The 55,530-nt window shown below is 56.0% G+C and carries 58 protein-coding genes (1 of these 58 only partly in view); 21 read left to right on the top strand and 37 right to left on the bottom strand.

All coding sequences use genetic code 11. The annotated features are described in order from the left end of the window. The 3 genes from ACR0IO_RS19595 to ACR0IO_RS19585 form a co-directional block, all read left to right on the top strand. Nucleotides 1-401, top strand: the final stretch of a protein-coding gene (locus ACR0IO_RS19595; RefSeq protein WP_480743903.1) for a flagellar hook-length control protein FliK. It extends 844 nt beyond the left edge of the window; only the last 401 of its 1,245 coding nucleotides appear in the window; its start codon lies off the left edge, out of view; its stop codon occupies nt 399-401. Between the two features lie 3 nt (nt 402-404). Continuing rightward, nucleotides 405-1,070 carry a FlgD immunoglobulin-like domain containing protein gene (locus tag ACR0IO_RS19590; RefSeq protein ID WP_480743901.1) on the top strand — a complete coding sequence of 222 codons (666 nt, stop codon included), beginning with the start codon at nt 405-407 and terminating at the stop codon, nt 1,068-1,070. Nucleotides 1,071-1,136: 66 nt separating this feature from the next. Beyond that, on the top strand, nt 1,137-1,997 hold the full coding sequence (locus ACR0IO_RS19585; protein ID WP_480744052.1) for an aminoglycoside phosphotransferase family protein: 861 nt from the start codon (nt 1,137-1,139) through the stop codon (nt 1,995-1,997). Between the two features lie 11 nt (nt 1,998-2,008). Here the strand turns inward: ACR0IO_RS19585 and ACR0IO_RS19580 are convergent, their stop codons facing one another. The 5 genes from ACR0IO_RS19580 to ACR0IO_RS19560 all read right to left on the bottom strand — a co-directional run bounded on the left by ACR0IO_RS19580 (nt 2,009) and on the right by ACR0IO_RS19560 (nt 7,297). Then, nucleotides 2,009-3,310: an NAD(P)/FAD-dependent oxidoreductase gene (locus ACR0IO_RS19580; RefSeq protein ID WP_480743899.1), complete on the bottom strand. Its 1,302-nt coding sequence runs from the start codon at nt 3,308-3,310 to the stop codon at nt 2,009-2,011. After that, on the bottom strand, nt 3,307-4,125 hold the full coding sequence (locus tag ACR0IO_RS19575) for an ABC transporter permease (RefSeq protein WP_155145888.1): 819 nt from the start codon (nt 4,123-4,125) through the stop codon (nt 3,307-3,309). The genes ACR0IO_RS19580 and ACR0IO_RS19575 overlap by 4 nt, the downstream gene beginning before the upstream one ends. Further along, entirely contained in the window at nt 4,122-5,012 is an 891-nt protein-coding gene (locus ACR0IO_RS19570; protein ID WP_155145890.1) for an ABC transporter permease subunit, read from the bottom strand. Before ACR0IO_RS19570 ends, ACR0IO_RS19575 begins: the two co-directional genes overlap by 4 nt. Then, nucleotides 5,012-6,139: an ABC transporter ATP-binding protein gene (locus ACR0IO_RS19565; protein ID WP_480743895.1), complete on the bottom strand. Its 1,128-nt coding sequence runs from the start codon at nt 6,137-6,139 to the stop codon at nt 5,012-5,014. Before ACR0IO_RS19565 ends, ACR0IO_RS19570 begins: the two co-directional genes overlap by 1 nt. A gap of 72 nt (nt 6,140-6,211) precedes the next feature. Next, on the bottom strand, nt 6,212-7,297 hold the full coding sequence (locus tag ACR0IO_RS19560) for a polyamine ABC transporter substrate-binding protein (RefSeq protein WP_155145894.1): 1,086 nt from the start codon (nt 7,295-7,297) through the stop codon (nt 6,212-6,214). 177 nt (nt 7,298-7,474) lie between these two features. Between ACR0IO_RS19560 and ACR0IO_RS19555 the strand changes: the two genes are divergently transcribed. Beyond that, nucleotides 7,475-8,122, top strand: a complete 648-nt coding sequence (locus tag ACR0IO_RS19555; RefSeq protein WP_209016167.1) for a GntR family transcriptional regulator — start codon at nt 7,475-7,477, stop codon at nt 8,120-8,122. Nucleotides 8,123-8,198: 76 nt separating this feature from the next. Next, nucleotides 8,199-9,596: an aspartate aminotransferase family protein gene (locus ACR0IO_RS19550; protein WP_480743893.1), complete on the top strand. Its 1,398-nt coding sequence runs from the start codon at nt 8,199-8,201 to the stop codon at nt 9,594-9,596. 117 nt (nt 9,597-9,713) lie between these two features. Here the strand turns inward: ACR0IO_RS19550 and ACR0IO_RS19545 are convergent, their stop codons facing one another. The 3 genes from ACR0IO_RS19545 to ACR0IO_RS19535 all read right to left on the bottom strand — a co-directional run bounded on the left by ACR0IO_RS19545 (nt 9,714) and on the right by ACR0IO_RS19535 (nt 12,308). Then, complete coding sequence (locus tag ACR0IO_RS19545; protein WP_480743891.1) at nt 9,714-10,130, bottom strand: VOC family protein; 417 nt, start codon at nt 10,128-10,130, stop codon at nt 9,714-9,716. A gap of 84 nt (nt 10,131-10,214) precedes the next feature. Then, nucleotides 10,215-11,531 (bottom strand): lytic murein transglycosylase, encoded by a 1,317-nt coding sequence (locus ACR0IO_RS19540; protein ID WP_480743889.1) that lies wholly within the window; start codon nt 11,529-11,531, stop codon nt 10,215-10,217. A 63-nt stretch (nt 11,532-11,594) separates the two neighbouring features. After that, nucleotides 11,595-12,308 (bottom strand): helix-turn-helix transcriptional regulator, encoded by a 714-nt coding sequence (locus tag ACR0IO_RS19535; protein WP_480743887.1) that lies wholly within the window; start codon nt 12,306-12,308, stop codon nt 11,595-11,597. A gap of 82 nt (nt 12,309-12,390) precedes the next feature. Here ACR0IO_RS19535 and ACR0IO_RS19530 point away from each other — a divergent pair, with 82 nt between their 5' ends. Both ACR0IO_RS19530 and ACR0IO_RS19525 read left to right on the top strand, forming a co-directional pair. Further along, nucleotides 12,391-13,089 (top strand): glutathione S-transferase family protein, encoded by a 699-nt coding sequence (locus ACR0IO_RS19530; protein WP_480743885.1) that lies wholly within the window; start codon nt 12,391-12,393, stop codon nt 13,087-13,089. Then, a complete protein-coding gene (locus tag ACR0IO_RS19525) occupies nt 13,086-13,472 on the top strand; it encodes a DUF1801 domain-containing protein (protein ID WP_480743883.1) in 387 nt (128 codons plus the stop codon). The genes ACR0IO_RS19530 and ACR0IO_RS19525 overlap by 4 nt, the downstream gene beginning before the upstream one ends. On the opposite strand, the gene rnr is transcribed toward ACR0IO_RS19525, so the two are convergent. From rnr to dapE, 3 genes are read right to left on the bottom strand one after another with little or no spacing between them, the layout of a single operon-like run. Further along, entirely contained in the window at nt 13,463-15,721 is a 2,259-nt protein-coding gene (gene rnr, locus ACR0IO_RS19520) for a ribonuclease R (RefSeq protein WP_480743881.1), read from the bottom strand. The two genes, ACR0IO_RS19525 and rnr, sit on opposite strands and share 10 nt — an antisense overlap. Before the next feature lie 57 nt (nt 15,722-15,778). After that, nucleotides 15,779-16,354, bottom strand: coding sequence for a TIGR04282 family arsenosugar biosynthesis glycosyltransferase (locus ACR0IO_RS19515; RefSeq protein ID WP_480743879.1), 576 nt, complete (start codon nt 16,352-16,354; stop codon nt 15,779-15,781). 3 nt (nt 16,355-16,357) lie between these two features. Continuing rightward, on the bottom strand, nt 16,358-17,497 hold the full coding sequence (dapE, locus tag ACR0IO_RS19510) for a succinyl-diaminopimelate desuccinylase (RefSeq protein ID WP_480743877.1): 1,140 nt from the start codon (nt 17,495-17,497) through the stop codon (nt 16,358-16,360). A 208-nt stretch (nt 17,498-17,705) separates the two neighbouring features. Between dapE and ACR0IO_RS19505 the strand changes: the two genes are divergently transcribed. Further along, complete coding sequence (locus ACR0IO_RS19505) at nt 17,706-18,764, top strand: transporter substrate-binding domain-containing protein (protein WP_480743874.1); 1,059 nt, start codon at nt 17,706-17,708, stop codon at nt 18,762-18,764. Here ACR0IO_RS19505 and ACR0IO_RS19500 read toward each other — a convergent pair. The 3 genes from ACR0IO_RS19500 to ACR0IO_RS19490 form a co-directional block, all read right to left on the bottom strand. Beyond that, nucleotides 18,761-19,105, bottom strand: coding sequence for a hypothetical protein (locus tag ACR0IO_RS19500; RefSeq protein ID WP_170336908.1), 345 nt, complete (start codon nt 19,103-19,105; stop codon nt 18,761-18,763). The two genes, ACR0IO_RS19505 and ACR0IO_RS19500, sit on opposite strands and share 4 nt — an antisense overlap. 151 nt (nt 19,106-19,256) lie before the next feature. Next, complete coding sequence (locus tag ACR0IO_RS19495; RefSeq protein WP_480743871.1) at nt 19,257-20,546, bottom strand: sensor histidine kinase; 1,290 nt, start codon at nt 20,544-20,546, stop codon at nt 19,257-19,259. Further along, entirely contained in the window at nt 20,509-21,195 is a 687-nt protein-coding gene (locus ACR0IO_RS19490; protein ID WP_480743867.1) for a response regulator transcription factor, read from the bottom strand. Before ACR0IO_RS19490 ends, ACR0IO_RS19495 begins: the two co-directional genes overlap by 38 nt. Before the next feature lie 149 nt (nt 21,196-21,344). Here ACR0IO_RS19490 and ACR0IO_RS19485 point away from each other — a divergent pair, with 149 nt between their 5' ends. The 3 genes from ACR0IO_RS19485 to ACR0IO_RS19475 are packed head-to-tail and all read left to right on the top strand — an operon-like array spanning nt 21,345 to nt 23,724. Then, complete coding sequence (locus tag ACR0IO_RS19485) at nt 21,345-22,079, top strand: O-methyltransferase (protein WP_480743865.1); 735 nt, start codon at nt 21,345-21,347, stop codon at nt 22,077-22,079. Next, the gene (locus ACR0IO_RS19480; RefSeq protein WP_480743863.1) at nt 22,076-23,194 is read left to right on the top strand and encodes a DUF3500 domain-containing protein; all 1,119 of its coding nucleotides are present in this window, start codon (nt 22,076-22,078) and stop codon (nt 23,192-23,194) included. Before ACR0IO_RS19485 ends, ACR0IO_RS19480 begins: the two co-directional genes overlap by 4 nt. Continuing rightward, the gene (locus tag ACR0IO_RS19475) at nt 23,194-23,724 is read left to right on the top strand and encodes a hypothetical protein (RefSeq protein ID WP_480743861.1); all 531 of its coding nucleotides are present in this window, start codon (nt 23,194-23,196) and stop codon (nt 23,722-23,724) included. Before ACR0IO_RS19480 ends, ACR0IO_RS19475 begins: the two co-directional genes overlap by 1 nt. 47 nt (nt 23,725-23,771) lie before the next feature. Here ACR0IO_RS19475 and ACR0IO_RS19470 read toward each other — a convergent pair whose 3' ends face one another. From ACR0IO_RS19470 to ACR0IO_RS19460, 3 genes are all read right to left on the bottom strand, one after another. Next, a complete protein-coding gene (locus ACR0IO_RS19470) occupies nt 23,772-25,625 on the bottom strand; it encodes a hypothetical protein (protein WP_480743859.1) in 1,854 nt (617 codons plus the stop codon). Between the two features lie 150 nt (nt 25,626-25,775). After that, nucleotides 25,776-26,312, bottom strand: coding sequence for a phage holin family protein (locus tag ACR0IO_RS19465; protein WP_480743857.1), 537 nt, complete (start codon nt 26,310-26,312; stop codon nt 25,776-25,778). A 10-nt stretch (nt 26,313-26,322) separates the two neighbouring features. Continuing rightward, nucleotides 26,323-26,598 (bottom strand): hypothetical protein, encoded by a 276-nt coding sequence (locus ACR0IO_RS19460; protein WP_170336924.1) that lies wholly within the window; start codon nt 26,596-26,598, stop codon nt 26,323-26,325. Between the two features lie 114 nt (nt 26,599-26,712). On the opposite strand from ACR0IO_RS19460, the gene ACR0IO_RS19455 reads away from it, so the two are divergent. Beyond that, nucleotides 26,713-27,618: a hypothetical protein gene (locus tag ACR0IO_RS19455; protein WP_480743853.1), complete on the top strand. Its 906-nt coding sequence runs from the start codon at nt 26,713-26,715 to the stop codon at nt 27,616-27,618. Nucleotides 27,619-27,716: 98 nt separating this feature from the next. On the opposite strand, the gene dapD is transcribed toward ACR0IO_RS19455, so the two are convergent. The 3 genes from dapD to ACR0IO_RS19440 all read right to left on the bottom strand — a co-directional run bounded on the left by dapD (nt 27,717) and on the right by ACR0IO_RS19440 (nt 30,226). Further along, the gene (gene dapD, locus ACR0IO_RS19450; RefSeq protein WP_480743850.1) at nt 27,717-28,544 is read right to left on the bottom strand and encodes a 2,3,4,5-tetrahydropyridine-2,6-dicarboxylate N-succinyltransferase; all 828 of its coding nucleotides are present in this window, start codon (nt 28,542-28,544) and stop codon (nt 27,717-27,719) included. Nucleotides 28,545-28,663: 119 nt separating this feature from the next. Continuing rightward, a complete protein-coding gene (locus tag ACR0IO_RS19445) occupies nt 28,664-29,263 on the bottom strand; it encodes a GntR family transcriptional regulator (RefSeq protein ID WP_480743848.1) in 600 nt (199 codons plus the stop codon). Nucleotides 29,264-29,308: 45 nt separating this feature from the next. Then, nucleotides 29,309-30,226 (bottom strand): threonine/serine dehydratase, encoded by a 918-nt coding sequence (locus ACR0IO_RS19440; RefSeq protein ID WP_170336930.1) that lies wholly within the window; start codon nt 30,224-30,226, stop codon nt 29,309-29,311. A 78-nt stretch (nt 30,227-30,304) separates the two neighbouring features. Here ACR0IO_RS19440 and ACR0IO_RS19435 point away from each other — a divergent pair, with 78 nt between their 5' ends. Both ACR0IO_RS19435 and ACR0IO_RS19430 read left to right on the top strand, forming a co-directional pair. Next, nucleotides 30,305-31,147 (top strand): LOG family protein, encoded by an 843-nt coding sequence (locus ACR0IO_RS19435; RefSeq protein WP_480743845.1) that lies wholly within the window; start codon nt 30,305-30,307, stop codon nt 31,145-31,147. A gap of 3 nt (nt 31,148-31,150) precedes the next feature. Then, nucleotides 31,151-32,254, top strand: a complete 1,104-nt coding sequence (locus ACR0IO_RS19430; protein ID WP_480743843.1) for a cystathionine gamma-lyase — start codon at nt 31,151-31,153, stop codon at nt 32,252-32,254. Here ACR0IO_RS19430 and ACR0IO_RS19425 read toward each other — a convergent pair whose 3' ends face one another. After that, nucleotides 32,255-32,638 carry a hypothetical protein gene (locus ACR0IO_RS19425; RefSeq protein ID WP_155145948.1) on the bottom strand — a complete coding sequence of 128 codons (384 nt, stop codon included), beginning with the start codon at nt 32,636-32,638 and terminating at the stop codon, nt 32,255-32,257. 160 nt (nt 32,639-32,798) lie between these two features. Here ACR0IO_RS19425 and ACR0IO_RS19420 point away from each other — a divergent pair, with 160 nt between their 5' ends. From ACR0IO_RS19420 to ACR0IO_RS19410, 3 genes are all read left to right on the top strand, one after another. Next, nucleotides 32,799-33,731, top strand: coding sequence for a DnaJ C-terminal domain-containing protein (locus ACR0IO_RS19420; RefSeq protein WP_480743841.1), 933 nt, complete (start codon nt 32,799-32,801; stop codon nt 33,729-33,731). Beyond that, nucleotides 33,728-34,072 (top strand): hypothetical protein, encoded by a 345-nt coding sequence (locus tag ACR0IO_RS19415; RefSeq protein ID WP_155145952.1) that lies wholly within the window; start codon nt 33,728-33,730, stop codon nt 34,070-34,072. The genes ACR0IO_RS19420 and ACR0IO_RS19415 overlap by 4 nt, the downstream gene beginning before the upstream one ends. 84 nt (nt 34,073-34,156) lie before the next feature. Continuing rightward, on the top strand, nt 34,157-35,815 hold the full coding sequence (locus ACR0IO_RS19410; protein WP_480743838.1) for a U32 family peptidase: 1,659 nt from the start codon (nt 34,157-34,159) through the stop codon (nt 35,813-35,815). Between the two features lie 5 nt (nt 35,816-35,820). Here the strand turns inward: ACR0IO_RS19410 and ACR0IO_RS19405 are convergent, their stop codons facing one another. The 5 genes from ACR0IO_RS19405 to ACR0IO_RS19385 all read right to left on the bottom strand — a co-directional run bounded on the left by ACR0IO_RS19405 (nt 35,821) and on the right by ACR0IO_RS19385 (nt 39,303). Then, nucleotides 35,821-36,441, bottom strand: a complete 621-nt coding sequence (locus ACR0IO_RS19405; RefSeq protein ID WP_480743836.1) for a cytochrome P460 family protein — start codon at nt 36,439-36,441, stop codon at nt 35,821-35,823. 234 nt (nt 36,442-36,675) lie between these two features. Next, nucleotides 36,676-37,863 (bottom strand): dual-specificity RNA methyltransferase RlmN, encoded by a 1,188-nt coding sequence (gene rlmN, locus ACR0IO_RS19400; RefSeq protein ID WP_155145964.1) that lies wholly within the window; start codon nt 37,861-37,863, stop codon nt 36,676-36,678. A gap of 78 nt (nt 37,864-37,941) precedes the next feature. After that, nucleotides 37,942-38,319 (bottom strand): lysozyme inhibitor LprI family protein, encoded by a 378-nt coding sequence (locus tag ACR0IO_RS19395; RefSeq protein WP_170336939.1) that lies wholly within the window; start codon nt 38,317-38,319, stop codon nt 37,942-37,944. A gap of 109 nt (nt 38,320-38,428) precedes the next feature. Continuing rightward, on the bottom strand, nt 38,429-38,596 hold the full coding sequence (locus tag ACR0IO_RS19390; protein WP_480743833.1) for a hypothetical protein: 168 nt from the start codon (nt 38,594-38,596) through the stop codon (nt 38,429-38,431). Nucleotides 38,597-38,769: 173 nt separating this feature from the next. After that, nucleotides 38,770-39,303 carry an invasion associated locus B family protein gene (locus ACR0IO_RS19385; RefSeq protein WP_155145968.1) on the bottom strand — a complete coding sequence of 178 codons (534 nt, stop codon included), beginning with the start codon at nt 39,301-39,303 and terminating at the stop codon, nt 38,770-38,772. Between the two features lie 180 nt (nt 39,304-39,483). Here ACR0IO_RS19385 and ACR0IO_RS19380 point away from each other — a divergent pair, with 180 nt between their 5' ends. After that, a complete protein-coding gene (locus ACR0IO_RS19380) occupies nt 39,484-40,482 on the top strand; it encodes an asparaginase (RefSeq protein ID WP_480743830.1) in 999 nt (332 codons plus the stop codon). Nucleotides 40,483-40,487: 5 nt separating this feature from the next. On the opposite strand, the gene ACR0IO_RS19375 is transcribed toward ACR0IO_RS19380, so the two are convergent. The 8 genes from ACR0IO_RS19375 to hutI all read right to left on the bottom strand — a co-directional run bounded on the left by ACR0IO_RS19375 (nt 40,488) and on the right by hutI (nt 47,809). Then, nucleotides 40,488-40,808: a YciI family protein gene (locus tag ACR0IO_RS19375; protein WP_480743828.1), complete on the bottom strand. Its 321-nt coding sequence runs from the start codon at nt 40,806-40,808 to the stop codon at nt 40,488-40,490. 23 nt (nt 40,809-40,831) lie between these two features. After that, nucleotides 40,832-41,260: an SRPBCC family protein gene (locus ACR0IO_RS19370; RefSeq protein WP_480743826.1), complete on the bottom strand. Its 429-nt coding sequence runs from the start codon at nt 41,258-41,260 to the stop codon at nt 40,832-40,834. Next, nucleotides 41,248-41,577, bottom strand: coding sequence for an ArsR/SmtB family transcription factor (locus ACR0IO_RS19365; RefSeq protein WP_155145976.1), 330 nt, complete (start codon nt 41,575-41,577; stop codon nt 41,248-41,250). Before ACR0IO_RS19365 ends, ACR0IO_RS19370 begins: the two co-directional genes overlap by 13 nt. A gap of 47 nt (nt 41,578-41,624) precedes the next feature. Then, complete coding sequence (serB, locus tag ACR0IO_RS19360) at nt 41,625-42,503, bottom strand: phosphoserine phosphatase SerB (RefSeq protein WP_155145978.1); 879 nt, start codon at nt 42,501-42,503, stop codon at nt 41,625-41,627. 68 nt (nt 42,504-42,571) lie between these two features. Then, nucleotides 42,572-44,254, bottom strand: a complete 1,683-nt coding sequence (hutU, locus tag ACR0IO_RS19355) for a urocanate hydratase (protein ID WP_480743823.1) — start codon at nt 44,252-44,254, stop codon at nt 42,572-42,574. Then, nucleotides 44,251-45,069, bottom strand: a complete 819-nt coding sequence (gene hutG / locus ACR0IO_RS19350; RefSeq protein ID WP_480743821.1) for an N-formylglutamate deformylase — start codon at nt 45,067-45,069, stop codon at nt 44,251-44,253. The genes hutU and hutG overlap by 4 nt, the downstream gene beginning before the upstream one ends. Beyond that, nucleotides 45,069-46,604 carry a histidine ammonia-lyase gene (gene hutH / locus ACR0IO_RS19345; RefSeq protein WP_480743818.1) on the bottom strand — a complete coding sequence of 512 codons (1,536 nt, stop codon included), beginning with the start codon at nt 46,602-46,604 and terminating at the stop codon, nt 45,069-45,071. Before hutH ends, hutG begins: the two co-directional genes overlap by 1 nt. Next, on the bottom strand, nt 46,604-47,809 hold the full coding sequence (hutI, locus tag ACR0IO_RS19340; RefSeq protein WP_480743816.1) for an imidazolonepropionase: 1,206 nt from the start codon (nt 47,807-47,809) through the stop codon (nt 46,604-46,606). The genes hutH and hutI overlap by 1 nt, the downstream gene beginning before the upstream one ends. A gap of 81 nt (nt 47,810-47,890) precedes the next feature. On the opposite strand from hutI, the gene ACR0IO_RS19335 reads away from it, so the two are divergent. The 3 genes from ACR0IO_RS19335 to ACR0IO_RS19325 all read left to right on the top strand — a co-directional run bounded on the left by ACR0IO_RS19335 (nt 47,891) and on the right by ACR0IO_RS19325 (nt 51,590). Further along, nucleotides 47,891-49,252 (top strand): formimidoylglutamate deiminase, encoded by a 1,362-nt coding sequence (locus ACR0IO_RS19335; protein ID WP_480743814.1) that lies wholly within the window; start codon nt 47,891-47,893, stop codon nt 49,250-49,252. 28 nt (nt 49,253-49,280) lie between these two features. Beyond that, nucleotides 49,281-49,985 carry a UTRA domain-containing protein gene (locus ACR0IO_RS19330; protein ID WP_480743812.1) on the top strand — a complete coding sequence of 235 codons (705 nt, stop codon included), beginning with the start codon at nt 49,281-49,283 and terminating at the stop codon, nt 49,983-49,985. A gap of 87 nt (nt 49,986-50,072) precedes the next feature. After that, nucleotides 50,073-51,590 (top strand): malonate--CoA ligase, encoded by a 1,518-nt coding sequence (locus ACR0IO_RS19325; protein ID WP_480743810.1) that lies wholly within the window; start codon nt 50,073-50,075, stop codon nt 51,588-51,590. Here the strand turns inward: ACR0IO_RS19325 and ACR0IO_RS19320 are convergent. The 3 genes from ACR0IO_RS19320 to ACR0IO_RS19310 all read right to left on the bottom strand — a co-directional run bounded on the left by ACR0IO_RS19320 (nt 51,587) and on the right by ACR0IO_RS19310 (nt 55,251). Next, on the bottom strand, nt 51,587-52,315 hold the full coding sequence (locus ACR0IO_RS19320) for a metallophosphoesterase family protein (protein WP_480743807.1): 729 nt from the start codon (nt 52,313-52,315) through the stop codon (nt 51,587-51,589). The two genes, ACR0IO_RS19325 and ACR0IO_RS19320, sit on opposite strands and share 4 nt — an antisense overlap. A 120-nt stretch (nt 52,316-52,435) precedes the next feature. Then, on the bottom strand, nt 52,436-54,031 hold the full coding sequence (gene serA, locus ACR0IO_RS19315; protein WP_480743804.1) for a phosphoglycerate dehydrogenase: 1,596 nt from the start codon (nt 54,029-54,031) through the stop codon (nt 52,436-52,438). 65 nt (nt 54,032-54,096) lie between these two features. Further along, the gene (locus ACR0IO_RS19310) at nt 54,097-55,251 is read right to left on the bottom strand and encodes a phosphoserine transaminase (RefSeq protein WP_480743802.1); all 1,155 of its coding nucleotides are present in this window, start codon (nt 55,249-55,251) and stop codon (nt 54,097-54,099) included. Nucleotides 55,252-55,530: the final 279 nt, after the last annotated feature.

The following is a 55,530-nucleotide window of genomic DNA, read 5'->3' as shown; positions in this document are numbered from 1 at the left end:
GTGCCGAAATCGCGCGCGCCGTCGCGGGGCAAATGGCAACGATGGTAACGGCACGACCGGGAGCGGGCAGTATTGAAATCGCCCTAAGCCCTGAGGAACTGGGCCGTGTCTCTATTGTTCTGAACGGTCGTGAAGATGGACTGCAACTGGTGATCGCTGCCGAACGGCCCGAAACACTGGATCTGATGCGTAGGCATATTTCGCTGTTATCAGCTGAATTCCAAAAACTGGGATACGCTAACTTGTCATTCGATCTGGATACGCCTTCGGACGCACATCATGACAATCAGGCAGATAATTCCGAAGCAACACCAGATGTGGCTGAGCCTGATAGCGAATTTCAACACACGGCTACCATTCAAAAAACGATCCCGGATCGGGGTCTGGATATGAGGCTTTAGACGATGATCTCGGCAACCAATTCAGCGGCTCAGCCTGCTTCGCAGCAACAAACCACACAGCAATCGAAAAGCTCGGGCCTGACCTCAGATTTTGAGACTTTTCTGCTGATGCTGACAACGCAGGCTCGGAATCAAGACCCGCTCAAGCCCCTTGATTCTTCGGAATACGCCTCGCAGCTGGCGCAGTTTTCGATGGTTGAACAACAGGTTCAGACCAATGATATACTCGCCACTCTTACTCAGGCTATGGGTAGCGTAAAGTTGGAAGAGTTGTCCAACTGGGTCGGCATGGATGTTCGCTCAGCTTCGGCCTTTCAATTCGACAACACCCCTGTCGAGATCTTTGCAAATCCCGAGGACACTGCTGATAAGGCCGTTCTTGTTATCAAGGATGCCGAAGGCACAGTCATTGACCGCATCACCGTATCGGCAACTGAAAAAGAATTTACCTGGGCGGGCATGGATGAATCGGGAAATCCGCTACCGTCTGGCAACTACTCGGCCTCTCTCGAAAGCTACAAAGACGGAAAGCTGCTGTCTGACAAACCTGCGTCGGTTTACAGCCGCGTGGTAGAAGCCCAGGTAAGTGAAGGCACTATCATACTAAAACTAGAAGGCGGCACCGTGATTTCCGCAAGAGATGTGACCGCAGTTAGGGCAGGCGCTTGATCTGACAGGTGGGACAGGTCAAGTCTTGGCGAATTGCGATTCGCCTCAAGCCACTGGTAAAAAGCCCTGCCTGATCTGTCCTCACCTCCAACTGGTCTTATTGCGCAACTCTTTGACGAAGGGTTTGTCGCGGCCAACGCCAGCTTTGAAACGCTGTATGGAGGGCGCACCAATCGGGTATGGAAGGTTGTGGGTAGCGACGGTGACAAGGTTCTGAAGCTCTACAATTCTGAGCTACGAAACCCTCTTTTCCGGAACGATGCAGAGCTTGAGGCCCAATGTCTACACGTCCTTGATTCAACCGGTTTCGTGCCCCGCTTGCGGGCGGCCGGGATCTTTGGACCGGATCGCTGGGTGTTTTATGATCACGCCCCCGGGACGCCATGGAACAGGCAAGCTGAAAATGTCGGGAAACTGCTCAAAAACCTGCATTCACTTCGGGTAGATATAGATGCGCCTAAAGGGTGCAATGGTAGTGAGGACCTTGCTGATCATGGCGAGCGTATCCTAGCTGGCTGTCAATCCAAGCGCGTTGCGCAGTTACGGCAATTGCGCCCGCGAAAACACGTAAAACCTCTGACGCAAAGACAACTGATCCACGGGGATCCGGTGGCAGGGAACATCCTTGTCTCACCGACCGGACTCACTCTGATTGACTGGCAATGCCCAGCTTTGGGTGATCCTTGCGAAGATCTGGCAATGTTTCTCTCACCGGCTATGCAGCAACTGTACCGTGGCCAGCCACTGTCCGCGTCGGAAACTGCAGAATTTTTATCTGGCTATGACCAGTCAGATGTTGCTGCCCGGTACGAGGCCCTGCGCCCCTGGTATGCATGGCGTATGGCTGCGTACTGCCTCTGGCGCGTGGAGACCGGTGCTGTGGACTATAACGCAGGGTATGAACTGGAAATCGCAGCCCTTCTATAGGCATCAGACATTCAGAGATCAGCCAATCCCATGAGTGCATAGGCCGGGGGCATCAATGCCCGGCGCCACGTTCCCAAAGGAAATCGGCCCGGTGGTTGTGATATAGGGGAAGGCAACTCAATACTGTGACCCAACGCCAAGCGGGCCAGCACCTTGCCACAATAGGTTCCCATCGCGACCCCGTTTCCATGATATGCAAAGCCTGCGAGCATTCCGGGTTGTCCGGGCACCGGTCCGACATAGGGTGTTAAGCCGCGTGTCAGGCACACCATTCCTGACCACATATGTGTGGCTTCGACCTCTGCCCAGGCTGGAAACATCGTTCTGAAATCCTTGAGGGCTTTCTTGCGAATTCCAGCCTCTGCGCTGGGTGAAGACAACAACCCACCGCGCATTCCGAACAGGAAACGACGATCCGGCATCAAGCGGAAATAATGGAGCAGGTTACGTGTGTCATATGACATCTGATCCGACGTCCAGCCCTGTGCCTGAAGTTCCGCATCGGTTAGCGGACGCGTAACCATCGCCGTCGATTGAGTGGGCATGTAACGTCCAGCCATCCATCGCGGCAGATCTTCGCTGGAGTATCCGTTGGTGCAGATCAGGACGGTACTGGCTTTGATGCGGCCACTCCGGGTCCGTAGTTCAAATCCTGATGCCGCCCGATTAATCTCGGTCACTGCGCTTTGCTGAAACAGTTGTGCGCCCTGCAACTGCGCTGCGGCAGAAATTCCAAACAGGTATTTTCGCGGGTTAATACCAAACCCTATCGGGGTGGTGTAGCCGCCAAAGAAATTCCCCCCAAACCCCAGTTCCGGAAGATCTGCAGCTTCATGCAGCACACCGGTTTCATCGGCATTCCGACGCAGCTTCTCCATAGCGCGTGGTGTATGCGCCAACTGCGTTTCACCATTGGAATGGATGTCGGCGTCAATCTGATGTGTGGCCAATAGTTTCGCAACCAGAGATACGGCGTCTGTTTCGGCCTGCTCATAAGCCTCGGTTTCACCCGAACCATATCGCCTGACCATTTTGGCGTGATCGAGTTTCGATCCGCCGAGGCAGCAAAATCCCCCGTTGCGCCCGGATGCGCCCCATCCCGGCGTTTCAGCCTCAAGCACCGCAACCGAAGCGCCCGCCTCGGCAAGGTGCAACGCAGCAGAAATACCCGTAAACCCGCCACCAATAATTGCCGCGTCGACACTAAGATCGCCTTCCTGAATCGGCCAATCCGGGCTGTCGATGGTTTCATCCCACCAGCAATTTGTGCGTGGACCGGATCCGTAGGTGTAGTCTGGAAAAATCCGCCTCATTCTGCGCGCGCTGCTGCCATTTCATCCTGCCTTTGACGCATCATCGCGCGTTTGGTCACCAGCGACGCTGTAATGACGCCCACTGTGACGACAGCGATCATGATGGTGGACAAGGCATTGATTTCCGGACTGACCCCCAAACGCACCGCCGAGAATATCTTGATCGGAAGTGTCGTGGCCGAAGGCCCGGAGGTGAAGGATGCAATCACCAGATCATCCAATGACAGGGTAAAGGCAAGCAACCAGCCCGAGATTACTGCAGGGGCAATGATGGGCAGCGTCACAAGACGGAAAGCCTGAGCCGGAGAACAACCCAGATCGAGTGCGGCCTCTTCCAGCGATTGATCGAAAGTCACCAGACGTGAAGACACAACCACGGAAACGAAACACATAGAGAAGGTCGTATGCGCAAGGACAATGGTCAGGATACCCCGATCCAGCCCGATACCGATGAAGAGTAGCAACAACGACAAGCCAGTGATCACTTCGGGCATCACCAACGGTGCGTAGATCATTCCCGAAAACAGGGTTCTGCCAAAGAAACGGCCACCACGTACCAGAACATAGGCAGCTGCAGTCCCCAAAATAGTGGCGAGAGTTGAGGAGAAAACAGCGACACGCAAAGTAACCCATGCCGCATCAAGAAAGGCTTCGTTCTGGGCAAGTTCGCCATACCATTTCGTTGAAAACCCGGCCCAGACCGTCACCAGCTTGCTTTCATTGAAGCTGAAGACGATCAGGATAACCATCGGAATATAGAGGAAGGCAAACCCCAGCGTCAGGGATACTGCGTTGAACCAGCTCAGCCTGTTCATTGCTCGGCCTCCGTCTGTTTCTGCTGGTTCCGTTGGAACAGCACGATCGGAATGATCAGGATGAGCAACAGGACCACTGCCACTGCGCTGGCCACTGGCCAGTCACGGTTCGAGAAGAATTCCTCCCACAGAACTTTGCCGATCATCAGAGTACCCGATCCGCCCAGCAAAGACGGGATCACGAACTCACCAATCACCGGAATCATGACGAGGAAACACCCAGCGATGATACCGGGGCGCGACAGCGGGATGGTCACCAGCCAAAAGGCTTGCAGGCGCGAGCATCCCAGATCCTCGGCCGCTTCGATCAGTGATCCATCCATACGCTCCAATGCGGAATAGATGGGCAGGATCATGAAGGGCAGATAGGTGTAAACGATACCGATATAGACCGCAGTATTGGTGTTCAGGATCGTCAGAGGAGTCGAGATGATGCCTGTCCACAAGAGCAGTTGGTTCAGATACCCTTCGTTGCTAAGGATACCCATCCACGCATAGACGCGGATCAGGAACGAGGTCCAGAAGGGCAGGATCACCAGCATCATCAAAGTCGGGCGCCATTCTTCGGGTGCCCGGGCCATTCCATAGGCAATGGGATAGCCGACAATCAGGGTCAGAATGGTCGAAATCAGAGCGATTTTGACACTGGAAAGATAAGCCTTCCAATAGAGATCATCTTCGGTCAGCCAGACGTAGTTTTCGAAATCAAGCTGGCTGAAGAAGTCTTTCAAACCGGCCCAGCCCTCGGACAAATCCAAGGTTGGGGTGTAGGGTGGAATGGCCAGTGCTGTATCCGACAGCGAAATCTTCATGACGATGAAGAATGGCACCAGAAACAGCGCCAATAGCCATAGATATGGAACAGCAATCAGAAAGGCGCGGCGCATCAGCTGGCCAACAGAACCGCAGCCGTGGCCGTGAACGACAGCCAGACCGGGTCTTCCCAGGTAAAGGACCGGCGCGAGATACGGCGGGTATTTGCCGTTTGCGCCTTGATGATCGTGCCGTTCGGCAACTCAACGTGATAGGTCGATAGATTACCGAGATAGGCAATGTCGTGCACCTTGCCCTGTATCGCGTTGATTGCATCCGCAGGCCGTTCTGCGGAAATAGCCACCTTCTCTGGCCGGATCGCCAGATGACAGTTTTGCCCGTTCGAAAACCCGGCTGAAGAGGTCGCGGTCAAAGGTGCCTGCCCTTCTGCCCAGTCGATCTGATAGGTTTCATCCCCGTTCGCGGATGCGCGACCTTCGATGATATTCACGTCGCCGATGAAGTCCGCGACATAAACCGAATTTGGGTTTTCATAGATCCGGTCAGGCGTAGCCACCTGCTTGAGCTGTCCCTGATCCATGACCGCGACGCGGCTGGCAACGGTCATCGCCTCTTCCTGATCATGCGTCACGATCACGAAGGTGGTGCCGGTTTTCTCCTGAATATCCATAAGTTCGAACTGCGTATCCTGGCGCAGCTTTTTGTCCAGGGCGCCCAGCGGCTCATCCAGCAGCAACAGTTTCGGGGCCTTTGCCAATGACCGGGCCAGTGCCACACGTTGCCTTTGACCACCTGAAATCTGATGTGGTTTGCGGCGCGCAAACTGTTCCAGTCGGGTCAGGCGCAACATCTCTTCTACCCGGTCTTCCAGATCCCGTTTTGGCATGTTGTCGCGACGCAGACCAAAGGCGATGTTTTCCCAGACGCTCAGGTGTGGAAACAGGGCGTATGACTGGAACATCATGTTCACCGCCCGCTTGTTCGGCGGGATCGGATCAATGTCCTGACCGCTTAGCAGAATGTGGCCTTCAGTCGGGGTTTCAAACCCGGCCAGCATTCGCATCATCGTGGTTTTGCCACAGCCCGATGGTCCGAGCAGAGCAAAAAATTCACGTTCGAAAATATCCAGCGACAGGTTGTCGATAGCAGTGAATGAACCAAAGCGCTTGGTAACATTCTGAAACTGGATCAAGGGTTTCGCCTGTGGGTCATCCCACGGCGCGAAGACGTCAGAGTTCAAAGCGGCCCCCGTATGTCGGTCTGGACAAAAGATGTGCAAGGCGGGTCTGCCGCCTTGCACTGAGCAATCGGATCAAGTGCCCGATTTGATTTTGGTCCAAAGACGGGTCACGACCCGCTGGGTCTTGGCCGGATAAGGAGTGGTGATATAGAGGTTCTGCATCGTGGCTTCATCCGGATAAATCGCCGGATCGCCGATCACGTCTTCTTCCAGAAACTCTTGTGAGGCTTTGTTGCCGTTGGCGTAGTACACATAGTTCGACGCAGCTGCCATGTTGTTGGCGTCCAGAATGAAATTCAGGAACTTGTGTGCGCCTTCAGGATTCGGTGCATCAATCGGAATTGCCATCTGGTCGAACCACATCAACGACCCTTCGGCAAAGGGGTAATATTCGATGTTCACACCGTTGTCGGCCTCGGCTGCGCGATCACGGGCCTGAAGGATGTCACCCGACCAACCCACCGCTACACAGATATCACCGTTGGCCAGAGCATTGATGTATTCTGAGCTGTGGAACTTCTGTACATACGGACGAACTGCGGTCAGAATTTCCTCGGTCTTTGCGATAACATCCTTGTCGTGACTGTCCGGATCTTCACCAATGTACTGCAGCGCCATCGGGATGATTTCTGTTGGGGCATCAAGAAAATGCACACCGCATTCGGCCAGCTTTTCCATATTCTCCGGCTTCAGGACCAGATCCATGCTGTTCAGCGCTACGTCCTCGCCCAGCGCTTCTTTGACCTTGTCGACATTTACGCCGATCCCAGTGGTTCCCCACATATAGTTGATCGAATAGGCATTATTTGGATCATAGCCAGCGGTGCGTTCCTGAATGACGTCCCAAAGATTGCCGGAGTTTGCTAGTTTCGACGTGTCGAGTTCCTGAAACGCCCCAGCCTGGATCTGGCGCTGCAGGAAAGTTCCCGAAGGAACAACAACGTCGTAACCCGACCCACCGGCCAGCATCTTGGTTTCCAGAACTTCGTTGCTGTCGAACACATCATAGATCAGCGTCAGACCGGTTTCTTCTTCGAACTTACTCAGCAGTTCTTCGTCGATGTAGTCTGACCAGTTATAGACGCGTACTTCTTCGGCGAATGCAGCCGAAGTCCCCAACGCGACGATCGCTGTCATTGTCAGCGTTTTGATTTTCATTTTCTTCTCCCTGCGTGTGTGAGGGTATTTTCCCTTTTTTTTGGATTTGATCAAGTTTTGCGTTTTCACTCGATACAGCGTATGGTTTCACGAGGCTAAGGAACATGACAAGAGAAGGTTCCTCAAAACGGTATGAACCAATTGGATTTGATCAAAAATAAGGCATCCTCGGAGCAGATGGACAACCCAAAGCAACCGGCACATGAGCAAGTTTATCGCACACTGAAATCACAGATCATGTTTGGCGATTTGATACCCGGACAGCCGGTCACGATACAGGGTCTGACTGATTCTCTGGGCGTCGGCATGACCCCGGTTCGTGAAGCGATCCGCCGCCTGATCTCGGATGGAGCATTGATCTTTCAAGGCAATCGGCGCGTGAGTGTACCACTGCTGAATGACGACGATATCGAGCAGATGATTTTTGCACGAAAGTCAATAGAATCAGACCTTTCGAGAAGAGCGGCAAAGAATATGACTGCTGCCGACATAGACCAGCTCGAAAGGATCGATCAGCGTCTGGATCGCACCATCGCGGACGGGGATGTTGGTGGATACCTGCGATTGAACCATGCTTTTCACGAAACACTCTATGCCCACGCTGACGCCCCGATTCTCAAGGATCTGGCAGAACGTTTATGGCTTCGGTTCGGTCCTTCACTGCGCGTTGTATGCGGGCGATTCGGGACCCAAAGCCTGCCTGATCGCCATAAGGACATCATCGTGGCATTGCGCGATGGCGATGCCGAGAAAGCGGCAATCGCTACCGCACAAGACATCGAGCAGGGAATGGAACTTATGGCTGGCGCCCTCACGAACGCCTAGTTTTGTCTCGATTCGATTGACAGAACAAAATTTGATCATATTGTGATCCGCAACCGCTGTTGCAGGAGATTCTCCGATGTCTACCATCACAAACCACATGCCAACTGCTGAGTTGCAGGCCCTGGATGCAGCACATCACATGCATCCTTTTTCGGCCAATGGATCACTGGGTGAAGAAGGCGCACGCGTCATTACCCGAGCCAATGGCGTTTACCTGACGGACAGCGAAGGTGAGGAAATTCTGGACGCCATGGCGGGTCTGTGGTGCGTCAATATTGGTTATGGCCGCGATGAGCTGGCCGAAGTTGCAGCCCGTCAGATGCGCGAACTGCCTTATTACAACACGTTCTTCAAAACGACCCATGTTCCCGCCATCGCTCTGGCCGCGAAAATCGCGGAACTGGCGCCGGGTGATCTGAACCACGTATTTTTTGCCGCAGGCGGATCAGAGGCGAACGACACCAACATTCGTCTGGTTCGCACCTACTGGGCCGAAAAAGGCCAGCCGGACAAGAACATCATCATCAGCCGCAAAAACGCCTATCACGGTTCTTCGGTAGGCTCGGCATCGCTGGGTGGTATGGCTGGCATGCATGCTCAAGGCGGCATTCCTATCCCTAGCATTCACCACATCAATCAGCCGAACTGGTGGGCGGAAGGAGGTGATACATCGCCAGAGGAGTTTGGCCTTGCCCGCGCACGCGAGTTGGAAGAGGCGATACTCGAGCTGGGCGAAGACCGCGTTGCGGCCTTTATCGCCGAGCCAGTGCAGGGTGCAGGCGGTGTGATCGTTGCCCCCGACACCTATTGGCCGGAAATCCAACGCATCTGCGACAAGTATGATATCCTGCTGATCGCGGATGAGGTGATCTGTGGCTTTGGTCGTACGGGCAACTGGTTCGGGTCCGAAACCGTTGGAATCAAACCGCATATCATGACCATCGCCAAAGGCCTCAGCTCTGGCTACGCCCCCATTGGCGGGTCAATCGTCTGCGATGAGGTTGCAGAAGTTATCGGCGGTACCGAATTCAACCACGGCTACACCTACTCGGGCCACCCGGTCGCAGCGGCGGTCGCGTTAGAAAACCTGCGCATTCTTGAAGAAGAGAAGATTGTTGAGCATGTGCGTGATGTCGCGGCCCCTTACCTGAAAGAAAAATGGGAAGCGCTGGTGGATCATCCGTTGGTTGGCGAAGCCAAGATCGTTGGCATGATGGCATCGGTTGCATTGACACCCGATAAGGCAAGCCGTGCCAAATTCGCGTCTGAACCCGGAACAATCGGATACATCTGCCGTGACCGCTGCTTTGCCAACAATCTTATCATGCGTCACGTGGGCGACCGCATGATTATCTCGCCCCCGTTGATCCTGACTCCGGCGGAAATTGATGAGATGTTCGTGCGGATTCACAAATCGCTGGATGAGGCGCACGCTGAAATCATCGAAAGAGGGTTGATGAAGGCGGCTTCGTAAGAAAGCGGTTGCAAGCACGAAACAACAAAGGGGTGGCCAATTCAGGCCCACCCCTTTTTTTGTACTAAATTTTATGAGGCAGCGCGACAGACAGCTTTGTCGCCCTTGAAGCCTGCCTTATCCGTCACGCCCGGGTTCGTCTGGATTACTGGAGAACAGAGCGATCTTGTTGCCTTGAGGATCGCGAAGATAGCCAACATAAAAATTGGGCCCATACGAGTCACGAAAGCCCGGCTGCCCCTCGTCAGAACCACCTGCAGCAAGCGCTGCAGCGTGAAGGTCGCGAACCTGCTTTTGACTACTGGCCTGAAACGCAACCATGTTGCCGTTCCCAGCTAAGGCAGGACCGCCATCAAAGGGTGATTTCACGTAGAAATCCGGAGAAACGGGGGTCTGGCCCGGCTCTACCGGCAACACGTAACTCAGGTCTCCATGATACTCTTCCAGCTCGTAGCCAAGAGCTGGCAGGAACGCAGAATAGAAACGTTCCGCAAGCGTCATGTCGTCAACACCAACGGTGACGTAAGCAATCATTCTGCGTGTTCCTTTCGGCAAGTTTGCTTAATGCAAAGCAATAGCAATGCAACAGCAGCCAAGGCTATCCTAGGTGCGAACCTTTTATCGCAAACCTTCCAAAAGTTTCAGCGTCGGATACCCGTCCGGTACAAACCCTCGTACCAATTGATATGCCCGCACTGCTTCGATCGTATTCGGCCCGGTACGTCCATCAATCCCTTGTGTGTCAAACCCGGCCTGCGTCAGACGTTGCTGCAACTCTTTGCGTTCGGTGAAGCTCAGCACTCTGTCGCTACGCGGCCAACCCGCCTGAAATGAGGGTTTTCCAATCAACCTGTCGGACAAATGACCGATACCGATCACATAAGCATCCGCGCCGTTGTAACGCTCGATCACCTTGAAATTGTCGAAAATCATCAGCGCCACACCTTTCCCACCTGCAGGTAACAGGATCGCGGCCTTACCATGATCGGGGACTGCTCTGCCATCTATGGACCGAACTCCACGCGCGCGCCATTCTGATGGCATCAGGGTGTGATCCCGCCGGGCCGTTGCATAATCGAAATCCTCAGGCAGGCGGACCTCAACTCCCCAAGGCTGACCCTTGGTCCAGCCGTGACGCGCCAGATAGGCTGCAGCAGACGCCAACGCATCCGTTGGATCATCAGACCAGATATCGCGGCGCCCATCCCCATCGAAATCCACCGCATGTTCCAGATACGAGGTTGGCATGAATTGGGTATGACCCATCGCGCCAGCCCAACTGCCGATCATGTTGCCGGTACTGACATCGCCCGCCTGTAGGATCTGCAACGCTGCCACCAACTGCGTTTCAAAGAACTGGGCACGACGTGCATCGAACGCCAAAGTCGCGAGTGAGCGGATGGTCTGATTGCCACCTCGATATGTCCCGAAAGAAGTTTCCAACCCCCAGATCGCCGTAACGACCTCTTTCTCTACCCCGTATTCGGTTTCGATCCGTTCCAGCGTCTGCCGGTTCCGCTCCAATGCCGCGCGGCCATTGGAAATCCGCGTATCAGACACTGCTGAATCGAGATATTCCCAGATCGGTTTCGAGAACTCAGCCTGATTGCGGTCTCTCTTTATGATGTCTTTATCATAACTTATTCCCGTCAACGCCCGATTCAGCGTTGTATGAGACAAACCCTGTTCTGCCGCGCGTTCCCGAAACGCGCCGAGCCAGGCCTGAAATCTGGCATTTCCACCTGCTGACACGCGATGAACCTCAGCCGAAGGTCTTGGCATCGGACGAACCGATACGGTTACGTCTGCCGATGCCAGTTGGATATTGTCCAACATTGGCCTGACCTGCGGCCGAAGTGAATTGTTTGTTGTGTCCGCCTGCACGATGGATGCCCACAATGCGGCGGTCATGACGCCACCTACGCATATACGCATTCCGATTTTTCCTGATTACTGCTCAACCTCAGGATAGCGCAAAAACGAAAATTCACAAAGCGCTCAGGTTTGCGAGTCACGTTGTTTTGCTGTGTGTTCAGCCCGAATGAGGGCCAGCGCCTCACGCAGCAATGGCACGCGATTGGGCCTAAAGCTTTCATCGGTCACGGACATTTCCTGCATCCTGTCCAATCGAAACACGCGAAAATCCTGCCTCAGATGGCACCAGCTGAGCAGCACGCTGGACCGGTCCATGTAAACGATGCTCAGCGGATTGACCTTTCGACGCGTGTTGTCACCCTTAGCATCTGTGTAGGCAAATTCGATCGAACGCTCATCCCAGGCGGCCTGACGCAACTCGGCCACTTCGATCGTTGGCACAGCAGGCCGGTCAAAGCGGGTTGCAGCCAGGACCGCGTGGCTCAGGCGATGCGACTGACGCTGCGGTAACCGCCCCTGCAGCTTTCGCAGAGCTTCAGCGGCGGCCTCGGATAGCGCGGGATCGCCAATGACCTGCACTTCTCGCAACCCCAGGACAAGTGCCTCCAATTCATCGTCGGTAAACCCCAGCGGGGGCAGCGTAGCATCTTCGATCAGAGTGAACCCGAAACCAGCTTCTCCGTCGATGACAGCTCCCAGCCCACGCAGGGCGTCGATATCGCGATGCACAGTGCGCGCCGAAACACCCAGATCCTGCGCCAACTGGACCGAGGTCTTTGGCGACGGACCAGAACGCAAAGCTTGCATCAGTTGAAATAGACGGGCGGTACGAGACATGACAAACCTTAGCTTAAACCTAATGACACTTTCTGTCATCAGAGACGGGTATCCATCTGGCATCCCCACCATGGAGCCAATGATGCTGACCCTTCTGACCTACCCCTCTGCCTTTGGCCTGTTCAGTGCCAGTCCGTTCTGCGTGAAAACCGCCTATATGCTGCAGCAATCCGGTCATCGATGGCAAAGGTCCGACATGCTTGACCCGCGCAAGATGCCCCACAGCAAACTGCCCGTGCTACGCACGCCCGAGCGGCTTGTCCCCGACAGTGATCTGATCCGGGACTGGCTCGAGGCGCAGGGTGCAAATTTTGATACCGGCCTCAGCGACATTCAAAGGGCGCAATCACGTACCCTGATCAGAATGGCTGAAGAGCATCTGTATTTTCAGATCGTGCAGGATCGCTGGGCCAATGACGAGGTCTGGCCCATTCTGCAAAAGACGTTCTTTATCGAAATACCCGCGTTGATCCGAAAGCCTGTTTCAAACTCAATCCGAAAATCGGTTCTAAAAGGCCTTGTTGCACAAGGTGTTGCCCGTTTCTCTCCAGCCGAACGCCTGGACCGGGTCGAACGGGATCTCGAAGCGATCTCTGCCTATCTCTGGCAATCGCCATTTCTGCTGGGGGATCGCCCAACCTCGGCGGATATGAGCGTCGGGCCCATGCTGGCCGCGATGCGCGCAACACCGGCAGATACACCGCTGACCCGACGCATCAAAGAGGATAGTCTGATCAACAGCTATGTAGACAGAATGGAAAAAGCGATCCCACTGGCATGAGACCGTTTGAAGACCCCGCCATTTCTGCAGCTTTCGATGCCCTGCCTCAGGACACCCGTATCGGTGTCCTGAAGCTGCGGGAACTGATCTTTGAAACGGCGCAGGAATTGCCCAAAGCACTACCGTTGCATGAGGCGCTGCGCTGGGGTCAGCCAGCCTATCTGGCGCCCAAAGGGTCTACGATCCGTCTGGGCGGTCACAAATCAGCGCGGTTCGCACTCTTTGTCCATTGCCAAAGCAGGTTGATGGGCGAATTCACATCGGCCTTTCCGGGCGAAGACCGGATCGACGGGAACCGGGCGATCCTGTTCGACAGCCCGGATCAGATAGATGAAGCCCGCCATGGCTGGCTGATCGCCCGGGCGTTGACCTATCACCTCTGACGGCGTTTGCGCTCGACCTTGCGTTTGATCTTGTCTTTCTTCCGCTTGGTACTGACGGCCTTGCGTCTTGCCGGCCGTCCTTTTGACCCACGCCCGCGCGGTAGGGCCTGATCGTCAATCGACAGCAATTCCAACTCCAGCCCGCCAGTAACCGGCGTTGCCTCGGTCAGGCGCACTGTCACGCGTTGACCAATTGCGATAATCAACCCCGTGTCGGACCCCATCAGCGTTCCCGCCTCACGGTCGAACTGAAAGAATTCGCGTCCAAGGGAACGGACGGGCACCAGACCGTCCGCGCCGGTCTCGTCCATCTTCACAAAAGCCCCGAACCGGGCAATCCCGCTGATACGCCCGGAGAATTCGTTTCCGACACGTTCGCTAAGATAGGCCGCCAGATACCGATCCGTGGTATCCCGCTCGGCCATCATCGAGCGGCGCTCGGTGTCCGAGATATGGGTGGCCGTTTCCTCCAGCCTGTCGATCTCTTCCTCGGTCAGACCGTCCTTGCCCCAGCCATGCGCTGTGATCAGCGCACGGTGCACGATCAGGTCTGCATATCGGCGGATGGGTGAGGTGAAATGCGCATAATTTCGCAGTGCCAGGCCAAAATGACCAAAGTTCTCCGGATTATAGTAGGCCTGCGCCATGGACCTGAGCGTGCTGAGATTGATCAGCTCAGCATCCTCAGTTCCTGCTGCCGCGTTCAGCAGGGCATTCAGATGGCGGGTTTGCAGCACCTGACCTTTCGCAAGGTTCAACCCGGCGGCTTGGGCGGTCTCCCTGAGGCTCTCCAGCTTTTCGGGCGCAGGTTCTTCGTGCACCCGGAACAGCAATGGCCGGCGTTTGGCGATCAGGGTCTCGGCAGCGGCAACATTGGCGAGGATCATGAACTCCTCGATCAGACGGTGCGCGTCGAGACGATCGCGAAACGCAACACTTTCGACCTCCCCAGCGTCGCTGAGTACAATTTTTCGCTCAGGCAGGTCCAGATCCAGTGGCTGGCGCTCGGCCCGCGCCTTTTTCAGCGCTTCATAGGCGGCGTAAAGCGGTTTCAGAACGGGTTCCAGCAATGGCCCCGTCCGATCATTCGGATTGCCGTCAATGGCCTCTTGTACTTCTGCGTAGTGCAAAGATGCAGCGGATCGCATCAACCCCCTGACGAACCGATGACCGATCTTGTTACCGTCTGCATCGATTTGCATCCGTACGGCGATACAAGCGCGCGGGACACCTTCGTGCAGCGAACACAGATCGCCTGACAGCCGATCCGGCAGCATCGGCACCACGCGGTCAGGAAAATAGCTGGAGTTGCCACGCTTGCGCGCCTCGCGATCCAATGCGGTGCCGGGTTGAACGTAAGCGGCGACATCAGCGATGGCGACCCAGATTACATGCCCGCCGGGGTTCTTTGGATCATCATCAGCATGGGCATAACAGGCATCGTCATGATCGCGCGCATCTGATGGATCAATGGTCAGCAAGGGCATCTCGCGCAAATCTTCCCGCCCTTTCAGACCGGCAGGTTTGGCCTTATCAGCCTCTTCAATCACCTTGTCCGGGAAATCATCCGGAATGCCGTGTTGGTGAATCGCGATCAACGAAACGGCCTTCGGAGCTGAAGGATCCCCCAGCCGTTCCACGATGCGCGCGCGGGGCAAGCCCATGCGGTTCTTTGGACCGGCTTGCTCGGCCTCCACCAACTCACCATCTTTGGCGCCGTGAACTGCTCCGTCGTGAACCAGCCAGTCGGTCTGACCATTCTTGTCGATGGGCACGATCCGCCCGCCTTCGGCGCCCTTGCGAAAAATACCCACAATGCGGCGCGGGTTCGAGCCAATGCGCCGGATCAAGCGGGCTTCGTAATTGTGGTCTTCCTCATGCACCACTGTCAGGCGAGCCAGAATGCGGTCGCCCTCGCCCAACGCCGGATCACTGGCGCGCGCAACGATCAAAACGATAGGCTCCACCCCTTCGCCGTGCCATTCCAGCGGGCGCGCAAACAGATCGCCATCCGAATTGGGTGCCTTGATCTGCAGCACGCTTACCGGCGGCAGGCGGTCCGGGTCACGATAGCTGCGCTTGCGTTTTTCCAGATGCCCCTCGGCCTCAAGCTCTTTCAATATGCGCTTTAGATCGATCCGGTCCGCGCCCTTGATGCCAAAGGCCTTGGCGATATCGCGTTTCGAAGTGAGGGTGGGGTTCGCCGAGATCCAGTCAAGGACCTCCTGCTTGGTTGGAATGCGTGTCATGTCTCCGCCCTAGCACGGGGATGCGACTGCGTCATGACCAAAAAACGGCGCTTTGGGTCAGGTACGCAAATCAGCGACAGTATCCACGTCGCGCAACTGGTCCAGCATCGCGACCCGAAGATCCGGTACCGAGGCAAGCGTGTCAGCCAAAGCGTGTTCCGTCGACCAGCGCACATCACGAAACAGACCTTCTGGCAACGCACCGTATCGCTGCGCACCGACCAGCCAATAACCGCCATCGGGTGCTGGTCCAAACACCATCTGAGCCTTCCCCAGCTCATCAAAGGCGCGTGCAATATGCCGACGCGTGATGCCGGGAATGTCAGCACCGATCAGGCAAACCGGTCCTTTCGGCACTGACCGCAACATCCGCCCCATCCGATGCCCCAGATCACCCCGCCCCTGTGCAGCACGGGTGAGATCGGCAGGCCAGACCCGGCTGTTCAGCCCCTCGCGATCGGGGGAAACAGCCAACACAATCTGCCAGCGCGGATCACGCAGGCGCCGGATCAATGAACGTGTCTGATGCCGGAACCACCAAGCCGCGCCAACCATGCCAATATCGCGCCCAAGACGCGTCTTGACCCGCCCCGGCCGGGGTTCTTTGACCATGATGACCAAGGAACGCTGCATGGATCAGGAAAAATAGTCGGTCAGTATTCGCGAATAGATCGCCTTGAGCTGGTCAATTTGCGCAACTTCAACACACTCATCAACCTGATGCATGGTGCGACCTACCAGACCAAACTCCACCACCGGGCAATGGTTCTTGACGAAACGAGCGTCCGAGGTCCCCCCTGTGGTCGACAGCTCTGGCTGAATACCAGTTTCGGTTTTGACTGCGTTCGCCACCAGATCCGACAGCGGCCCCGGAGGTGTCAGAAAACTCTCACCTGAGATTTTGATTTTTGTCTCGATCGCCACATCAAAAGCCTTGGCAACGGCATCGGCTTCGGTCTGCAGCCATTCGCTGAGGCTGGCACCGGAATGAAGATCATTGAACCGGATGTTCACCGCTCCTGTACACTGCGCCGGGATGACATTTGTCGCTGAATTACCCGTATCAATGTTCACAACCGCAAGCGTCGAGGCATCAAAATGATCGCTGCCTTGATCCAGCTCGTGACTGGCCAACCGGTCCATCAGGCGCGCCATGGCCGGCAGCGGGTTCTTTGCACGATGCGGATAGGCCGAATGCCCTTGCACACCCGTCACGGTAAACCACGCCGTCATCGAACCACGCCGCCCGATCTTGATCATCTCACCCATCTGGTTGGGGCAAGTTGGCTCTCCGACCAAACAGACCGACATACGTTCGTCAGCCTGGTTCATATAGTCCAGCAACGCGGTCGTCCCATCCACCGCATCCCCTTCTTCATCACCCGTGATCGCCAGAATGATCGCCCCGTCCGGAGGTGTTTCACGCACAAAATCAATCGCAGCAGCGGCAAATGCTGCGACACCCGACTTCATGTCGGTCGTGCCACGCCCATACATCACTCCATCATGGACCTCGGCTCCAAAAGGCGGCTTCGTCCACGCGGCTTCATCCCCTACCGGAACAACGTCAGTGTGGCCATTGAAACCAAAACTGCGGGCATGCCCTTTTTTGCCCCAGCGCGCGTACAGATTACTGACATCGCCACGGTCTGCCCGAGTGCATTCGAACCCGACTTCCGACAGGACACGCTCCAAAAGAACAAGTGCACCACCTTCCTCGGGTGTGACCGATGGGCAACGGATCAGATCCGCTGTCAACTGAACTGGATCGGTCATGGGATACCTCTCAATCTCATTTGCGCCGGGGTTCGCGCACAGATTCAACGAATTGGAAGGATTGCCAACCCCAACCGGTCAAATTCTTCGTGTGATCTTTGCCATGCCCTGAAACAACACCGCAAGAAATCGTCAGCCTTTACCCTGCGACTGTCTTGCCGCGCCTTCCTCATTTGCGTTAGAGGGCCGCGAAACAGGTAAATTGACAATGATGCGCGTAGTTTTCGCCCTGCTCTGCCTGACTTTCGCAGTACTTGCACAGCAAAGCCAGGCCCAGACCCTTACGGTCACGACTGTGACCCGTCCCCCGTTCTCGTATGTCGAGGACGAGGCGCAAACCGGATTCTCGATGGATCTGCTTGAGGCACTGTCTGAGTCGCTGGGCTGGGATTACACCATCAATCGCGTAGACGCCTTCGCCGATATGCTGGACGCCGTGCAGAACGGGTCAGCAGATCTTGCCATCGCGAATATCTCGATTACCGCCTCTCGCGAGGCTCGGATGGATTTCAGCCAGCCCATATTCGAGGCTGGACTGCAGATCATGGTCCCCTCAGATGCGGCGCGCAGGCCATCGTTGCTGCAGGCGCTATTGTCAGCCGAATTGTTCATCGCGATCGGTCTGGCCTTTGCCATCCTTCTGGGCGGTGGCATGTTGATGTGGAGCTTTGAGCGGCGCGCACAACCCTATTTTGACCGCAAGCTGAACGAAGCGTGGTTCCCGTCGTTTTGGTGGGCGCTCAATCTGGTCGTGAATGGCGGATTTGAAGAACGTATGCCCCGCACCCCGTTTGGACGGTTTTTGGGTGTTGTCCTTGTTGTGTCTTCGCTTTTCATTGTGTCGGTATTCACCGCCCGTATCACATCGGTCATGACCGTCGAGGCGATTGCCGGCAACGTGAATTCAGTCAACGACCTGTACGGCAAGCAGGTGGGCACAATATCCGGTTCGACTGCCGCCAGTTTCCTTGAAAGGCGCGAGGTTCAATACAGCGGTTATGCCGGACTGGAACAAATGCTGACGGCATTCAGGAACGAAGAACTCGACGCCGTTGTGTTCGACGCACCTATCCTGTCCTACTTTGCCTCACACGAAGGGCGCAAAATTGCGACTATGACCGGTGGTGTATTCCTGCGTGAGAATTACGGGATCGCCTTCCCAACCGGGTCCCCACTGGTCGAAGATGTCAATCAGGCGCTGCTGTTCCTGCGAGAAGACGGCACCTATGACGAAATCTACCGCAAGTGGTTTGGGGTGCGAAACTAAGCTGTTTCCTGATCCCCGAAAAACGGTGTCATCTGCGCCACAATAACCGCATTTTCATCAAGCGCACGCTGCATCAGAGCCCGTTCATCAGGTTCGATGTCATGTCCCTGTGCCTCGCGTTCGGCCAAAGTGCCATAACCTGTCACATCCAGTGGAGCTGTGTCGGCTTGCTTTAGGATGGCAACGGTTTCACGCACGGCTTCTGCCTCGTCCACGCCGCTGGCGTAGCACATAAGCGCCGCCCCGGTCGCGCCTTCGGGCAGGCCGTCGCCGTCTTTGCGACCAATCTGGACCAAAAGGGTATAGACTTGCTGGCGTGAGGGTTTCTTTTGCTTTTCCATAGACGCGGCCTTAGCGACATGCCCGAATGTGGTCAAGTTCAACCAAGTCAACCTTGGTAATGACTGATTGGAACCGTCAGGAGCGCGCGCAGCATTCTGATCCGGTGTTGAATGTGGAATTCTTGGCTGTGCAAGACGTTGCTTCCGTTCATCAAGGACGAGGGAAAACAACTGAAACCGCAGACTCAGGCACATCTTCGATCAATACGTGTGCCCCGTGCACCTGCGCAATCCGCGCCACCAGGGACAAACCTAATCCAGAACCCTGTATGTTCTGTTGTCCTACGCCCCGATAAAATGGTTCCAGGACTTGCTGCTGCTCATTCGGGGGGATGCCTGGACCTTGGTCAGAAACCTTGAGCTGTACCCCATTTTCGTTGGTACGGACGGATACTTCTATCGGCGGAGCACCGTACTTTTGTGCATTCTCCAGCAGGTTTCGAATCAAATGGCGCAGCATCCTGCGGTCTCCTGACACTTCTACGTGGCTTCCGGTAACCGTACCTCCCTCCACTCGACTGACCTCTTCGGAGGCAAGCGCCAGTAGATCCAGAGGCTCAAAACAGATCTCCGCTGCCCCAGCGTCAAAACGGGCCATGGCTATCAGGTCGTCGATCAAGGCATTCAACTCGCCAATGTCCTGCCGAAGGCCAGCGCGCCTTTCCGGCGTGTCTTTTGTGTCTAACAGTTCAAGCCCCATCCGAATACGCGCAAGCGGCGTGCGCAGTTCGTGAGAGGCGTTGGCAAGCAGCATGCGCTGGCGGTTCAGCAGATCTTCGATGGTCTCCGTCGAGGCGTTAAAACTGGCCGCCAGTTTGGCGATTTCGTCATCTCCCTCCACCGTGACGCGCCTGGACAGATCACCGGTGCCGATCGCTTCGACCTCATTCTGGAGGCGTTCCAGACGGCGAGTAATGCGCCGAACCAGCGGATACATAAGCGAAAATACAAGCAAGACCAGAAGTCCAAAAACCAAAGTGACCGCCAAGCTGTCACCGGCAAATCCAAGAAGGCTAAGATCCGCAATGACAATACGCCCGTCCGCCAGGCGGCTGATCCAATGGGTGCCGTCGATCAACTCCTCCCATTGGCCTTCCGTGACTGGTTGCAGCGAAAGCGGAACAGGTGGCCCGCTGGAGCCAATCAAACGGCCATCTGGTCCGTAGACTGTCAGGTTAATGGAAAGACCTTCGGCAATTCGCTGGATCGCCGCCTGCTGCGTAGCGTCTGGCACCCCAGCCGCGGGCAACAGCAGCACGGATACATCAGAAGTCAGCTTGTCCACCGCCGCGTTGAAACGCGCGTCGAACACACGACTCCAAAAAACTGAGACCAACACAGCAAAAAGGACCAGCCCGGTGATCATCACCAGCGCCACCTGTATGAAAAGACGGCTTTTCATTTCAATCCTGAGACTTCGCAAACAGATAACCTGCCCCACGAATGGTAATCAGCCTTTTGGGGTGCTTTGGATCGTCCTCTATGGCCGCGCGGATGCGTGAGACATGCACATCAATGGAACGGTCGAAGGCATCAAGATCCGTGCCCTGCAAATAATTCATGAGGTGATCCCGGCTCAGGACGCGTCCAGCGCGGGTCGCAAGAGCCGACAGTAACTGGAACTGATAGCTGGTCAGATCACATCGCTGCCCGTCGATCCGCGCCTCCATGGCATCGAGATCAATACCCAGCCGCCCGAATGTCATAACCTGTGTCGGTTGATTGCGGGACCCACGACGAATGATCGATTTTAGCCGGGCAAGCAATTCGCGTGGTTCAAATGGTTTTGCCAGATAGTCGTCGGCACCCAATTCAAGACCCAGGATACGGTCCATCGGATCACCACGCGCCGTCAGCATGATGACCGGCAAGGCTGCCGAAGCGGGAATGCTTCGGAACACGTCCAACCCATCGATATCCGGTAAGCTGAGGTCAAGGATCAGCGCATCAAACTGACCATCGCGAAGAGCTTCAAGCCCTTCGACCCCGTTTCCCATCACGGACACAGAGTAGCCGAATCCCTGCAAGTACTCGCCGACCATTTCGGCAAGCCGGGCGTCATCATCGATCAGCAGAATGCGTTCTGCCATCGTTGCGGGCTCCTTTCCTTTTTGTTTTGGCGCGAAATGGCACATCTGAAAAGGCTGCTGCTGTCGACCTTTACATAACTTTACGTTGCAGAAAGGCGGCAGAAAAACAGCAAGGCCATATGACGGTCGATGTAAATCGGAGAACCGAAATGGCCCAGCGAGCCAAACTGAAAACCTTTGCGCGGATATCACGTTCGGACGCGCAAATGACCTGCACACTGAATGACGCGCAGGTCTTCAAAACTCTTGAAACGTTGCATGAAAACGCCCGAAGTGACTGGTTGCCGATGCTGAAATATGCCCCGCAAACGATCTGGGGCCTGCTGCGCGGCCAAAGCATGATGAAGGCGCTCACGCCCGAAATGCTGAAAGACGCCTACATCCCCGTGTCGCCCGATCAGGGTCGCTATCTCTACAGTATGGCGGTGTCCACGAACGCTCGGCGTATAGTGGAATTTGGCAGCTCGTTCGGGATTGGCACGATCTATCTGGCTGCGGCCGCCAAGGATTCCGGCGGCCATGTCATCACGACAGAGATTGAGCCCAACAAATGCGCAGCCACGCAGGAAAATCTCGATCGGTCAGGTCTTGGCAAGTATACCACGATGCGTGAAGGCAATGCGCTGGAAACGTTGCAAGACGTCGATCCTGACGTGGATCTGGTATTCCTCGACGGCTGGAAAGACCTCTACAACGGTGTGCTGGACGTGCTGCTTCCCAAGCTCAAGCGCGGCGCGATTGTTATCGGCGACAATATCAACCTCTCGGAAGGCAAAGAGTATTTTGCCCGCGTTTCTGCGTCGAATTCAGGCTTCATCACCACGGCGCTGAACCGGAACACATCAATCTCTGTCTTTGTCGACCAACAAGGAGAGCCTTCATGAAACGTATCCTGATTTTCACAGGCATCATCTGTATGGCTGCGGCTGTACTCCTCGGTGGTGTTGTCGGAGGCTTTTTCCTCAATCCCCGCCTGATCACGAGCGTAGCCTTCGGAGTGAATACGGCTCCGGTCGAGCTGCCCCTGCGCGTCAGTTTCAAGGACCGTGCTCCGGATGCCAAGACCTCGGCCATTGTCTCGGCTGCGGACGCCTTTCTTGGCTCGCTCGACACGACCCAACGGGATGCTGCCACATACTCGTTCTCCGACAATGAACAACGCTCGAAATGGTCGAACTTCCCCGAAGGTATGATTCCACGAGGCGGGCTGCGCATTGGTACACTGTCCGAGCAGCAATATGTTCTTATGGATACTCTGATCGCAGAATTCATGAGCGAAGACGGTGTTCGCAATATTGACTATCAGCTCGCCGCAGAGCGTACGTTTCCAACGGACGACCCCTTCGGCGAATATGGTGTCGATAAATTCTACGTCGCGTTTCTTGGCGAGCCCTCTGAAACGCAACCATGGATGTTCCAGTTCGGCGGCCATCATCTGGGAATCAACATTACGGTTTATGGGGCTGACGTGACCTTCTCGCCCATGCTGACCGGAGGCCAACCACTATACATCGATTATGAAGGCAAGAGGGTGTTCATCATTCAAGATGAAGTGGACGCGGCTCAGGCCGCGCTGGAGAGCCTGACCGACCTGCAAAAAGCCGATGCCGTGCGTGGAGACGCGGCTATCAATTTGCTGCTCGGCCCCGGCGAATATGGCACCATTGTTGCACCAGAAGGTGTGAAAGGCAGTGACCTTTCCCCAGAGCAAAAGAACCTTCTCATCTCACTGATCCAAACGCGTCTCGGCTTCATCAATGACAACGACAACGCGGCCAAGATGCAGACCGTCATGGCCGAATTGGACGACACATATTTCGGTTGGTGGGGGCCACAGGACGCGCCCGGGTTCGCCTACTATCGGATCACCGCGCCTTCGACTGTGATCGAATATGCTCCGCAAGACACGCTGGCTGAATCACCAGAGCAGGAGCACGCGCACAGCATGTACCGGAACCCGTCGAACGATTATGGCACAGCTTGGATCGGAGCCGAATGATGCGTTTTCTTGTGACACTGCTCCTCCTGGCGAGCCCGCTTTCGGCACATCCACACAGCAAAGTCGAACAGCAAGCCATGCTCTCCATCGGCCTCGACCAAGCTGTCCTCAACATACGTATCGTGCCCTCGTATGATGAAGGCTCTGTAATTTTCGCCCATATTGATCTGGACGGCGACGGAAAAGTCTCGGCCACCGAAGCCACGCAGTTCGGAGAAGAGGTGCTTGCCGCAACAGAGCTTATCATCGACGAAACCACAGCCACATTCGACAACCGGTTGGTTACGGTCCCCGATTTTCAGTTCGTTGCTGCAGGCGAAGGAGTTATTGAGGTAAAGGCTAATACCCGGTTTCGGAAACTCGACAACGCCAAGCACGTGATCGGCCTCTCGGTCAGTTATGAGGGTCTGTCACACAATTGGTTCATCCAGCCTTTCTTCTTTGTCAATTTGTCCGAAGCTTTCCCCAAGCAAAGCATAGAAAGGTCAGAGAACGGATCGACGCTGACGATCAGATTGTCGGATAAATGATGTCAACCGGAAGAGAGGCAAGACACCGGTCTCGCAGCAGAAATATCCTATAGGCACAGATGCCGCCAAGGCGGCACAACACCGCGCGTCTTCTGACGGTCAAGCGAGCTTTCCGCTTTGGCGCGGAGTTTACTGAGGATGCTTTCAGCCCACTGGCGGCGTGATGCGTCGGTATAATTATCGAAACGCAATATCTGACGGATCGCATCATCATCCATCCCCATCAGGACCATATTGTAAACTGAAGTGCGCACTGAGGGGCTGTGTTTAACCGTGCCAAGATGCCTTTCGCGTTGTGCCATATCGTTCAGATAGGGCACCCCCTGAGGCCCCATCAGGCACAACCCGTGGAACACAGTTTGAAATCCGTCTTCGGGATCTCCGTCCGCGATACGCGCGTCAAGAAAATCAAACAGGATCGCGGCCTGGTCCGGCCCTATGATACCGCGCGACGCCATCAGGCCACCGGCCATTTCGCGTCCCAAAGGGGTGGCGACCAATTGGTCGAGACGATCGGTGCGCGCAGCGATGTCTTCGGCGGGCTGATCTTCAGCCAGGCGTAGAATCTCAGCATATCGTTGTTTGGATTTTCCAGGCATCGGCCCTTCGCCTGCCGCGATCAACCGGTCCAGAATTGCATCGACCACGGGCATGAGCACTTCGGGTGGTGCATCGTCCAATACATGATACGCCGTCCTCTGCGGGTCCCCCGGCGCTGACATCAGTGCCACAAACAAGGGCACATCCGATGTGTTGACGCCACCTCCGGTCAGCTTGCGCAGATAGCTGTTGGCAATCTTGATTCCTTTGGCGATTTCTATCGTGTCGCCTGATCCCAGGGCAGTCAGGGCGGCATCATAACGCGCAGTGGCCAATCGCTTGCGCATCTCAGCTTCTCGCTTTCGCAGAGCATCCCGCTGATCCCGGCTCAGATCAGCGTAGGCCTCGAAACTTGGTAAAACAATGTCACCGGGCAAAACAGATTGATAGAGGGCCACGCGCGACAGGTCGGGAACGGGGCTGGCCAATGAAACCATTTCTTTGGGTGGAGCCAGCGAAAGGCCCAAATCAAGCCCATTGCCATCCTCCGAAAAGAACACCATCGGCACGGACAGTTTATTACGAAATCCCGTTGTTGTCCGGTATGATAACCGCAGATTGTCTCCGTTGCGCAGGAACAGCTCGGTACGTTTGTCATCCCGGACCTGGCCCGGAGCATCACCCGGCAGATCATAGCCCTGGATCACCACGTCAATCTGTTCTGCCATAGGCACTTCTGCAAAGCAGTAACCGTCCAGTTCAGCCTCGGCAATCGCGATGCGCAAGGCCGATGAGGCCTGATTTAGCGGCCACGGGCACAAACCGATCCCTGCCGGAACGAGCCCCCAGGTGGCAGAACCGGCAGGAGGTGTAGCGGGGTCGCCCTCTTTGATCCGCTCAAAACGGCCAAGCACCACCTGAATATCCGGTGATGACATCAGCAACTCGGCACAGGTTTGACCGCATCGGTCGGCGTTGGAATACAGCCCAACAACCAATCCCTGAGCCTTTGCCCCGGACAAAGGCACATCCTCGGCGACCGCAAGTGGAAGGGCTTTGTCGACTTGTTGGTTGTGATAGATCGGAACTACATACATCACCCCAGCGACCAGCGCCGCGCTTAGCCCAAAGAGAACCAACCCGTGCGCCCGCCGGAACCCCGGCAAATGACGCAACACTGTTCGGATGAGCAGGTAAATCCCCAGAATCCCGGTGGGAATCGGCACATACATCAGGGCCACTGCCAAAGGTATGCCAACCATGCTGAGCATGAGCACGATCAAAAGACCCTGCCCCGCTTCGGACAATACAATTGCAGACAGAACAACGCCGACGCCGAACAACGCCCACAACCATTTCATACAGACCACTCCGACAGCTTTTTGGGTAAATCTGGATGGCAATCTGGGCCACAGTGCGGCGAAGTTTCTATAAATCTCGTTTCGCAGCCATTATTGATCAGCGCGGTCGGCTGACCACTGGTATGGCTCGAGTCTACGAACCGACCAGGTTCAAGCCTGCGATCCGTTTTCGCCTTTGTCCTTCTGGTTGTCAGAGTTTACCGAGCGGAACAGCGCGGCCAACAACGGACCTGCCAGTCCTCCCATCAGCGCGCCCAGAGGATCGCGGATGATCTGGCGAACGCCGTCGGCGATATCCGTTAATTCATCAAAGGCCTCTTCCAGATCGGCTTCTATGTCGGCAATCGCTATATCTCGTACCTCTATCAGAGGCTCCAGTTCCGACTCGGCGGTCATACGCATCGCGACCAGGACCAGAATTCCCGCTATGACGAAATCGCCAGCGGCAAGGATAAGCCCCGCATTTGCATTCCCGACATGCTCGGCAATTACAAAGAATACGGCGACGTTAAGCATGATGATCCCGATCCCCGCAAGCAGCCCCGCAGCCGCAAGCATACCCGTCTGCATCCTGAGTACCGCAAAGCGTCTTCGGCTGATTGTCTTTTCGGCCCGAAACGCAATGTTGGCGTTGCGACCAATTCGGCGCGTGCTACGGCTGATTTCTTTGCGCAAAGAATAGCTCATGATGACCCTTTCACTTCGATGTACGTCCAAGGAGGAAACCGGCGGCGAATGCACCGACAATCGTCAGACGCGGGTAACGTTGTTGAAACCTCTCCAGTTCTTCCGAAATCTCAGGCCAGAGTGTTTCGAGATCGCCCAGCTGCGACATTGGTTCATCCCCGTTTGGAGGGTCATCATCGGGTGGCTCACCGGTCTCTGCGCCGGGCGAAGTCTTGGTTTTTCGGGTCTCAGCCAGTTTCGCCCTTAGGTCTTCAAGCTCTTCTAGAAGCTCAGCTTTTGTCGCCATATTTTGTCCGTCCGAAATTAGAAAAAGGTGAATATCTGTCCTTTCGTAACACATTTCCAAGAAACGGTCCTGATACGATTGATAGCCTCTCAGCCCCGAGGTCTTTTGGTCCGAATGTGTGGAAAACTTCGATGCGCTAAGCAGATCATCAACCAAGGAATGGTCTCATTGGCGCAAATTGGCGTTTGCAGATTTACCAAATTCCACACGACGTTAATCATCTCAGGAGATCTCGCCAAGGGGCGGCGTGAACAGTTTTATATCGGTCGTCCTCTACTGCGTTATCCGTCAAGTCCGGTAGAAAACGCCAACTGGACTAACAAGTGGAAAGGGCCGAACAGCTTGCAACGAATATACGACGCCGATCAGCTTCCTTTTGCGTTGAAAAGCACTGAGTTGGACTTTCTGACACTCTTGGAAGATGGATACAGACCACCAATTGCATTCAAGAGTTGGGCGCATCTTGAAAACTGGTGCTCGACGCAGCCGGAGCTCGTGTCAGTCAAAGTTGGCCGAAGATTTGAGAACAGCACCAGATATCTAACCGGAAAAGTCCGAATCCCATCTAACAATGGCAGCTTGTTCTACTCTCAGCTTTGGGTTCGTGCATCTTATTCACTTTACCGGAAAGCTATGTTGGAAGTCATCAAGGAGTCAGAGGATTTTGATCACCCGCTACCCACGCACAATGTGGATCATATGGTTTCCAAATCCTGGCTGGAAAAATATTGGGGAAAAGATGCTGTGGTCAACGTGGTCTTTTCGGAGAAACGTATAAACCAAAGGGTTGGCTCACTTATTGAAACCAGACTACCGAGCCCTTCCTTCGGCACAACATCTGTGTCACTGAATGCCATAAGTCTCGCGAAACTGTTTTATGACAACGATCAAGATTCCAGCGACATCAACGAAATCCTGCAGGAAGCATTCTCCAGATTTCTGATCTCTCCGGAAATAGATCAAATGTTGAATGACATTGGTCGCGAGTTGCTGCCCGGGTTTTGCAGGCAGCAAAAATGACCGCGACGACATCTGACGATTTGCTGTAGTTCTAAAATTGAGAAGGCCGCTGCGGTTATCGCAGCGGCCTATCTTAGATTACTTGGCTTGTACTTTGATCAGTCCCGCAGCAATTCGTTGATACCGGTCTTGGAACGGGTCTTTTCATCAACGCGCTTCACGATAACCGCGCAATACAGGCTGACGTTGTTCTTGGACGGCATCGAGCCCGCAACAACCACCGAATAGGGCGGTACTTCACCATACATGACCTCACCGGTTTCACGATCGACGATCTTGGTGGACTTGCCGATGAAGACGCCCATGCCCAGAACCGAGCCCTCGCGGACGATGCAGCCTTCGACCACCTCTGACCGGGCACCGATAAAGCAATTGTCTTCGATGATGGTCGGACCAGCCTGCATCGGTTCAAGAACACCGCCGATACCGACGCCGCCGGACAGGTGTACATTTTTGCCGATCTGGGCGCACGAACCAACGGTGGCCCACGTGTCGACCATGGTGCCTTCGTCGACATAGGCACCGAGGTTTACGAAAGACGGCATCAGAACGACGCCGGAGGCTACGTAGGCCGATTTGCGGACCACACAGTTCGGAACCGCGCGGAAGCCTGCGGCGCGCCACTGGTTTTCACCCCATCCGGCGAACTTGCTGTCCACCTTGTCCCACCAGCCGCCGTCTTGCGGACCACCGGTCTGGATTTCCATGTCCTTGATGCGGAAGCCCAGCAGAACCGCCTTCTTGGCCCACTGGTTTACATGCCAGTCTCCGCTTTCCAGCTTTTCCGCCACGCGCAGCGAGCCGCTGTCCAGTGCGTTCAGCGTATCTTCGATGGCTTCGCGCTGCTCACCGGTGGTTGCGGGCGTGATGGTATCCCGTGCCTCCCAGGCGGCTTCGATTGCTGTTTCCAGTTGCGCGTTGGACATGGGGCTACTCCCTGCAGAATCTGTTCACGTTGGTTTGGCCTATATGAGAGCCGGAACCAAGGCGCAATGCGACGCAGATTGACCGCTTTGCGGCTGATCCTAAGAGCAAAAGGGGAAAATCAGCTTGCGCGACGGATATGGCGAACCAAAATCGCGGTTGCGGTGGCCGCATCGCGACGCTTCATCGCCTGCACGATGGCTGCATGATCCGCATCTGCACGCTGTGCCCATCGTTGGCGCCAGTGTGCAAACAGGTGCCGGGCGCTGGCGATATGCAGATCATCAATCGTGTGCAAAAGACGCGGCCTGGCACAGGGGGTCAAAATGGCCCGGTGAAAAATCCGGTTCCTGGTTTCCCAAGTCGGCATATCCTGCGCTTCATCACACCCGACGCGGGCGTCGTCCGCCAGCTTAAGCGCTGACGGTGTCAAATTCTGAATCGAATGCTGCAGTGCCAGGGTTTCAAGCGCGACCCGCATCTCGATGACTTCGCGAACCTCTGCAGGATCCAAGGCCGTGACCCGCATCCCGCGCCGCGGTTCGCTGCGGGCCAGTCCTCGCGCCTCAAGCCGCAACAAGGCCTCGCGCACCGGGACATGGCTGGTCTCGAAAGCGCGTGCAATATGGTCTTGCCGCAGCTTTTCTCCTGCTGGCAGGTCGCCGGTCACTATGCGTTGGCTCAGAGTATCAAAGATGGAATCGGCGATGGTCGCAGTCATGGGATTATAGATAAAATCCCACGACGCGACCCTCAAGGCGATAATTCAGGCACTTAACGGATCTGGGGCAATGTTGCCGCCACAGATCAATACGGCGACCCGTTCGCCCGGTTCTGGCTGGTAAGCGCCGGATGTCAGCGCAGCCAGAGCGGTCGCTCCGGCAGGTTCGACAAGTATGCGATGCGCCTGCCACAACTTGTCCTGCGCATCAGCAATGGCCTCATCCGATACAAGTACAGACGTCATCCCCTGCGCCAGTTCAAAGCAAATCTGACCAATCCGCCGAGCGCCCAAAGCGTTCGCCGCGATCCCCGAAACCGAGACATCAATGGGCTCGCCGGCTTGCAATGCCGAATTCAGGGCACAGGAGGTTTCCGGTTCAACGGCGACAATCTTGCGCGCGCCCTGAAACCAAGCCAAAGCCCCCGCAATCAACCCGCCGCCACCGACAGCGACCAGCACTGTGTCCGCCTGAAGGCCTTGTGCCTCCCACTCGGCAAAACAGGTGCCCTGCCCCGCCACAGTGGCAGGTGCATCATAGGCATGAATCTGCATCGCCCCGCTTGCCTCTTCATGCGCGCGCGCCATGGTCAGCGCGTTGGCATATTCGCCGGAAACAACGCTTAGGTCTGCACCGATCCGTTCGATCAACCCGATCTTTGAAGGCCCCGCCAGCTCAGGCACAAAAATCTTTGCAGGATGGCCGAGCGCCCGCGCGGCATAAGCAGCGGCAGCTCCATGGTTGCCGCCGGATGCGGCCACAACACCTGCTGCCGGCACATCAAGGCTCAACAATGTGTTGAACGCTCCGCGCGCCTTAAAGCTGCCGGTGTGCTGCATGTGCTCCAGCTTCATTTCAATCGGGTAATCCAGACCCAATGACTGACTTTGCATAACCGGCGTGATTTGCGCATGGCCATTGATGCGATCTGCCGCCGCCAAAATTTCCGCTTTCCAATCCATTCTCGTCTTTCCGTGACTGGCACTCTGCCCGCGAACCCTATAGCTGTTTTAAAAACACGCAAGCAGGGATCCCCAGCAATGAGAGAAGACCGCCTCAGCCCCTTCCGCGACGCTCAGACCGACCGCTCGACCGCAAGCGAAGTACCGGACACGCCGCAAACCCGCTCGTCTGCCTATCGCCTTGCCTTTGCTGACGATGATTTTCTGTGCCGGGACGAGCTGCGCCCGGTACGCTTGCAGCTGGAATTGCTGAAACCCGAAATGATCATGAGCGAGCGCGAGATCACCTCGACTATCGTCATGTTTGGTGGTGCCCGCATTCCCGAACCTTCTCAAAAGCACACCGCACGCACTGAAACGCTGGCAGGCCTTTCCACGTATTATGACGAAGCGCGCGAATTCGCCCGGCTGATGACCGAAAAATCCAATGAAAGCGGATGCCGTGAGAACGTGATTGTCACCGGCGGTGGACCCGGCGTTATGGAGGCAGGCAACCGTGGTGCACAGGATGCCGGTGGCTGTTCGATCGGGTTGAATATCGTTCTGCCGCATGAACAGGCGCCGAACGAATATGTCACCCCGGAACTAAGCTTCAACTTCCACTATTTCGCGATCCGCAAGATGCATTTCCTGATGCGCGCGCGCGCCATCACCATCTTCCCCGGTGGTTTCGGCACTATGGATGAGCTTTTTGAATCCCTGACCCTGATCCAGACCGGTCGCATGGAGCGCGTACCGTTCCTGCTGTTCGGGCGCGAATTCTGGGAAAAGGTAATCAACTGGGAAGCACTGGCTGACGCTGGCACGATCTCGGACGAAGATCTCGACCTGTTCCGTTTTGTCGATACCGCACAAGAGGCGGTAGACATTATCGAAAACTGGGAACCAGCCCCGCCACGCGAAGTCATTCCGGGACGTTAAACCATGAAGACACCTAAAACCGGCGAGATGCTCCACCTGCGCGGCAATGCACTGGACAAAGGTGAACCTGTGGCCCTGCCGCTGACGCAAAGCAGCATGTTTCACCTACCCGGAGCGCCAGATGGACATGCGACTTACGGGCGGGTTGATAACCCTACATGGGTGCATCTGGAACACGTACTGTCCCATCTGGAAGACGCACCCTGCCTGACTTTCCCGTCCGGAATGGGTGCGATTTCGGCGGCGTTGTTTGCCACCGTCACAGCCGGTTCGCGCATTCTGATCCCCTCAGACGGTTATTATGTAACCCGCTTGCTGGCGGATCGGTTTTTGTCACGGTTAGGTGTTTCGGTCGAGGAACGCGCAACAACCGAATTCAGCACCGGCGGTTTCGAAGGGTTTGATGTGGTCTTTGTCGAAAGCCCCTCAAACCCAGGTCTGGATATGATTGATCTTGCAACAGTTGCGGCTGAGGTTCGTGCTGCCGGCGGGATCACCATCGCCGATAACACGACCATGACCCCGCTGGGCCAGCGCCCGCTGGATCTGGGTATCGATGTCGTGGTCGCCTCGGACACCAAAGCCATGGGCGGGCATTCCGATCTGTTAATGGGGCACGTGGCCTGTCGAAACACCCAGATCATGGAACGGGTCGAGGAATGGCGACGCGTTTCCGGTGCGATCCCGGGCCCGCACGAGGCTTGGTTGTTGCACCGCGGATTGGAAACGCTGGATGTGCGGTTCGATCGCATGTGTTCTTCGGCTCAGGTGCTGGCTGAACGGCTTGCCGCACATGACGAAGTAAAACAAATCCGCTACCCGGGACTGCAGGATGATCCCTCACACGCGCTTGCGAAATCGCAAACCTCACGCTTTGGATTTCTGCTGAGCCTGACACTCGAAAGCGAAGCAAAGGCCGAGCAGTTCATCAATACCTGCCCGCTGCTTCGCCCCGCCACATCCTTTGGAGGTGTCCACAGTTCAGCAGAACGTCGCGCGCGCTGGGGCGATGAAGTTGACCCCGCCTTTGTCCGTTTGTCGGTAGGCTGCGAACCGGTTGAGGAACTGTGGCAGGCCATGAAGACCAGCCTCGATACTTTGGCTTAGTTACTTTTTCGGCTCACGCAGTTCTTTGAAAACGTAGATCGGCAGCACCACGCTGGCGATCAACGCCCCCAGCCAGACTAGCAATGTGGCGGCCAGCAAGTTCGAGATGCCACCAACCGTCAGACCGGCGGTAATCCAATCCGTCACAAGCAGACCCACGAACGTCACGATCAGGGCAATACCACCTTTGATCGCTGGTGCTTTCTTCTCTCCCAGTTTCAGGATCAGCGGCTCTGCAATGACCTGAACAACGGTAAAGACAAGCACTACCACGATGAACGACAGGGGCCGGATCGAAAAACCGGACAGCAACAGCATCGCCAGCAACAGGCCAACAGCATTCCCGGCCAACAGGGCCAGAGCGGACTTAATTCTGCGCGACATCCTTGGATCTCCGTCAGTTATCATCTCGAAACATGCAGATGTTAGCAGGATTGCGAAATTTTACGAGGTAATTCAATCGCCTCTTCATTTTGACCTGTTGAAATCGCATGATAGAACACATTCATCTAGATCAGACCTGCCCCCGACCCGCGAGAGTGAGATGAGCGACGATCCATATTCGGTGCTTGGTGTATCCAAAAACGCCAGCGACGCCGAAATCAAGAAAGCCTATCGGCGCATTGCAAAAGAGTGCCATCCCGACCTCAAACCCGGTGACGCCGAGGCCGAGGCAAAATTCAAAGCGGCAGCGGCCGCCTATGATTTGCTCAAGGATCCTGAAACCCGCGCCCGCTACGACAATGGCGAGATCGACGCCTCAGGTCAGGAGCGCCCGCAGCAACACTACTATCGTGAATACTCCGAGGCGGCGGGCAACCCCTATCGCTCGGGCGCGACTTATGGCGATCCGGACGACATGTCCGACATATTTGCCGAGTTTATGCGTAACCGAGGCCAAGGCGGTTTCGGCCAGCAGCGCACGCACGAATTTCATGCCCCGGGCCACAATCTCAATTATTCCCTTCAGATCAGTTTTCTGGACGCGGTTTTCGGCGCCAGCCAAAAGCTGACATTGCCAGATGGTGATCGGATCGAGGTGAAAATCCCTGCCGGGATCACCGATGGCCAGACCATTCGCCTGCGCGGCAAGGGCGCACCGGGATATGGTGAAGGGCCACCCGGTGATGCGTTGGTCACAATCTCGGTCGCCGATCATCCGGTTTTTGAACGCAAAGGCGACGACATTCACATTTCCCTGCCTATCACGATTGATGAGGCTGTTCTGGGTGGCAAAGTTCCTGCGCCCACAATTGACGGTGGCGTGAATGTCAGTGTTCCTGCCGGTACCAGCAGCGGCAAGACTCTTCGCCTGCGCGGCAAGGGTGTCAAAAAACGGGGATCGTCTGATCGTGGGGATCAACTGATTGAGCTTACAATCACGATACCGGACCAAATCGACGATGAATTGAAGCAATTCATGGAGACATGGCGCGAAACCCACAGCTATGATCCGCGCAAAGGAATGCCGTCATGACCCGCTACCTGACAGAAGACGAGCTTATCACGACGATTACCCGCCTGACCTCGGATCGGTTGTCTGAATATCTTGCCGCCGAGATCGTGATACCACAGCAGTCCGAACAGGGTTTGGTCTATCAAACCTTGGATGTTGCCCGGCTGGAACTGGCCTGCGAGTTGCACGAGCAATACGACATGGAGGCGGATGCCCTGTCGATGATGATCTCTCTGATTGATCAAATGCACTGCCTGCGGGCAGAACTGCGAGAGGTGTTGAACGCGGTCGAGGCCCAGCCTGAACCAGTTCGTGAAACGCTGATCAAGGTGATCGGAACAGCGCGGTTCAGTCGCAGCTAAGCTGTCGATGCATGGCGGGTTTGCTCTTCTGGACTCGATGAAACTGCCTTAGAAGGCCCCATCGATCCAGAGCCCGGTGCGCCTATGACCCAATCCAGATCCGAATTGCTGATGCCTGCGGGCAATCTGCGGAAATTGAAACTCGCCATTCTTTACGGGGCGGACGCGGTTTATCTCGGCACGCCTGATATGTCGCTGCGCACGAAATCCGAGTTCTCGCTGGAAGAGGTGATCGAAGGGGTCGAGTTCTGCCATCAGCGCGGTCGTCGCGCCTATCTGACGCTGAACCTATTTTCGCACAACAAGGACATCCCGAAGCTGGATGAGTACATTGACACCGTGCGCAAGGTGAAACCCGACGGGCTGATCATCGCCGACCCCGGCGTGTTCCAATATGTGCGTGAGCGCGCGCCAGAACTGCCACTGCATATCTCGACCCAAGCCAACATCTGTTCCTGGCTGTCGGTGAAGTTCTGGCAGGATCAGGGGGCCGAGCTTGTGGTTCTGGCACGCGAAGTGTCCTACCCCGAACTGGTCGAAATTCGAGAGAAATGCCCTGACATCAAATTAGAGGCATTCGTCCACGGTGCCATGTGCATGACCTATTCGGGCCGTTGCCTGCTGTCGAATTTCATGGCCGAGCGCGGCGCGAACCAAGGCAATTGTGCCAATTCCTGCCGCTGGAACTATGGCCTGAAGTTACGCCTCAAGGACGGCACGCATCAGGAACTCCGCATCACCGAAGAAAACGCCGACCTGTTCGAGTTCCTGCTGGAAGAAGGCTGCCGCCCGGGCGATCTGATGCCCATCGAAGAGGATGATCGTGGCTCGTACATCCTTAACTCACGCGATCTGTGCATCATGCCCAAACTGGATGAGTATCTGAAGATCGGCGTCGACAGCCTAAAGGTCGAAGGGCGCGGAAAATCGGAATACTACGCCGCCATCGTTGCACGTGCCTATCGTATGGCCATTGATGACTATAATGCGGACCCCGATCACTGGGATCCAAAACCCTATATGCGCGAGCTCGAAACCGTCGGGAACCGCGGCTATACGCTGGCTTTCCATGAGGGCCGTCTGACCAACTATGCGCACGATTACGAACACACGGCATCCATCGCGCAGTGGGAATATGCCGGGATCGTCACTGAGGTCACCGAGGATGCATTTCTGGTCGAGGTGAAGAACAAGCTGGAACCGGGTGACGTTCTGGATTTCGTCTCGCCGATCTCGCGCGAAACGGTTCTGCTGCGGGTCTACGATTTCGAACGCGTATCCGACGGCGCACGTCTGGATGTTGTGCATGGCAGCACGAAAACCGTAATCCGCATGCCTTTCACCCTTTTCGATCATGAAAATATCGATGACTTGCGCGCCCGTTTCCCGACCTATTCCGTTCTGCGCAAGGAACGTGCCCTGACCGATGAACATTGGAGCCGAATACGGTTCGATAAACTGGTGCAGGGGCTGGAGACATCAGGTCGCGACAATCCCAAAGCCTATGCCCGCCGCCGCGACGAACTGGTTGAAAAGATCTGTGAGGACGGTAACGAGCGCCGGTTCAAGACCAACCGGATCGGCACCGAGGGTTGCTGCGGCAAAGGCTGTAATGGCTGCCTGATCTTCTGGCAGGACGAAAAATACGCCTTGGCCCGCGAAGTGTTGTCCAAGCGTAAACAAGGTGAGCAACTCAGCCGCAGCGAAGCGACGGCGTTGAAGCTCCCGGACAATGTGAACTAAGGCGGTCAGTTACCGACGCGATACTCTTCGGGCACAAAAAACGTGTAGTCGCGGTCGGCAACGGTCGCATGGCATTCGTGACAATAGGCAACAGCGGCGGAGCGGTCTCCCATCGTGTCACCAAACAGTGACCCGTCCGGCATCACCATGATATAGCGCCAGTCGGCGGTTGCAGGGCTGGCCCCTTTGGGCAGCTTCTCCATCACGAACAGCGCGCCTGGGTGGACGTTGCCCTCATCGGTCACGGTCATGCTGTCTTTTGCAAGAACCGATCCCATCGGCAGTTCTTCACCTTCCTGCAGCGTACCGTAATTATGGGCCATGCGATTGGCATAGCTGTTCACATATCGCTGCCCATGAGTGGCCGAGATATATGGCGCATCATTGAACAACGGCCAATTCTGGTAATTGAGAAGTATGTCCAGCTGTGCAGCGGCATAGCCGCGCTCCATCCGCTTGGTCAGCGACCGATAATACGCCTCTGCGTCCTCTTTGCTCAAATCTGCGGGGTTTTCGATGGCAAGATGTGCATCCTCATCATTCGCCATTGCGGCACCGGTCATTAAGACCGCGAAACAAAGCAACATCGCCGCGTTTCTTAGAACTTTCTTACTGATTACAATCATTTTTGGCCTACCTGTATGAACAGTTCGCCTTAATGCCGCCTGCCAGCTCTTGTACAAATGATAGCGGCCCTAAAATAACTTGCCATGACCACCCCAGTCACCTCACCACCTTGTGCGCAAAGGTGAAAGCGATCCATCCTTGGTCAGAACGGGTTAAATATACCAGAATTTGAATGCAAAATCAGGCTCTGAAATATTAAAATTAGCTTCGCTATTGCTGGCTGAACGAGTGCCTTAGCTATTCAGCCCGGCCTCGGCTTCAATCTGCTTGCGCGACTTTCGGGCGCGTTCAGTGGCCGATTTCAACTGACCGCAGGCTGCCATGATATCTTCGCCACGCGTCTTGCGAATGGGTGAGGCATATCCTGCCTGATAGATGATGTTCGCAAAAGCCCGAATACGGTTGTTCGAGCTACGTTTATACGGCGCACCAGGCCATTCGTTGAATGGGATCAGGTTGATCTTGGCCGGGATGTTATGGCGCTTGATGTGATCGATAAGGCGATGTGCATCCTCGTCACTATCATTCACACCATCCAGCATGACGTATTCAAAGGTAATCCGTTCCGAATTCGATGCGTTCGGATAGCTGGACAGCGCCGCCAACAGTTCCTCGATGTTCCAGCGCTTGTTGATCGGCACCAGCACATCGCGCGTTTCATCCGTGGTCGCGTGGAAAGAGATCGCAAGCAGACACCCGATTTCTTCGGCAGTCCGTGCGATTTCTGGCACCACGCCCGAAGTCGACAGTGTGATACGACGGCGTGACAGGGAAATCCCTTCGGGATCCATGGCAATCTTCATCGCATCGCGGACGTTGTCGAAGTTATAGAGCGGCTCGCCCATGCCCATCAGGACAATGTTCGACAACAGGCGCGTTTCGTCTTTGGGCGCGCCAGGGGTCGGCCATTCCTCAAGATCGTCGCGAGCCATCATCACCTGACCAACGATTTCAGCAGCCGTCAGATTGCGCACCAGCTTCTGGGTACCTGTGTGACAGAAGGAACAGGTCAGTGTGCAGCCTACCTGAGACGAAATACACAAAGTCCCGCGGTCTTCTTCGGGGATGTAAACCACCTCGACCTCATGGCCGCCTGCAATCCGGCAAAGATATTTGCGAGTGCCGTCTTCGGACACCTGACGCGTCACAACCTCGGGAATTTCGATGACGAAATGCTCGGCCAACTGCGCACGATAGGCTTTGGCCAGATTGGTCATGTCGGCGAAGTCGCGCACGCCCCACTGATAGATCCATTGCCAGATCTGACCCGTACGCATCTTGGCCTGCTTTTCCGGTGTGCCATGTTCGATAAGGGTCTCGCGCAATTGATCACGCGTCAGCCCGACGAGGTTGATCTTTCCCTCCGGCAATTTGCGGGGGATTGTCATGACATCTTGAGTGATCGGCGCGTTGGCAGACATGGCGAGACCTGAAGGATTCTGGCTTGGGATGCGCCTCTATATAGGAATGTACGCCAAGATCAAAAGAAATCGTGCAAATCAATTTGCAAAGCGCAGCAACTCGTCCACACGCGTCCGGCCCAGGTCGACACGACACGAGGTTATGGCGATCCCGGTACCAGAGCCACCTCCGTACGATGCGCCCACCGCATCACATTGCGCATCCCGAAAGGCCACCCACGCACTTTGCGATGCCTCCAGCGCGGGCACAGCCTCGACCCGCCCAGTCACATCATCCAACTCTTTTGCGGCTTCGACAGCGAAAGAGTAGCTGGTTTCGATCGCTACATTCACTCGTTCTTCCATCTTAGCCACGCAAGACCCGATCTCGACCTGAGAACTGGCATCGGAACACTCCAATGCCGGATCTGCCATCACGGTGAATGGAATGAAGAGAAACGCCAGTAACCAACGCATGAACCCACCTCCGGAACGCAAAGGAACAAACACCGCTAACTTAACACGGTAACAAAGGCAGGCCCAAATGGTTTGGTCGCGGTGGCTTAACCCAACCGCGACCAGGTTATTAGTTAACTGCAGGGGGAATGTAACAGTCCGCGGCATCCAGCTTTTTAACCGGGTCTTCCGGTCCACATTGTTCGCCAGACACCGGATAAGTGTCACTGGTGTTTTCGCACGCGCTCAGAACTGCGGCTGAGATCATCAGTAATGCGACAAGAGATTTGTGTATCATGAGGTTGGCTCCTAGTTGCACCTGAACTGATTAGTTCAAATGCAGCAGAGGAAAGCCTTGATACGGATCAAGTCGATGGCTGGACGTTGCGTTAACAGGATTGCTTTTCTTTTTGTCGCAGAAAACAAAAAACCCCGCCGGCAGGCGGGGTCACATCAAGAACTGATAGCTGATTAATTTGTGCAGCGCTTTTCGGCATCTTCGATCGCTGCGGTAAAGCCCAGCAGCGAGAATGTGTCTTTCGTCTGCGTCCCACGTTCGGATCGCGCGGTCAGAACCGCCTCGCTGCCCCGCTTCATAGCGGTCACGATCTTGGCGTCGTCGGCTGCCGTTGCAGGCCACGCCCATTCGCCTTCGGTGAACAGCTCGAACTCATTGCCGTCAACCGCAAGGTTTACCGTCGAGCCAGAAGCAAACGGGTAACCTCCAGTAAAGGTGATCTGACCTTTGACCTCAGCATTCGGGCGATAAAAGACGAACAGCAGGATATCGCTGCGACGCACCGAAACAACTCGGCCACCGCGCGTGTTCACGGTTTCCTTCGGCGCAGATACACTCCAGCATTCGGTGGGATCATCTTCGACAAAGACGCTCCAGTCGGTCTTTGCCGCAACCCGGTTGGTGCTTGTCGCCTGTTGAGCGATTGCAGAAGTGGCCATCCCTGCCACGCACAGGCCCGCGATCACGCGGACGAGCTTTGATCCCATTTGTCCAGCCTCCTAGCTCGACCCATACCTCATAGTCATCAAGGATGCCCGCGAACCCTGCCTGGTTCGTCTATGAACATTGCGCATCCCGATGATTGCCGACATACACACACTAACGCAGGTTTCGCCACAGGCGAAAGGGCGATTGGCAGAATTTTGCGCATAAAATCGGAGGTCCAGATGACGCAGCCCATACCAATGACAGAACTGTGGCGTGGACCGCTGCTCGAGAGCCTGCATCTTGGGCATGCAGTGATCTGTGATGACACTGGCCAGATCGTCCAAAGTTGGGGTGATCCTGAGGCCGTCATTTACCCCCGCTCTTCCGCAAAGATGATACAGGCCTTGCCTCTGATCACCTCAGGTGCCGCAGCCAAGTTCGGTTTGACTTCCGAACATCTGGCGCTTGCCTGTGCCTCTCATAGCGGCGCGCACATTCATACTGATCGGGTTACTGCTTGGCTGGATCACCTCGGTCTGTCCGAGCCTGATCTACGCTGCGGCCCACAAGAACCGCAGGATATGGCCGCTCGCGACGGTTTGATTCTGGCGGATGACACACCTTGCCAAATCCACAACAATTGCTCGGGCAAGCACTGCGGGTTTCTGACGGTCGCACAGCACATGGGTGCAGGACCGGAATATCTGGAAATCGATCATCCGGTTCAGCAGGCCTGCCTGTCCGCTATTGAAGAAACTACTGGTGAAACCAGCCCTTGCTACGGAATTGATGGCTGCTCTGCCCCAAACTTTGCGACATCGCTTGTTGGGCTGGCACGTTCCATGGCCTGGTTCGCCTCAGCCGCTGATCGCTCGGATCGGGCCAGTGACGCGGCCCAACAACTGACCGCAGCCATGATGAAGCATCCAGAACTGGTCGCGGGTGAAACCCGCGCATGCACCGAACTGATGCGGGCCATGGACGGTCGGGTTGCAATTAAGACCGGAGCCGAGGCCGTCTTTGTTGCCATCATCCCCGAAAAACGAATGGGCATAGCACTCAAGGTCACCGACGGGACCACGCGCGCCAGCGAATGCGCCATTGCCGCCCTATTGGTAAGCCTCGGCGTGCTGGAGGCCGATCACCCGGCCACCCGCAAGTTCCTGAATGCTACGCAATACAGCCGTCGGGGACTGGAATGCGGTGTGATCCGACCGGCGCCGGGCTTTCCCGGTTAAGGGCGTCACATCTCGATCTCGTGGACCTCTGCAACTTCGACCGAGCCTGACCCGTTGACCACCATCGGGCAGCCCTTGGCCATTTCGGTTGCGGCGTCGATGCTGTCGGCTTTTACAACCGTAAAGCCCGAGGCCGGATTTGCGCCGCCATTATCGGCGACACCCGACGAGCTGACTGTATAGGATTGCCCAACGGGATTGCCGGGTATCTCCAGTGCCTCTCCCATTCCTTGAAACCATGCGCCCCAGGCAGCCATGGTCGCTTCGACTTCGGCGGGATCTGTTGGTGTAGTTCCACCGTGATAAACGAACAGAAATTGTGGCATAGTCAGTCCTCCCAATGAAAAGCTTATGAAAGATGTCCCTGCAATTTGCGCAATGACGAGGTCCAGCCCATCTCATGATTGGCAGCGGCTTCCTGGTCGGCGAGTTCACGATGGTCCAGGATCAGGCGCGCGCCGCCCGGGGTCGCTTCGACCGAGAATGTCACGTGACTTTCGGCCCCCCGCTGGTCCTGATCGTCATGCCAGGCCCATGTAAAGCCAACGGATTTGGGTGGATCGATGTGAGTGACGTGACCGGATACTTTGTATCGCTGACCCTCATCATTCACCATGACCGAGTACCAAGGCCCTAGTCGTGAAAAGTCCAGATCGTGTTCAGGAACATGGAGCCCTTCCGGCCCCCACCACTGCAACAACTTTGCCCCGTCGCTGATCCATGAAAAGAGCGTCTCGGGGCTGGCGGAGAATTCCCGCTCCAGTCTCAGGTCGGCCATGAATTCTCCTTTTCCAGAATGTCACCCAGCCGGTCGAGGCTCGCCTCCCAGAACTGGCGTTTCGAAATGGTCCATTCGGCAATCGCGCGCAGGCCTTCTGGCTGTATCGAGTATATTCTTTGCGTACCCCGGACCTGTTGCTGAATCAGGCCAGCCTCACGCAATACCTTTAGGTGGCGCGAAATGGCAGCGCCGGACATGCCCTTGCCTTCGATCAGGTCGCCTGCGGGCAGTTCACCCTGCTCCATCAGTTGCTCGACAATCGAAAAGCGGGTCGAATCGGATAATGCCGAAAAAGCGGCCAGAAGAGTGTTCATGACCACTTATTAACACAAATGTTAAATTAAGGAAAGGCGCGAACCGATCAGATGCCAGCAAACTCGGTTCGGGCATAGCCTTGAAGATAAAGCAGTGCTGTCAGGTCACCGTGATTGATCCGCACATCGCATTGCTCGGCCACCGAAGGTTTCGCGTGCAAAGCCACGCCTGTGCCAGCACGGCCCAACATGCCCAGATCATTTGCCCCGTCACCCACGGCAATCACATCCGATTCAGAAATTCCCAGCCGTTCTGTGATCTGCTCCAACGCTTCGATCTTGGCCTGCCGGCCCAAAATTGGGCGCTGAACATCTCCGTTCAGCCTGCCGTTTTCAGCCAGTAGGGTATTTGCCCGGTTTTCATCGAACCCCAGCAACTCTGCCACCCGAGCCGTGAACGCGGTAAAGCCACCCGAAACCAGCGCGGCATAGCCATCGGCCTTGCGCATTGTGGCGACCAGTTCCTTGCCACCGGGCATCAGGGTGATCCGTTCGTTCAACACTTTGTCGATAACGCTCTCGTCCAGGCCGCCAAGCAAGCCAACCCGCTCGATCAGCGCGCCTTCGAAATCCAGCTCGCCATTCATCGCGCGGGCAGTGATGTCTTTGACGCGGTCGCCAACACCAGCCTCATCGGCCAGTTCATCAATGCATTCCTGCTGAATCATGGTGCTGTCCATATCGGCCAGCAGCATCTTTTTGCGACGCCCCTCGGCCAATTGGACAACCAGATCCACGCTCATCTGCTGCAGATCCGCCCAGACATCCCATCTATTGCCCGGCATCTCGGCCAGTGAAAATTCCACTGCTTCGTCCGGGCTCAGCCAAACGATCTCGCCGCCACCCCATGCATTCCGCAATGACTCGACCAGCGACAACTCCAGCGTCGGCGCGTTGGGGTTAGTCAACAGGGTGGCAACGTACATGTTCGATCTCCGGCAAGCTCACCTGCGCATATCGCAGGTGCAGCATTTTCGCCAGAGACAGTTTCGAACTAGCCCAAAATACTAGGGAGACGAAGCCCATGATCACGCGCGCAATCCTTGGCGATGTCATACCCGGCATCCGCATGGCGCCAGACACCCGAGGCCGGATCGTTCCAAAGAACCCGCTCCAGTCGCCGCGCGGCATCCTCGGTTCCATCGGCACAGATTACAACGCCTGCGTGTTGGCTAAAGCCCATTCCAACACCACCGCCATGGTGCAGGGAGACCCAAGTTGCACCACTGGCCGTGTTGATCAGGGCATTCAACAAAGGCCAATCGCTCACAGCGTCCGAGCCGTCCAGCATCGCCTCAGTCTCTCGGTTAGGGCTTGCAACCGACCCCGAATCCAAATGGTCGCGACCGATCACAACCGGCGCTTTCAACTCGCCATTGGCAACCATTTCGTTAAAGGCCAGCCCAGCGCGATGCCGATCACCAAGCCCGATCCAGCAGATTCGTGCGGGCAGACCCTGAAACGCGATCCGTTCCTGCGCCATGTCGATCCAGCGATGCAGGTGCTCATTTTCAGGGAACAGTTCCTTCATCTTGGCGTCTGTCTTGTAGATGTCCTCAGGATCACCCGACAGGGCGCACCAGCGAAACGGGCCGATGCCCTTGCAGAAAAGCGGGCGGATATAAGCGGGTACAAAACCAGGGAAAGCAAACGCGTTCTCAAGCCCTTCATCCTGCGCCACCTGCCGGATGTTGTTGCCGTAATCCAGCGTCGGAACGCCCGCATTCCAGAAATCCACCATCGCCGTAACATGCTGCTTCATCGAGGCGCGGGCGGCCTTTTCCACCGATTTAGGGTCTGTTTCACGTTTTTCGCGCCACTCGCCCATGGTCCAACCCAACGGAAGATAGCCGTTGATCGGGTCATGCGCACTGGTCTGATCCGTGACGATATCCGGACGCATGCCACCGGCTGCCATCCGGCGGTATATCTCGGGGAATACTTCTGCCGCGTTGCCCAAGAGACCGACCGACTTCGCCTCGCCCGCTTTGGTCCAGCGATCGATCATCTCAAGCGCCTCATCCAGCGTTTCCGCCTTTTCGTCGAGGTACTTTGTGCGCAGACGGAAATCGATGCTGTCCGGGTTGCATTCAACGGCCAGACAACAGGCCCCGGCAAACACGGCCGCCAGCGGTTGCGCACCGCCCATACCGCCCAGTCCTCCGGTCAGAATCCATTTACCGGTCAGATCGCCGCCATAGTGCTGACGTCCGGCCTCGGCAAAGGTCTCATAGGTACCCTGAACGATGCCTTGGGTGCCGATATAGATCCACGAACCGGCCGTCATCTGGCCGTACATCATCAGACCCTTCTTATCGAGTTCGTTGAAGTGATCCCAGGTTGCCCAGTGCGGCACAAGGTTCGAGTTGGCAATCAGAACACGCGGCGCATCCTTGTGTGTGCGAACAATTGCGACAGGTTTTCCGGACTGAACGATAAGGGTCTCGTCCTCCTCCAGATCCTTCAAACCAGCAACAATAGTATCGAAATCCTTCCACGTCCGCGCCGCACGCCCGATACCGCCATAGACCACCAGCTCATGGGGGTTCTCGGCCACGTCCGGGTGCAGGTTGTTCATCATCATCCGCAAGGGCGCCTCGGTCAGCCAGCTTTTGGCATTCAGCTCGGTTCCGGTGGGCGGGAAGATATCACGGGTGTTCTTGCGCGGGTCGCTCATTTCAGGGCTCCTTTTTCGGTCAATGCGCCCGACAGGGCGAGGTCGCGAAGGCGTTCAAGCATATTTTTTAGGTGTGGGCGGAGGATGTCGGCGCGGTCGTCGCGATAGTTCCATGGCGTGGCCTCAGTCATGTAGGCACGCTGCGACAATTCCATTTGAATCGCGTGGAACCCCTCATCGGGACAGCCATAATGGCGGGTTGTCCATCCACCCTTAAAGCGACCATTCAGCACCGATGTGAACCCGGTCGCGTTTGCCGCAGTTTCATGTACCGCATATTCGACAGCAGCATCGCAGGTCGCACCGTTGTTGGTGCCGGTGTTGAATACCGGTAGCTCTCCGTCAAACAGAAACGGAATCAGAGAGCGGATCGAATGGCAATCAAACAAGATCGCAACACCATGTTTAGCCCGCGCCCGCTCAAGCTCCTGCTCAAGCGCTGCGTGATAGGGTGCATGGTATTTCTGACGCCGATCTTCGACTTCGTCCGTGGAAGGTTCCTGCCCATCAACCCAGATCGGTTTTCCGTCGAAATCCGTTAAGGGCACCAATGTTGTCGTGTTCTGCCCAGGGTACAGGGAAACACCTGAGGGATCCCGGTTAGCGTCGATAACATAACGGTGGATATGTGATTGTACGACCGTCGCATCGCTCAATAGCCCGTTATAGAGCCTGTTTATATGCCAATCGGTATCCGCCAGCCCACTCCCGTTGTCGTTTAGACGTTCTGCGACTGGTTCAGGTACATGTGTGCCGCCGTGCGGTTGACCCAGAACGATCGGACCATCTCCGCGATCAACGCTGAACACCTGCATCATGAGAGCTCCGGCATCTGGACATCAACCGCTTTAAGAATTGCGCCCTCGGCGACCAGGTGCTTGGCGGTTTCCAGTTCGGGCGCGAGATAACGGTCATCTTTCAATGACGGAACATCTTTGCGGAGACGTGCAATGACACGTTGCAGTGGTGCGCTGGTTGTCAGTGGTGCGCGGAACTCGACCCCTTGGGCAGCACAGAGAAGCTCGATGCCAAGAATATAGTTCAGGTTGTTCGTCATCCGCACCAAACGCCGCGCACCGTGGGCTGCCATGGACACGTGATCTTCCTGATTGGCGGATGTCGGTGTGCTGTCGGTGACGCAAGGGTTGGCAAGATGCTTGTTCTCACTCATCAGGGCTGCGGTTGTCACTTCGGCAATCATCAGACCTGAGTTCAATCCTGGCTCGGGCGTCAGGAACGGTGGCAGATCAAAGCTGAGCGCCGGGTCGACCATCAATGCAATACGCCGCTGAGCGATGGCACCGATCTCGGACAGGGCCAGCGCGATCATGTCGGCTGCAAAGCCCACTGGTTCAGCATGGAAGTTACCGCCCGATACAATGGCATCCGGGTCTGTCAGGACCAGCGGATTGTCGGTCGCGGCGTTTGCCTCGATCACCAGAGTCTCCGCTGCCTGACGGATCACATCCATCGCGGCACCGGTGACCTGAGGCTGGCAGCGAATGCAATAGGGGTCCTGAACGCGCGTGTCCCCGTCCCTATGGCTTTCTCGGATTTCAGACCCCTCCAGTGTTGCGCGCATCGCGCCTGCAGCCTCGATCTGACCGCGATGGCCACGCAAGGCATGTATCTCGGGCTGCAAAGGTGCCGTTGAACCCATGATTGCATCTGTTGATGCCGCAGAAACCACCAAAGCGTTTTGTGCTGCCTGCCAAGCGTCAAACAAGCCTGCCAGGGCGTAAGCCGTGGAAAATTGCGTTCCATTGATGAAGGCTAGGCCTTCTTTCGGGCCCAGTTGAATAGGCTCTAATCCAGCAGTTTTCAGCGCTTCAGCACCGGAAAGGATGGCTCCATTCACTTCGGCTTCGCCCTCGCCGATAACAACTGCCGTCATATGCGCCAGTGGTGCCAGATCCCCTGATGCGCCAACAGATCCTTGCGCAGGGATCACCGGCGTCACACCACGTGCCAACATATTCTGTAAAAGCTCAACCAACTCCCACCGAACACCTGATGCACCGCGACCAAAGGATAGCAACTTGAGTGACATCATCAGGCGCGCCAATCGGCGAGGAACGGCCTCACCAACGCCGCAGCAATGGCTGAGAATGAGATTTCGCTGGAGGGTTGAGGTATCTTCGGCTGCAATCTTGTGACTGGCCAGCTTACCAAATCCCGTGTTCACGCCATAAACCGGATCAGCACCTGAGGCAGCCTGTGCGATACGTGCCGCGGCCATATCAACCTTAGGACGGCATGATACATCCAGCGTGATTGCCGCTTCGTTCCTATAGATATCCTCCAGTTGCGTCAGAGAAACCTGACCCGGAACAAGAGAGATGGACCTCATTAAATGCCTCCGAAAATGCGTTTGTGCAGGGGGTTATAGCCGATGCGATATGAGAGCTCGGCGGGATGGGCGACATCCCAGACCGCCAGATCTGCGCGCATCCCTGCGGCTGCCACACCCGTGTCGTTCAGCCCCAGCGCCTTGGCGGCGTTTCTGGTTGCACCAGCAAGCGCTTCCTCGGGTGTCAAACGGAACAGGGTACATCCCATGTTCATCGTCAGCAGCAATGATGTCAGCGGCGATGATCCGGGATTACAATCCGTTGCCAGCGCAATAGGTACATTCTGCTCACGCAACAATTCCACCGGGGGCATCTGGGTTTCGTGCAGAGTATAGAAAGCTCCTGGCAGCAGAACCGCGATTGTTCCCGCGTTAGACATTGCCGCTACGCCCTCGGCATCGAGATACTCGACATGATCGGCGGAAAGCGCGCCGTATGATGCCGCTAGTTTTGCCCCACCCAGATTGGACAACTGCTCCGCATGTAGCTTGACTGGCAAACGCAGCTCCCTGGCCACATCAAAGACACGTGCGATTTGAGCGGTGTTAAAGGCGATACCCTCACAAAACCCGTCAACCGCATCAACCAGTCCCTCTGCGTGAGCTGCGCGCAGGGTCGGAATGCAGATTTCATCGATGTATGCATCCGCGCGGTCTTTGAATTCAGGCGGCACCGCGTGTGCGCCCAGAAAACTGGTTTTGATCCGAACCGGGCGATGCTGCTGAATACGACGTGCTGACCGCAACATGCGCAATTCAGTCTCTACATCGAGGCCATAGCCTGACTTGACTTCTATACAGCTGACGCCTTCGGCAAGTAGCGCATCCACACGCGGCAGGGCGCTGTCCAGCAGTTCATTCTCGCTGGCCTCACGCGTGGCACTGACAGTCGAGATTATACCGCCCCCTGCCCGGGCCACCTCTTCATACGTGGCGCCGTTCAGGCGCATCTCAAACTCGGCTGCGCGATTGCCGCCAAAAACCACATGCGTGTGCGCATCAATTAGCGCCGGCGTGATCAGGCGGCCTCCAAAGTCGTCAACTTCCCAATCCGCAAACCTGGCCGGCAGATCCCGCTGCTTACCTACCCACTCAATAGTTCCAGCGTCCAAGGCAATCGCAGCGTTCTCGATCAGACCATATGGCGCATCACCTTCGACCATCGTCGCGATGCGGTCGGCGCGAAATACAACTTTTTTTGTCATGGCGAATCTTTTGGGCTCCCCCTGCGTCAGGATTTTTCGTATACGGGTAAAAACTTAAAGTCTACACAAAATGGAAGCGCTATGACAGTTCATGCCAAAACAGCCTTATTAGGGTCTGAGTGGGTACAGGATATGCGTTTGGAAATCGAAGATGGCCGAATTTCCCGGATCGAAACTGGTGTAGCCAAACAGCCCGAAGACACAGCTACAGACGTGCTATTGCCAGCGCTTGGAAACCTGCACAGCCATGCTTTTCAACGCGCCATGGCAGGCATGACCGAGGTGCGGGCTGCCGGGAAAGAAAGCTTCTGGACCTGGCGCACCTTGATGTATCGCTTTCTGGATCGGCTGACGCCTGAACAGGTCGAGGCGATAGCAGCCCTGGTGTTCATGGAAATGCAGGAAGCGGGCTATGCCTCGGTTGGTGAGTTTCATTATGTCCACCACCAGCCCGGCGGCCAGCCGTATGCGCGGCTGTCCGAACTGAGCCAACGCATCTTTGCAGCAGCAGATCAGACAGGGATCGGCCTGACCCACCTGCCTGTTCTCTATACATACGGGGGTGTTTCGCAGGAGCCTCTGGTGGGCGGGCAGTTGCGGTTTGGTAATGATGTCGACCAGTATCTGGCTCTGCAAGAGGAATGCCGGAGCACGCAACGACACGCGAAATTCGACTCTGTTGTGGGGGTAGCGCCGCATTCCTTACGAGCGACTTCGCCCGCCGATCTCAAGACACTGTTGGCTAATGTTCCTTCAGGGCCCGTCCACATCCATATATCCGAACAGGTTAAAGAGGTTGCAGATGTCGAGGCCGCCCTGGGTCAGCGCCCGGTTGCCTGGCTGTTGGATAATGCAGACGTGAACAACCGATGGTGCCTGATCCACGCGACCCACATGACTGACGTTGAAACCAAAGCAATGGCACGATCCGGCGCAGTCGCAGGGCTTTGTCCGATCACCGAAGCAAATCTTGGCGATGGTATCTTTAACGGCGCTGTCTATGTCGAAGCCGACGGAGCATTCGGCGTAGGATCAGACTCTAATGTTCGCATTTCACTGCCTGAAGAATTGCGGACGCTCGAATACTCTCAGCGACTGCGTGACAAAGCACGCACTGTTCTGGCCCATGGCGAAGGCTCGGTTGGACACACACTCTATACCGGCGCTGCCCGTGGTGGTGCGCAAGCGCTGGGCCGCGACGCCGGGGAAATCGCCGTTGGCAAACTTGCTGATCTTGTCGCTATCGACCGCACCCACCCGACGCTTTGTACGTTGAAGGACGTTCAGTTACTGGACGGGCTGTGTTTTGCGGCACCCGACGGTACAGTGACCGATCTGTGGTCGGCAGGCCGTCACATGGTGCGCGACGGGCGGCATGTTGCGCGGGATGCGATCTTGCCTGCCTATCGTGCGGCCGTTGCCCAACTCTTGGCCAGCGCATAGACATCAAACTCCCAACTTCAGAGCCACAATGACCCAACCGAGCGAAAACACCAGCTACAAAGACATAAAGCAGACCGTGCTGGATCGCATTCGGTCCGGAGAGTGGCGTCCCGAGACCCTGCTACCGAATGAGCAGGAGCTTGCGGTCGAGTTTTCCTGCACCCGGACAACTGTGAACCGCGCATTGCGGGAGCTGGCCGACGAAGGATTTCTTGAACGCCGCCGCAAGGCAGGGACCCGAGTTCTTGCCGCACCGCAACGGCAGGCGAGGTTTACAATTCCGCTGGTTCGGGATGAGGTCGAAGCACTGGGGGGCACTTACAGATATGCCCTGGTTTCCTCTGAAACCATCCCCGCTCCGGAATGGTTGAGCGCCCGGCTGGCGCTGAATGCTGATCCTCGTGTCTTGCACGTACGCTGCATGCACTATTCCGGCAACACACCATTTCAGTACGAAGATCGTTGGATCGTGATTGAAAGTGTCCCCAAAGTTGAACAGGCCGATTTCACCGAAACCGGACCGAATGACTGGCTGGTGCAGACTGTGCCATTCACCAATGTCGAGCTGACATTCATGGCCAGCCGTGCGGATTCAACTGTGGCCGGATTTTTGGACGTACCGGAGGGCGAGCCGGTCTTTACCGCCGAACGTATCACCTGGCTGCAGGGCCAGCCGGTTACCTTTGCCAAACTCTATTTTGCAGCAGGCTACCGCATGACCACCCAAATTTGATTTCGCGCTTTATCTGATCCTTTGCTCTTTACCACCCTGAAATTCCGATACAGATTCCGGGTGGATCGAACTGGAAGGAAAATCAAAATGGGTAACCCGCTTTATGATCGTCTGTTTGGCATCCACGCGGGTAAAAAAACTCCATTTCTGCATTTGCTCGATGGGCGGACGCTGACCCATTCAGATTTTCTGGACATGACAGCCCGCATTGCAAATGCGCTGGTCGGGATGCAGTTAGAGCCGGGTGACCGGGTTGCGGTTCAGGTAGAAAAGTCCCCTGAAACCCTTGCGCTCTATGCAGCCTGTGCGCAGGCGGGTCTTATCTTTCTGCCACTCAACACCGCCTACACGACACATGAGCTGACTTACTTCATTGAGAATAGCGGTGCGTCTCTGGTTGTCTGCGATTCAACCAACGAAGCAGAACTGACACCAATCGCTCAGGCGCAAAATGCCAAGATAGAGACGCTGAATGCAGATGGCTCGGGTAGCCTGACGCGGCGTGCGTTAGGAATGTTGCCAGCTTTCGAGCCGGTGAGCCGCACCGAGGATGATCTGGCTGCGTTCCTTTACACCTCGGGCACTACTGGCCGGTCCAAGGGTGCGATGCTGACCCAGGCCAATCTTTTGTCCAATGCTGAGATGCTGGTCCGTGAATGGCGGTTCACCAGCGGTGACGCTCTTCTGCATGCCCTGCCGATCTTTCACACTCATGGGCTGTTTGTTGCAACAAATGTTGTACTGGCCTCGGGCGGGTCGATGATCTTTCTGCCAAAATTCGATCTGGAAGACATCCTGCGCTTGATGCCGCAGGCCACATCGATGATGGGCGTTCCGACATTTTACACCCGATTGTTGGGGGACGACCGTTTCACCAAGGAACTCGCTCAGCATATGCGGCTTTTCATTTCGGGATCTGCACCTCTGCTTGCTGAAACGCATGAACAATTTGAGGCGCGCACTGGTCATCGCATTCTTGAACGCTATGGCATGACTGAAACCAATATGAACACCTCCAACCCCTATGACGGCGAGCGACGCGCTGGAACGGTTGGATTTCCACTACCCGATGTTGAATTGAAGGTTACCGATCCAGAAACTGGTGAAACCTTGCCTCAGGGTGAAATCGGCATGATCGAGGTGCGCGGTCCAAACGTGTTCAAGGGTTACTGGCAGATGCCAGAAAAGACTGCTGCCGAATTGCGCGAAAACGGTTTTTTCATCACCGGAGATCTTGGGCGGGTTGATAAAGATGGGTACGTCCACATCGTCGGTCGCGGCAAAGACCTGATCATCTCAGGCGGATACAACATCTACCCCAAGGAAATCGAATTGCTGCTGGATGATCAGCCCGGAGTGCTTGAGAGCGCAGTGATTGGCGTTCCACACCCTGATTTCGGAGAAACCGTTCTGGGTATTCTTGTGCCTGCAAATGGAGAGACCCCCGATCTGGAGCAGATCATGCAGACGGTTCAGTCGGATCTCGCCCGGTTCAAGCACCCGCGCAAACTGATCCTGCTGGACGAATTGCCCCGCAACACAATGGGCAAGGTGCAGAAGAACCTGCTGCGTGACACATACAAGGACTTGTTTACCGACGGCTAAGGTTCCAGCGGAACGCGACCCTCATCCCTCAGTAGCCAGCAAGAACATCCTTCGAAGACCGCCACTTCAGCCGGTCGACCATATCCTGCGCCGCTGTCCAGATTGATGCGGTTACCATAGTGAGTAGCCTTTTCTACAGGCGTATGCCCATGGACAATCAGCTTGGGATGCGGATCGGCATGGGCGTGGAATGTCTTCCTGATCCAAACCAGATCGTTCTCACGCTGTTCGTTTAGTGGCACACCCGGTCGAATACCCGCATGCACAAATGCTACTTCGGGCGTTTGATAGATCGCCACAAGGTCGCGCAAGAAATTCACATGCGAAGTGGGAACAGCCGCCTTGGCCATGGCGTGCAGATCTTCCAACCGCGTTCGATCATCAAATTCGACACCATAGCTGCGCAATGTTTCTACACCACCCAAACGCTCATGCAGCCAGTGGTAGCCGACCAGCAAATGCGGATCATGTCGCGGTGTTTCCTCCATGAACCACGCAAACATCCGGTCGTGATTTCCCAACAGAGTAATCCAGTCGCGACCTTTGTCGTGCCCCTCTATCAGGCATTCCAGCAGACCACGGCTGTCGGGGCCCCGATCAACATAATCCCCCAAGAACACAATACGCGCATCTGATCCGCCATCGCGTTCGATCAACGAAAAGACCCGCTCAAACTCAGCAAGCTGGCCGTGCAAATCTCCGACTGCATAAACTGGAGTGGTCATGACAGGCCCCGATTATCTGAATTGCCGTTCTTGTGACGGAAAAGCGTGATGCGGAAAAGACAATGCCCGCGCTTTGGGTGGCGCGGGCATCGAACTGTTCCACAAACTCAACAGAGGTGATCAGACAACGTCAAACTCCAGAGGCTTGATCTGTGTGAACAAGCCGGTCTCGGCAAGTTTCGCACGCGCTTCAGCCGGCACCGGTTCATCGACATATAGCAAGGCGATTGCCTCACCACCTGCCTCGGCACGGCCAAGGGTAAAGTTGGCGATGTTCACACCGTTTTCGCCCATGGTCTGACCCAGCGTCCCGATGATACCCGGAACATCTTCGTTCGTGGTGTAAAGCATATGAGCACCGACTTCGGCGTCGATATTGATGCCCTTGATCTGGATAAAGCGGGGCTTGCCATCGCTGAACACGGTGCCGCCGATAGACCGCTCGCGCTTGTCTGTAACGACGGTGACTTTGATATAACCCTCGAACGCGCCCGACTTGTCCTGATTGGTGGTCGAAATCTGAATGCCACGCTCTTTGGCCACAACCGGGGCCGAAACCATATTCACCTCGGGATTGAACTTCTTCATGATCCCGGCGACCACGGCGCAGTTCAGTGCGGCAAGGTTCATCTCGGCCGCGACACCATCATAGAGGATGTTGATCGCCTTGACCGGCTCGTCAGTCATCTGGCCTATGAAGCTGCCCAAATGACCTGCTAGCTTGATCCAAGGCCCCATGACCTTTGCCTCTTCGGCGGTCACGCTGGGCATGTTCAGTGCGTTCTCAACCGCTCCGGTCAGCAGATAATTGGAAATCTGCTCAGCGACCTGGAGTGCGACATTCTCCTGCGCCTCAGTCGTGGCCGCACCAAGATGCGGCGTGCAGACAACATTGGGCAGGTTGAACAGCGGGTTCTCTTTCGCTGGCTCGATACTGAACACGTCAAACGCCGCACCCGCTACGCGCCCGGTTTGCAGCATTTCGGCCAAGGCTTCTTCGTCGACCAACCCGCCACGCGCACAGTTGACGATACGCACACCCGGTTTGGTCTTTTCAAGATTCTCGCGGCTCAGGATATTCCGCGTCTGGTCGGTCAGCGGCACATGCAGGGTAATAAAATCTGCACGCTCGAGCAGTTCGTCCAGCTCTACCTTTTCAACACCCATCTTGGCGGCTTTCTCTTCGCCCAGATACGGATCATAGGCGACGACTTTCATCTTCAGGCCCAGGGCGCGCTCACAGACGATGCCACCAATGTTGCCTGCACCAATGACACCCAGTGTCTTGTTGGTCAGTTCGATCCCCATGAACTTGGACTTTTCCCACTTGCCCGCATGGGTCGAGGTGCTGGCCTCGGGGATTTGTCGCGCCACTGCGAACATCATCGCAATCGCGTGCTCCGCCGTGGTGATCATGTTGCCAAAGGGCGTGTTCATAACGATCACGCCTTTCTTGGATGCAGCGTCCTTGTCGACGTTGTCGGTGCCGATCCCAGCGCGGCCGATGACCTTTAGGTTGTCGGCTTTTTCCAGCAGCGTCGGCGTGACCTTGGTGGCCGAACGGATGGCTAGGCCATCATACTGGCCGATCACTTCAGCCAGCTTGTCCTTGTCTTTGCCCAGATCGGGCATGAAATCCACATCAATCCCGCGATCACGAAAGATCTGCACGGCGGTTTCGCTGAGCTTGTCAGATACGAGTACTTTGGGGGCCATTTTCTCTGGTCCTTGAATTTTGGGAAACAACCGGGCCTCGTACGGCCCGGCAAATGCAGGAAAACTCAGGCAGCTTCGGTTTGCGCCGCGATCTCGGCCTCAAAGGCCCATTCCAGCCAGGGCAGCATCGCCTCGATATCCGAGGTCTCAATCGTACCGCCACACCAGATACGCAGGCCCGCAGGCGCGTCACGATAGGCTCCGATGTCCAGCGCGATGTTCTCAACCTCAAGCCGTTTTGCCACGGCCTTGGCAAAGGCAGCGCCATCCTGAATGCGGGCGTCGGTGAACTTCAGGCAAACGGATGTGTTCGATTGCGTTGCCGCATCTTCAGCCAAATTGGCGATCCAATCATGCTGTGCGCAGAAACTATGTACTGCACCGGCATTGGCATCCGCTCGGGCGATCAGTCCTTGCAACCCTCCGACCGAGCGCGCCCAATCCAGCGCGAACAGATAATCTTCAACCGCCAACATCGAAGGTGTGTTGATCGTAGCACCAGTAAAGATGCCCTCAATCAGCTTTCCACCTTTGGTCAGGCGGAAAATCTTGGGAAGCGGCCATGCAGGTGTGTAGTTCTCCAACCGCTCAACGGCACGAGGGCTGAGGATCAGCATGCCGTGTGCAGCTTCGCCGCCCAACACCTTCTGCCAGCTAAAGGTGGTCACATCCAGTTTGTCCCATGGCAGATCCATCGCGAAGGCCGCCGAGGTTGCATCGCAGATCGTCAGGCCCTGACGGTCATCCGCGATCCAATTGCCATTTGGAACCCGCACACCCGAGGTCGTGCCGTTCCATGTGAATACCACGTCATTGGTGAAATCGACCGAAGCCAGATCAACGATCTGCCCGTAATCAGCAGTCTTCACCTCTGCATCAATCTTCAACTGCTTGACCACGTCGGTCACCCAACCGGAGCCGAAGCTCTCCCAGGCCAGCATTTCGACCTTGCGCTCGCCCAACAGCGACCACAACGCCATCTCAACCGCGCCTGTATCAGATGCAGGGACGATACCAATGCGATAGTCTGCGGGGATACCCAGCAGCTCACGCGTGCCTTCGATGGCCGCCTTCAGCTTGTCCTTGCCAACAGCCGCACGGTGCGACCGCCCCAATGCCGCATCGGCCAGTTTGGTCAGATCAAATGTGGGGGGTTTGGCGCAGGGGCCAGAGGAAAAACGCGGATTGGCCGGCCGCGTTGCCGGTTGTTGAATGCTCATCTGTATTACCCTTCCAGATACACGCCCCTCGTTGGGGAGGGGTGTCCCACGGACAGACCTATGGGGCCTTCGCACCTGCAGCAAGCAGAAAAGACGCTTCGTTGGGTAAAAACGACATCAAAAACAGGCTCAAATCAGAACACAGGTTTCCGATTGGCGAAAACCCCGCCGATCTCTCGGCGGGGTTTTCTCTATTACTCTGCGGCTTCTTCGTATTCTGACATGGGCGGGCATGTGCAGATCAGGTTTCTGTCGCCGTATGCGTTGTCGACGCGGTTG

Source organism: Ruegeria sp. CE12 (genome assembly GCF_056537525.1).
The sequence above is the reverse complement of the archived record's forward strand: the minus strand, read 5'-3'. Positions and strand labels throughout refer to the sequence as shown.

Bases quoted from the DNA above. Each gene is read 5' to 3' on its own strand.
- ACR0IO_RS19590 (WP_480743901.1), top strand. From the start codon at position 405: ATGATCTCGGCAACCAATTCAGCGGCTCAGCCTGCTTCGCAGCAACAA.
- ACR0IO_RS19580 (WP_480743899.1), bottom strand. From the start codon at position 3,310: ATGAGGCGGATTTTTCCAGACTACACCTACGGATCCGGTCCACGCACA.
- ACR0IO_RS19575 (WP_155145888.1), bottom strand. From the start codon at position 4,125: ATGAACAGGCTGAGCTGGTTCAACGCAGTATCCCTGACGCTGGGGTTT.
- ACR0IO_RS19570 (WP_155145890.1), bottom strand. From the start codon at position 5,012: ATGCGCCGCGCCTTTCTGATTGCTGTTCCATATCTATGGCTATTGGCG.
- ACR0IO_RS19560 (WP_155145894.1), bottom strand. From the start codon at position 7,297: ATGAAAATCAAAACGCTGACAATGACAGCGATCGTCGCGTTGGGGACT.
- ACR0IO_RS19555 (WP_209016167.1), top strand. From the start codon at position 7,475: ATGGACAACCCAAAGCAACCGGCACATGAGCAAGTTTATCGCACACTG.
- ACR0IO_RS19550 (WP_480743893.1), top strand. From the start codon at position 8,199: ATGTCTACCATCACAAACCACATGCCAACTGCTGAGTTGCAGGCCCTG.
- ACR0IO_RS19545 (WP_480743891.1), bottom strand. From the start codon at position 10,130: ATGATTGCTTACGTCACCGTTGGTGTTGACGACATGACGCTTGCGGAA.
- ACR0IO_RS19540 (WP_480743889.1), bottom strand. From the start codon at position 11,531: ATGCGTATATGCGTAGGTGGCGTCATGACCGCCGCATTGTGGGCATCC.
- ACR0IO_RS19535 (WP_480743887.1), bottom strand. From the start codon at position 12,308: ATGTCTCGTACCGCCCGTCTATTTCAACTGATGCAAGCTTTGCGTTCT.
- ACR0IO_RS19530 (WP_480743885.1), top strand. From the start codon at position 12,391: ATGCTGACCCTTCTGACCTACCCCTCTGCCTTTGGCCTGTTCAGTGCC.
- ACR0IO_RS19525 (WP_480743883.1), top strand. From the start codon at position 13,086: ATGAGACCGTTTGAAGACCCCGCCATTTCTGCAGCTTTCGATGCCCTG.
- rnr (WP_480743881.1), bottom strand. From the start codon at position 15,721: ATGACACGCATTCCAACCAAGCAGGAGGTCCTTGACTGGATCTCGGCG.
- ACR0IO_RS19515 (WP_480743879.1), bottom strand. From the start codon at position 16,354: ATGCAGCGTTCCTTGGTCATCATGGTCAAAGAACCCCGGCCGGGGCGG.
- dapE (WP_480743877.1), bottom strand. From the start codon at position 17,497: ATGACCGATCCAGTTCAGTTGACAGCGGATCTGATCCGTTGCCCATCG.
- ACR0IO_RS19505 (WP_480743874.1), top strand. From the start codon at position 17,706: ATGATGCGCGTAGTTTTCGCCCTGCTCTGCCTGACTTTCGCAGTACTT.
- ACR0IO_RS19500 (WP_170336908.1), bottom strand. From the start codon at position 19,105: ATGGAAAAGCAAAAGAAACCCTCACGCCAGCAAGTCTATACCCTTTTG.
- ACR0IO_RS19490 (WP_480743867.1), bottom strand. From the start codon at position 21,195: ATGGCAGAACGCATTCTGCTGATCGATGATGACGCCCGGCTTGCCGAA.
- ACR0IO_RS19485 (WP_480743865.1), top strand. From the start codon at position 21,345: ATGGCCCAGCGAGCCAAACTGAAAACCTTTGCGCGGATATCACGTTCG.
- ACR0IO_RS19480 (WP_480743863.1), top strand. From the start codon at position 22,076: ATGAAACGTATCCTGATTTTCACAGGCATCATCTGTATGGCTGCGGCT.
- ACR0IO_RS19475 (WP_480743861.1), top strand. From the start codon at position 23,194: ATGCGTTTTCTTGTGACACTGCTCCTCCTGGCGAGCCCGCTTTCGGCA.
- ACR0IO_RS19470 (WP_480743859.1), bottom strand. From the start codon at position 25,625: ATGAAATGGTTGTGGGCGTTGTTCGGCGTCGGCGTTGTTCTGTCTGCA.
- ACR0IO_RS19465 (WP_480743857.1), bottom strand. From the start codon at position 26,312: ATGAGCTATTCTTTGCGCAAAGAAATCAGCCGTAGCACGCGCCGAATT.
- ACR0IO_RS19460 (WP_170336924.1), bottom strand. From the start codon at position 26,598: ATGGCGACAAAAGCTGAGCTTCTAGAAGAGCTTGAAGACCTAAGGGCG.
- ACR0IO_RS19455 (WP_480743853.1), top strand. From the start codon at position 26,713: ATGTGTGGAAAACTTCGATGCGCTAAGCAGATCATCAACCAAGGAATG.
- dapD (WP_480743850.1), bottom strand. From the start codon at position 28,544: ATGTCCAACGCGCAACTGGAAACAGCAATCGAAGCCGCCTGGGAGGCA.
- ACR0IO_RS19445 (WP_480743848.1), bottom strand. From the start codon at position 29,263: ATGACTGCGACCATCGCCGATTCCATCTTTGATACTCTGAGCCAACGC.
- ACR0IO_RS19440 (WP_170336930.1), bottom strand. From the start codon at position 30,226: ATGGATTGGAAAGCGGAAATTTTGGCGGCGGCAGATCGCATCAATGGC.
- ACR0IO_RS19435 (WP_480743845.1), top strand. From the start codon at position 30,305: ATGAGAGAAGACCGCCTCAGCCCCTTCCGCGACGCTCAGACCGACCGC.
- ACR0IO_RS19430 (WP_480743843.1), top strand. From the start codon at position 31,151: ATGAAGACACCTAAAACCGGCGAGATGCTCCACCTGCGCGGCAATGCA.
- ACR0IO_RS19425 (WP_155145948.1), bottom strand. From the start codon at position 32,638: ATGTCGCGCAGAATTAAGTCCGCTCTGGCCCTGTTGGCCGGGAATGCT.
- ACR0IO_RS19420 (WP_480743841.1), top strand. From the start codon at position 32,799: ATGAGCGACGATCCATATTCGGTGCTTGGTGTATCCAAAAACGCCAGC.
- ACR0IO_RS19415 (WP_155145952.1), top strand. From the start codon at position 33,728: ATGACCCGCTACCTGACAGAAGACGAGCTTATCACGACGATTACCCGC.
- ACR0IO_RS19410 (WP_480743838.1), top strand. From the start codon at position 34,157: ATGACCCAATCCAGATCCGAATTGCTGATGCCTGCGGGCAATCTGCGG.
- ACR0IO_RS19405 (WP_480743836.1), bottom strand. From the start codon at position 36,441: ATGATTGTAATCAGTAAGAAAGTTCTAAGAAACGCGGCGATGTTGCTT.
- rlmN (WP_155145964.1), bottom strand. From the start codon at position 37,863: ATGTCTGCCAACGCGCCGATCACTCAAGATGTCATGACAATCCCCCGC.
- ACR0IO_RS19395 (WP_170336939.1), bottom strand. From the start codon at position 38,319: ATGCGTTGGTTACTGGCGTTTCTCTTCATTCCATTCACCGTGATGGCA.
- ACR0IO_RS19390 (WP_480743833.1), bottom strand. From the start codon at position 38,596: ATGATACACAAATCTCTTGTCGCATTACTGATGATCTCAGCCGCAGTT.
- ACR0IO_RS19385 (WP_155145968.1), bottom strand. From the start codon at position 39,303: ATGGGATCAAAGCTCGTCCGCGTGATCGCGGGCCTGTGCGTGGCAGGG.
- ACR0IO_RS19380 (WP_480743830.1), top strand. From the start codon at position 39,484: ATGACGCAGCCCATACCAATGACAGAACTGTGGCGTGGACCGCTGCTC.
- ACR0IO_RS19375 (WP_480743828.1), bottom strand. From the start codon at position 40,808: ATGCCACAATTTCTGTTCGTTTATCACGGTGGAACTACACCAACAGAT.
- ACR0IO_RS19370 (WP_480743826.1), bottom strand. From the start codon at position 41,260: ATGGCCGACCTGAGACTGGAGCGGGAATTCTCCGCCAGCCCCGAGACG.
- ACR0IO_RS19365 (WP_155145976.1), bottom strand. From the start codon at position 41,577: ATGAACACTCTTCTGGCCGCTTTTTCGGCATTATCCGATTCGACCCGC.
- serB (WP_155145978.1), bottom strand. From the start codon at position 42,503: ATGTACGTTGCCACCCTGTTGACTAACCCCAACGCGCCGACGCTGGAG.
- hutU (WP_480743823.1), bottom strand. From the start codon at position 44,254: ATGAGCGACCCGCGCAAGAACACCCGTGATATCTTCCCGCCCACCGGA.
- hutG (WP_480743821.1), bottom strand. From the start codon at position 45,069: ATGCAGGTGTTCAGCGTTGATCGCGGAGATGGTCCGATCGTTCTGGGT.
- hutH (WP_480743818.1), bottom strand. From the start codon at position 46,604: ATGAGGTCCATCTCTCTTGTTCCGGGTCAGGTTTCTCTGACGCAACTG.
- hutI (WP_480743816.1), bottom strand. From the start codon at position 47,809: ATGACAAAAAAAGTTGTATTTCGCGCCGACCGCATCGCGACGATGGTC.
- ACR0IO_RS19335 (WP_480743814.1), top strand. From the start codon at position 47,891: ATGACAGTTCATGCCAAAACAGCCTTATTAGGGTCTGAGTGGGTACAG.
- ACR0IO_RS19330 (WP_480743812.1), top strand. From the start codon at position 49,281: ATGACCCAACCGAGCGAAAACACCAGCTACAAAGACATAAAGCAGACC.
- ACR0IO_RS19325 (WP_480743810.1), top strand. From the start codon at position 50,073: ATGGGTAACCCGCTTTATGATCGTCTGTTTGGCATCCACGCGGGTAAA.
- ACR0IO_RS19320 (WP_480743807.1), bottom strand. From the start codon at position 52,315: ATGACCACTCCAGTTTATGCAGTCGGAGATTTGCACGGCCAGCTTGCT.
- serA (WP_480743804.1), bottom strand. From the start codon at position 54,031: ATGGCCCCCAAAGTACTCGTATCTGACAAGCTCAGCGAAACCGCCGTG.
- ACR0IO_RS19310 (WP_480743802.1), bottom strand. From the start codon at position 55,251: ATGAGCATTCAACAACCGGCAACGCGGCCGGCCAATCCGCGTTTTTCC.